Raw genomic sequence first — 57,671 nt, 5'->3', positions numbered from 1 at the left:
CCAATCCCCAATCCCTACAGCTAAACCCGTGCTAATACTGGCTGATTCACGCCTGCACTGACTGAATCAGATTCTGACTCTGTGCAGTAGATTTCGCAGGAGTTATTAGGACTTTCAATCAATTTCACCTTGTAAAGTTTAGCTCCCAATTCAAGAATTGGCGATCGCAGCAAATTACTAATGTAAAGTGCGATATTCTCAGCAGTGGGCACAATTTCGGCAAAGTAAGGAATGTCTTTGTTTAAAAAGGTGTGATCGAATGGTTCAACTACATAATCTTCTACCACTTGATTCAAACCCCCTAAATCAACAATCATGCCAGTGCGTGGGTCAATTTCACCTTTGACAGTGACTTCTAGATGATAGTTGTGTCCGTGACCGTGAGGACGGGCGCACTTACCATAAATCTCAGTATTTTCTTCGTTACTAAGATTAGGATGAGCTAGCCGATGGGCGGCGCTAAAGTGAGTACTGATAGTGAGGTATGCTTCCATTGTGTTTCCCATATAATCTGCCCAAAGTTCAGGATGTTCAAATAACTGCACACGGACTAAAGGCAAGTGCGGTACTAGCCGTTGCCAAATAATCCGTGCAATATTCTCAGTGGTGGGTAAAGTTTGCTGAAATTCTGCCCAGACATCGTTGATATAAGAGAAATCCAATTGACTGGTAACTTCTCTTTTGATTACGTGTTTCACATCAGACAAGTTAAGTACCATACCATATTCATCCAATTCCCCGGCAAGGGAGATAAATAAGACATAGTTATGTCCGTGTCCAGGAAATCTAGAACCAGCACCAAATTTTTCAATATTCTCGGCTTCACTCAGTTCTGGCAACCAATAGCGATGACTTGCTGAAAACTGGGCGCGGCGATTGACTATACATTGCATGAGTACACTATGAGCAGAATTTAAAATTTCTTAATCTTTTTCTGTATCCAGCATAAACTAATTTCTTTGTCAGTTATCATTAGTCATTTGTTATTTGACCATGCCCCATGCCCAATAACTACATAACAGACGCTTGCGCTTCACAGTGTAATCTTGTCGCTATGCGGAATAATTCTTGACCTGTATGTAAATAACGCTCATCGTAGCTCAAAGGAAAATAAGCGAATTCGTCAAGTCCATCTGCTACTTGATTGAGGCTGTAATAGAGGTTAGCCGCAGTCCCTGCTAAATTAGAGGGATTCGGCAGAGATCGAAAAATAATTTGTGCCTGCTTGAGGTCATCTCGACAGGTTTGTAAGTATTCCTGAAATTCATCTAACAACTCATCATCAAAAGGATCGGCAGCTAATTGCTCTATTTGCTCCTCTAGAGAATAGAGAATACCAAAAAGCAGATGATTGACTGGTTGATAAACTCGACGCAGCCATTCTTCAACTTGCTCGTCAGCTTCCCGTCCTGTTTTTCGTTTTGTCTGGTAATGCTTTTGTGCTGATGCTGTACGCTGTTGGCGATCGCTATTTAATTTTTGAGAGTCATCTTGCAGTTGTTGGTCATAATTGCGGCGATTATGCTTATCGCCTAAGACTTCATAAGCTGCATTGATGAGAATAATCTGCTCGCGATCGGCTGTATCCTGATTACTGTCAGGATGAAACAACTTAACCAAGCGGCGATAAGCTTGCTTAATCTCCGCAAGGCTTGCACTTGGACTAACTTTGAGAGTTTCGTAATGGTTAGAAACCTGTTTAGAATTGACCATTAATTCAATTTATCGTTAGCTGATGCTAGCGGCTAACCTTGCATCCAGGTCTTGGAACAACGGTGTACTCAAATACCTCTCACCAAAACTAGGCTGAATCATCACAATTAAACGCCCTTTGTTTTCTTGACGTTGAGCAACGCGAATTGCTGCACATAAAGCGGCTCCACTGGAAATACCAGATAGTAGCCCTTCTTCTTTTGCCAAACGCCGACTATAGGCGATCGCTTCTTCATCGGTGACTGTAATCACTTCATCAATCAATTTTATCTTAAGAACTTGCGGAATAAACCCAGCACCAATTCCTTGGATTTTGTGTGGCCCTGGTCTTCCCCCAGATAAAACTGGGCTATTGGCTGGTTCAACAGCGATCGCCTTAGAACTAGGTTTGCGTGCTTTAATTACTTCTGCCACACCAGCGATCGTACCACCAGTACCTACCCCAGCTACGATTATATCTACTTGTCCATCGGTATCTTCCCAGATTTCTAGGGCTGTAGTTTCCCGATGCACTTTTGAATTGGCTGGATTGCGGAACTGCTGCAACATATAAGTATTTGGCGTAGTATTAACTATTTGTTGCGATCGGACAATTGCCCCACTCATGCCTTCCATTCCTGGCGTTAGTTCCAATTCTGCTCCATAAGCCCGCAACATTGCCCGACGCTCCCCACTCATTGTCTCTGGCATTGTCAAAATTAAGCGATAACCCTTAGCTGCTGCTACCATTGCTAGGGCAATTCCTGTGTTTCCAGAAGTGGGTTCTACCAATATTGTCTTTCCAGGAGTAATCAGCCCCTCCTCTTCCGCGGCGTTAATCATACTGACCCCAATCCGGTCTTTGACCGATGCCGATGGGTTCATACTTTCTAGTTTCACCAAAATTTCAGCAACACATCCTTCTGTTTGGGGAATGCGGTTCAACTGTACTAAGGGTGTACGACCAACCAGTTCTGTAATGTTACAAGCAATTCGCATAATTATAGTCCTCAGTTACTTAGTCAAGAGTCATTTGTCATTGATGAGTCCAGTCCTGTTTGGCTTTGCATTTCCCGCAAGGTCGGCGGGTTTCCTAACAACCGTGAACTGACGTTAGCAATAAATGAGAATATTACCCATAAGATGTTTTAAAAGTATTATTGCTAACACTAAAATCTCGAAAACCTAACCCCCAGCCCCCCTACATATAAAACCCGCCACAATTGATAACTCTTAACTGAAAAATCTTAACTGTACTGACAACTCCTAACTTCTCTATTATACTCCGGTTGATTACTGGAGTTTATCTATTGCTGCTAGTGAAAACAAAAAACCCCGCCTGATGGCGGGGACGAATAGGTTCAAAATTGTCAGTAGATAGTCAACACTTTAGAAAGTGAAAGTTGTTCTGAGCGTACCGATAATTGCATCGTCGTTAGCGCTGCTCTGACCAGGAGAGGTCAACCAAATTACACCAGGGGTAACTGAGATGTTATCAGACACACGATACTTGTAGAAACCTTCAAAGTGATATGGTACATTATTACCAACAAAACCTGGTCGGTTAAAGGAATAGGGTTCTGCACCAGCAAAAACACCTAAAACGTTACCCTTTTTACCGAAATCAGGTAAGGCTACCCCAAGACCATAGCTCCAAGCTTCATAATCATCACCTGCACCAACACCTGTGACATCATGATAAGAAACGAAGCCACTAATTGACAGCTTGTCGCTGGGTCTAAAGGCAGCCGACACACCGTAGGAATTACTTGAAGATGGGCTTACAGTATTTGTTGTACCATTACCTAAAAAGTTAGCTTGTCCAGTGCCTACATCAAAAGCTCCAACTGTTCCCTGTGAACCAGAGTCGAATAAAGCACCACTTGCGCTATATCCGTGAACGTAGGTAGCAGCTAAAGCCAAGCGATCGCCAACACTAAAGTTCAACTGTCCTAAAGCGGCATAGTCACCATTGGTTAGACCTTGACTAAGACCAGGATTATTAGCTTGAGATGCCAAGTAACCCGCTGTGATTGAGCTATTTCCTAAGATGCCGCCACCTTTACCAAGTGGGAGATTGAGCGCTATACCTGCACCGCCACCAATCCGATAGATGGGACTTTCAGAAGCAAAGGTAGATAAAGCACCGTTACCGCCATCAGTGTTATCAAAAAAGTAAGGGTTGTTGACAGCAGCATAATGGCTGTGTCGTCCACCACTGGCCGCCAAGTACACATTGGCTGGGCCTATGGGAACTTCATAAGTCAAGCGGTCTATGGTGACAGCATTGCCACCAGTATTACCAACTTGGAATGTTTGTGTACCTTCAGCACCACTATTAATACCATCTATTGCAAAGGGTTGTGCATTCCCTGCTGCTAGACGGGTGTGTAAAACGTCTCTACCCGTGAAGCTGGTTTGCAAGTCTAAACGTACCCGATCTTGGAAGACAGTATTATTGTTGTCACCATTCCTACCTCCAAACACATCAGTAACACCAAAAACGGCTTCACCGACTAGTTTGGTGGTGGTGGAGAACTGATTCGCTTCCAATTCAGCAGTCCGCGCTTCTAGGGAATCTACGCGACCGCGTAGAGTTGCCAATTCTGCGGAAAATTCTTCTTGTAAACGTTGTAGGGTCGCTAAATCTTGTTTAGTCACCAAGTCAGCTGTTGCTGTGGCAATCAATTCGTTAACCCGATCCAAACAAGCATTCAAACCAGCAGCAAATTCATAACGGGTCAAAGCACGGTTGCCGCGATAAGTAGCATTTGGGTAACCTGCAATACAACCATAGCGCTCAACCAAGGACTGCAATGCTTGGAATGCCCAGTCAGTGGGTTGGACATCGGAAAATTGAGAAACCGATGTTACTTGAGACTGAGAGTTATTTTGGTTGCCTTCGTTGCTGTAGCGGTTAACTTGATCTATCGTTGTTTGAGCCAATATTTCTGGCTGTTGGGCAACTTCAGCTACAGTTGGTTGTTTCGCTGGTGATACTTCAGTGGCTGTGTTTGGAGCCGCGATCGCTGTTGTCGAAACTAACAATGTTGCTCCCAAAACTGCTGGGCTAACCACTAAGGATTTCCATAAGAGATTAGACATCTTTTCTTTACTCCTCACACCTTGTTTAGATAATTGGTTTCGTTCCACCTAATTCCCGAAAATGCCACATCTCATTGAAACCTATGGATGAGGCATAATTGCCATTACTACAATTCTAGTTTTTGCAAAGCTAATAAACGATTAACTTAGGGTTAAAAACTGATGTGATTAACTTATGCAAAAACATATCTTTATATCATAACATTATAAAACATCTGATCTAGATGGCAAGATTGGAGCGATCGGCTTAATAACTGTCACACATGGTTATCTAAATCTCTAAGCAGGGAGTAGGGTTTAGGGAATCTGCTCCTCACTTGGCTAAATTGCTGAAAGCGCTAGATACTTAGCAGTTTGTAACCAAAATTACTTCTCACACTTAGCCAAGCAGAAATTGCACACTAATTAAAATACACTAGCTTGGCTGTAAAAATGTAGCAAAGCCTTTCTGCTCGGCTATTCGCCTGGTATTGTTGGAATAAAAACAAAATCAGGAATCAAGGTTTTTGAAATCCGCGTACTCCAAAGAAAAACCTGTAACATTACTCTCAATCAATTTACGGGCTACTTTTCCTTCATAAGTAAAGATAGGCGGCTTTTGTCTTTGTTATGGTTACTTCCAGTTTCCTGGTACAAGATGTCAGAAGAAATTACTTATTTAATTTGCGAAATCACCTGCGCTACATCAAAGTCTGTCTGCGTTAGCCCACCTGCATCATGTGAAGTAAGTGTAATTTTCACTTTGTTGTAGGAAATCTCTATATCTGGATGATGTCCTGCTGACTCAGCCGGTTCCACCAGTTTATTGACAAACTCAATTGCTTGGATAAAATCCTTGAATGTGCGGGTAATATGCAACTTGGAGTCTTCAACAGTCCAACCTGACAGAACCTTTGCATGTTCTTGGATTTCCGCTTTAGTGAGTAGTTGTGCCATGTCAAAAAATTCCTAAGCTATGTTATAGTTACTCAGTTTTGCATTTAACATAAAAAACCCCATTTAATTTTCCACATATATCCACATATATTATGAAGACAAACTAATGCTTCATACATGTGTGTATATTTAAATCAGGCTTGGTAAATAAATGCTTTAGCTCACATCTGGTCATACTCCAAGGTTTGATGCAAGATATTTTTATTTTTAAGAAAACTTAAACGCATTGGGTTTACCCGCCGCAGGTTTCGCTATCTAAGTTTTCAAAAGTCACCCTTAAAAAACTATCCGCTCTGATTTAGATCGGACGATCTAAATCAGAGCGGTCTAGCGGGTCTTCAGGTTGCAACCAGACTGCCGGAAGGAACTCCGAGCTTGCCTAGCTACTTGAGCTAACTTAGTATCTCAAAGATAACTAAGGCTAACTTTTAGAGAACAGCCCCGGCACACAGCCGGCTAACTGCAACCTGATGACCCATGGTTTTACTACTTTCTATCATGGGCATCACCTCCTTATTGCCTAAGCGGTCTTAGTTTCAAAAGGGCAGAGCTTTTACTCTGGGTTTATAACCTTCATCTAACATAACATATAAATTTAGAGATATTAACCATATAAAAAAAAATCTCCCGCCTTTTGGTGGGAGATGACTGGAGAATGGGGAATGTTGACACTTTATTGACTTATGCCAAGAAGATTATTTAATCTGGCTGATGTCAAGTTTGGGTAACCACAACCTTGATTCAAGTCATGGTCAGCTTTTAATATTAGAGAGCGTTACCGCGAGGTAGAACTNTCCTCAGGGAATACAAATTGTTCGTGGGGTTGATCTTGAGGAGCCATCCAAGCGCGGATACCCTCGTTCAGCAAAATGTTTTTGGTATAGAAGGTTTCAAACTCAGGGTCTTCCGCCGCCCGTAATTCTTGGGAAACGAAATCATAAGCCCGCAGGTTGAGTGCTAAACCGACGATGCCGACGGCACTCATCCATAAACCTGTAACTGGCACGAACAACATGAAGAAGTGCAACCAGCGTTTGTTGGAGAAAGCAATCCCGAAAATCTGTGACCAGAATCGGTTTGCTGTCACCATTGAATAGGTTTCTTCAGACTGGGTTGGATTGAAGGCGCGGAAGGTGTTAGCTCCATCACCGTCTTCAAACAAGGTATTTTCCACTGTGGCTCCGTGAATAGCACACAATAATGCACCACCCAATACACCAGCAACACCCATCATGTGGAAGGGGTTGAGTGTCCAGTTATGGAAGCCTTGCAGGAATAGCAGGAACCGGAAAATTGCCGCTACGCCAAAGCTGGGTGCAAAGAACCAGCTTGATTGTCCCAAGGGGTACATCAGAAATACGCTGACGAATACCGCAATGGGAGCAGAGAAGGCGAGGGCGTTATAAGGACGGATACCTACTAGACGGGCAATTTCAAATTGCCGCAACATGAAGCCAATCAAACCGAAGGCTCCGTGTAGGGCAACGAATGGCCACAAGCCACCCAGTTGGAACCAACGGGTGAGGTCGCCTTGGGCTTCTGGGCCCCACAACAGTAATAGGGAATGTCCCATGCTGTCGGCGGGGGTGGATACTGCCACTGTCAAAAAGTTCGCACCNTCTAGGTAGGAGGAGGCTAATCCGTGGGTATACCAAGAGGTGACGAAGGTGGTGCCGGTCAGCCAACCGCCTAGTGCTAGGAAGGCGCAGGGGAACAATAGTATCCCTGACCAACCTACGAATACGAAGCGATCGCGCTTGAGCCAGTCGTCTAGAACGTCAAACCACCCTCTACTGGGCGCACGTCCAACTGCGATGGTCATTAGAGCAAATCTCCAAATGTTTATAAGTACAGGTTGTATCTGTATTATAGATGGCTATATAAAAGCCTTCCATAAGCAGAAAGTTAACCGGGTTGTTAACCAAGTTTACAATTTTTTACATACCTTTAATCATATTAGGTGTAAATCGCTAATTTTTCTAGGGGTTTTGTCATAAAAATTAATTTTTGATCCAGATGAGGTAGATAAGCCAAAGGAACAGGGAGTAAAGAAATAATTTTAATTTTCCCCCTTGCCCCCAGCTAAGTGCCCCTCAGCCTCTTCCAATGCCCATTTCCCTAGAATCAGTCAGCTGACGCTAAAATGAGTCCACAGTTAAATTTGATTATTGCTAAATGTTTACCATCGATTTAAGCATCAGAAACACTGCTTTCCCTATCTCAGTACAACGTAAGTCAGCTGAGGATGCTGAGGCTGTGTATCAGCTAATTTTGGCAGCCATCCGTTCTGGGAATCCTGACATTGTAGAACTCAAGTGTGAGGGCAAGACAGAGAAAAAAATTGCTGTCCGCGCTAGTGAAATTTCTGGGGTGCAGATTGTTCAGAAAGATGGTACAACCCCTGGTGGTGGCAGACCACCTGGCTTTTTCGCTGTAGCTGCTGAGTAACCAAGGTTGACAAATGGCTCAAGTGGGCATTGAGGTCAAGGATTTAAATTTCAGTTGGCCAAATGGAGAGAAAGTTATCAAATCTTGCTCTTTAGAAGTACCCAAGGGTGAGTTTTGGATGCTCTTGGGTACAAATGGCAGTGGAAAATCAACGTTACTGAGACTGCTGGCCGGGTTATTAGCTGCTGAATCTGGCGAAATTCGGGTTTTGCACCCCGTTGGCTTTGTCTTCCAAAATCCAGATCATCAACTGGTGATGCCAACGGTTGGTGCTGATGTGGCTTTTGGATTGGTGGAAGAAAAGTTGCCACCTGCTGCCACTAGAGCCAGGGTTGAGGAGGCGCTAGGGGCGGTGAATTTGCTTACCCTGCAACGACGACCTATTTATGCACTCTCTGGGGGACAGAAACAACGAGTGGCGATCGCAGGTGCGATCGCCCGTCGCTGTGAAGTCTTATTATTAGATGAACCTACTGCCTTACTAGATCCAGATAGCCAGTTGGATTTAGTTGCTAGTGTCCGTCGCCTTGTTAAAAGTAGAGGGATCACAGCCCTGTGGGTAACACATCGATTAGACGAGTTAAATTACTGTGACGGCGCTTTTTTGCTAGAAAAAGGCTCTCTGGTAGATAGAGGTGAAGCCCAACGTCTCAAACAACGTCTGATGGAGGTACACAGCGAAGCCTCTTAATTAAGTGCTGAGGGCTATGGGCTGAGTAAAGTAAAAAGTACTTAGGCTTTTGAAAGCCTAAGTACTTTTTACTTTACAGGTGGTCTTTTAACTCAGTACTATTGATTTTCGCCACTACTTAAAAAGAACTGCAACGCGCCTTTTAAACTAAGGCGCGTTTTAAGTTGGTACGTCTATCTTAGGTTTGAGTTTTGTCAAGCTACCGTATTTTTTATTCTATGTAGCATAGTGTTACAGACAATGCATCAATTATTATAAAACTTATGAATGAATTTTGTTAACTCTAGAAAATTGTGATTAAAAACCATGTCCCGTTCCTTACTCCAAGCCGTTTTGTTAGTGGACGGCTACAATATAATAGGCGCTTGGCCTTGCCTTAAAAAAACGCGTGATAGCGTTGGATTAGAGGCCGCACGGGGCGAACTTGTGGAAGCAATGACTGGTTATAGTGCATTTCAAGGTTATGCAACTCAGATAGTTTTTGATGCCCAATATCAGAACACCTCTAGTAATAAAGAAATAATTACTGAGCTTTTATCTGTTTATTACACTGATTTTGGGCAGACCGCAGATACTTATATTGAAAAATCTTGTGCTTCTTTTCGCCACCAAATAGCCCAATCTTTGATTTCTCGTGTGATTGTTGCTACATCAGATCGGGCGCAGCAGTTGATGATACAGGGGTATGGGGCTGAATGGTTGTCGGCACAACAACTCTGTGGGGAAGTTGAAGCTACCGTCTGCCGGATGCGACAGAAGTATCATACCCGTAAACAATCAAAGAGTAGGTTTTTAGCTAATGCTATTGATGCTAAGGCACGGCAGCGTTTGGCTGAGTTACGAATGGGATTATAGTAGATATTTGGTATTTAAGAGTCTCTGCTTAAGTTTCTGAATGGATTTTGGCTGCAAAAATTATCTAATTATTAAGCATCTTAAAAAATATTGGCGAAAGTACTTGCCAAATACTATTTTTAGCCCTAAGATTATAAATCGTGAGTGGTCCTCAGTAGCTCAGTGGTAGAGCGATCGACTGTTAATCGATTGGTCGCTGGTTCGAATCCGGCCTGGGGAGTTTATGAATTTTGGATTCTAGATTATTTTTCAGAGATTTCTGGTCGCTTGACTGGACTGTGACGTTTCTGAATCATGGGTCTTTTGGTGCTTGTCCTAAACAAGTGTTGGAATTTAAACAAAATTTGCGTAGACGCATTAGCGAAGCGGTAGCGACGAAGGAGCGTCAGCGGCTTGTCGTTAGACATCGCAGTTAGAACATCAACCTGTACGCTTTTTTGGTAGGGAGTGGGAACCTTACTAGACGATGCGAAAAGTAAGCTAGCGGCGTTTTTAGGTGCTGATGTCCACAATTTAGTATTTGTCCCTAATGCGACGACTGGCGTTAATGTGGACAGAATTGATGCAGCAAAATCATCAGCTAGTGTTGCAGGGAAGACGGCTACTTTGTCAAGCGCTAGAAGTGCAGCCGCCTTGTCCAGATGAAATGATTGGTTCAATGGCAGGTTGTGCCAATGTCTGCGACTTTGGAAAACCGCGATTTCATGTCTAGACATGATGAGTTGTTTGATAAGTTTGGTATTCAAGTGCAGGTTATGCCTTGGCAGGAAAAACCTCGGCTGTTGGTAAGGATTTCAGCGCAGATTTACAATACTTTAGAGCAGTATGAATATTTGGCAAAGGTGCTAAAGGGGTAGCTCTCAGGTTAATCTAGTTTCAGAAAACTGGCGATTGCATCTCGGATGAAGGGCGATCGGCCTAAAAGTGTCAATATAGTTGGGGACAATTTGCGATCGCGGATAGCAACGCCTTGATGCTAGTGGTGGCTTCCCGTAAACAAAATAAAAATGTACTGGCCGTAAGGCCAGCCACAGAGGAGACATTGATGATATGCCCGGCTTTCTGCTATTGCAGATGTCGCAGCGCTGCGGCAATGCCGTACAGAACCCCCTTAATGTTCGCGTCGATCATCCGCATTTTTTGCCGTTTAGCGACCAGTCATTTGCTCCAATTTTTCGGGATACCGAGTCCCTTGCACCACGATCTTGGAGGCCGCATCATCAATGTCATGCAGATCGTCGGGCGTGAGTTCGACTGAGACTCCCCCGATATTTTCGTCCAAGCGATGCAGTTTCGTAGTACCAGGGATCGGAACAATCCACGGTTTCTGGGCCAGCAGCCAGGCAAGCGCAATCTGAGCAGGGGTCGCCTGCTTCTGTTCGGCGATGCTGCCAAGCAGATCGATTAAGGCTTGATTTGCCTTGAGAGCCTCCGGCGTGAAGCGGGGTAGGGTGCTGCGGAAGTCGGAACTATCGAATGTAGTGCTTTGATCCATCTTGCCAGTCAGAAAGCCCTTGCCCAACGGGCTATACGGGACAAAGCCAATTCCGAGTTCCTCAAGGGTCGGTATCACTTCCTGCTCAGGCGTTCTCGTCCACAGTGAGTATTCACTCTGGAGAGCCGTGACCGGCTGGACGGCGTGCGCGCGACGGATCGTTTGCACGCCGGCTTCAGAAAGTCCGAAGTGCTTCACCTTACCTGACTGAATAAGTTCCTTCACCGCTCCTGCCACGTCTTCGATCGGCACGTTCGGATCAACCCGGTGCTGATAGAGCAAGTCTATTGTCTCGACCTTGAGTCGCTTGAGCGAGCCCTCCACAGCTTCCTTGATATGCTCTGGTCGGCTATTCAGTCCTGGTGAACCCTTCATGCCACGGGGATCAGAATTAGGACTCAGGTCGAATCCGAATTTGGTGGCGATCGCCACTTGCCCCCGAAAAGGAGCGAGGGCTTCGCCCACAAGCTCTTCGTTCAATAACGGGCCGTAGACCTCGGCGGTGTCAAAGAATGTAACGCCGCGTTCGACGGCGGCATGAAGAAGTGCGGTCATCTCCTGTATGTCTTTGGGCGGGCCATAGGAAAAGCTCATTCCCATACAGCCGAGTCCAATGGCCGAGACTTCCAAATTACTGTTTCCAAGTTTGCGCTTTTGCATTTTTTGAACTCCTGTCTTTGAATTAAAGGTTGGAACTGTCTTACTTCAGGCTCAGACCCAGTATTGCTCGTCACTGACTTTTTCCATCCAGTCCACGGGCTTGCCGTTAAGCCATTCCTGAATGGCGATGTGCGTCATGGCTGTGGTTGCTGTAGCACCATGCCAATGCTTCTCACCCGGCGAGATCCAGATCGCATCCCCCGGCCAAATTTGCTCGTAAGCAAATTTCTTTCCAAATCAAAACTGAGTTTTCTCTTAGATAAAAATCCAGACGCTTGCAAGAAGTCGAAATCATTTTTCATTGATTTAGCTTCATTGTAAGAATCCTCAAGGGCAAGCAATAAAACGATCGTCTAAGATTGTTGTACAATCCTGCAAACTTAGAAATGAACGCTGCCAAAACGAGTGAAAAGTCCGATATCGCTTTAATGAACGACCCGCAGGCAAAGCGCGAGGTAGACAGAGCGCAAGCCCACAGAGACGAACTGACTGAGCGGATTGCACAGGCTATTCGTCATGATGGGACGATTGAGCCACTGAAAGGATTGCACTTCAACCGCTCCTCCTCACCTTCGGAATGCATTTATAGTGTCTCTATCCCTGCCTTTTGTGCGATCGCTCAGGGCAGCAAAGAAGTTCTTCTGGGTAGCGATCGCTATCAATACGACCCGATGCATTATCTGCTTGCTACGGCCGAACTGCCGATTGTCAGTCAAATTCTGGAAGCGTCAAAGGCGCAACCGTACTTTAGCCTTCGCCTCGATCTCGACCCCACCCTCGTTGGCTCAGTGATGGTCGAGGCAGGGTATCCCTCATCGCGCAGCCGTGCTGATGTGAAAGCGATTGACGTAAGTCCGTTGAATGCAAATCTGTTGGACGCTGTGGTGCGGCTCGTCAGGCTTCTAGATTCCCCTACAGAAGCTCATGTTCTCGCACCACTGATTAAGCGGGAAATCATTTACCGACTCTTGATGGGAGAGCAAGGTAATCGGCTCCGTCATATTGCAGTTCTGGGTGGCTACACCTACCACATCGCCAGAGCCATCGAGCGACTTCGTAAAGACTTTAACGAGCCACTTCGGATTGAAAGTATCGCACGAGAGCTTGGAATGAGTGTTTCGGGCTTTCACCATCACTTTAAGTCTGTCACTGCAATGAGTCCCTTACAATTCCAGAAACAACTGCGGCTACAGGAGGCTCGCCGTCTGATGCTGGGGGAAAGCCTTGACGCTAGCAGTGCTGCCTACCGAGTGGGTTATGACGATGCCTCGCACTTCAACAGGGAGTACAAGCGGCTCTTTGGTGCACCACCGATACGCGATGTGGAGCGGCTGCGAGAAGCTGCTAGGGAGACTGCTAGTTCAATATGATTACGATCTCCTCAAGATGTCCTAATCTTTCCTAATCTTGCAGAAATCGTTTCCACCCAAATATTCTTTGAACGTTTTATATTTAATCATAATCTAGCTACTTATACACTCTTTAACAAAAGTTTATTTTTATTTAGCAGTTATTTTTGACACATGTAATATTGTATTTTTCACTTAATTAAGTGGGTATAAATAAACATAATATCAAGATTCACGACTTCTATGGAAAGTCATAAATCCTTATCCTGAGCGTTTTCTGTTTAATTTAAGTTTATCTACTTACTACAATATGTAGCTGATAGAAAACATAGTTACTGAGTTGTCATCTGCTACTCAAATTTGTATATACAGGTAAATATTTATATTTATAAAAAATAAGGTTAAGAAAAGATAAAATCATCAAAAAGATGGATAATTAGTTGTAGTTTTATAAAGTATAATTAAGAAAAAGATAAACAAATCTAGGCAGTAACAAATGCTAAAACTATCTTGAACAGTATCCCAAAAAGGCAAGGTTCGAGTTGTTTTAGATAAAAAACTACTGCTAGCTTTTACCTGCAACTAACTTGTGGGTTGAGTAGAGAAACAACAATTGTAAATTTTTCAGTTGAAGAGGCAAATAAAGGCGTGGGTCAGTATCAACCTACTCAGCTAAAACTCTATAATCCAGATGCGATCGCTCGCTATTATAGTTACCGTCCCTGGCTAGCATGGGGGCGAGTGCTGAGAATTATCTCCTCTTTTGCAGGATTTATATTTAGTCTCAAGTGGGACGAATGGCTAGACAAAGTTGAGCAAAACAAGGGTAAACGAGCTATCCAGTTGCGAGAACTGCTCACCAGCCTCGGCCCGACTTTTATTAAAGTTGGTCAAGCCCTCTCCACCAGACCAGACTTAATCCGTAAAGATTTTCTAGAAGAACTGATCAAGTTACAAGATCAGTTACCACCTTTCGATAATGCGATCGCTTATCAGATTATCGAAACCGAGCTAGACCGTCCAATTCATGAAAGTTTTAGCGAACTGTCACCTCATCCAGTAGCTGCTGCTAGCTTGGGTCAAGTATACCGTGGTCGTCTGATCAGTGGCGAAGAAGTGGCAGTGAAGGTGCAACGCCCCAACTTACGCCCGATTCTCACCCGCGACCTCTACTTATTACGCTGGGGGGCGAGTTGGGTAGCTCCTTGGTTGCCCCTCAATCTCGGTCACGACCTAACTTTAATCGTGGACGAGTTTGGCACGAAGCTATTTGAAGAAATCGACTATATAAATGAAGGCCGCAACGCCGAACACTTTGCTAGCAACTTCCGCAATGACCCAGAAGTTAAAGTTCCAGGAATTTACTGGCGTTATACCAATACCCACGTTTTAACCCTGGAATGGATTAACGGCTTCAAGCTAACAGATACTCAAAGCATCCGCCAAGCAGGTTTAGACCCAGAAGCGATTATCCAAATTGGCGTTACTTCAGGATTGCAACAGTTGCTGGAACACGGCTTCTTTCATGCTGACCCCCATCCCGGTAATTTATTTGCTGTAACCGATGGTCGGATGGCTTATATTGACTTCGGTATGATGGATCAATTGGAGGAAAACACCAAAGAAACACTGGTAGATGCGCTAGTACATTTGGTGAATAAAGACTATACCGACTTAGCCGAAGACTTTGTAAAATTAGGATTTTTAACTCCAGACACGAATATTTGCCCGATAGTGCCAGCATTAGAAGCGGTGCTAGGAAACGCCATTGGCAAAAATGTCAAGGATTTTAACTTCAAAACGATTACCGATGAGTTTTCGGAACTGATGTACGAATATCCTTTCCGAGTTCCGGCGAAGTTTGCTTTAATTATTCGTTCCTTGGTGACTCAAGAAGGTATCGCCCTGAGCCTCAACCCAGATTTCAAAATTGTGGAAGTGGGTTATCCCTACATAGCGCGGCGGTTGCTGACAGGGGAATCGCCAGAATTACGGCGGCGATTATTGAATGTGTTATTCAAAGATGGTAAATTTCAGTGGCAGCGATTAGAGAATTTAATTGCGATCGCTCGTAGTGATAACAACTTTGATGTATTGCCCACAGCCCAGATGGGTTTCCAGTTTTTGATGTCAGAAGAAGGCAAGTTTCTGCGGCGACAGCTGGTGCTGGCTCTCACGGAAGATGACCGCCTCCATACTGAAGATGTCCAACGCCTGTGGAACCTGGTTAAAGATGACTTAAAACCGGATCGTTTATTAAATGTAGCGATCGGCATTTTAACAAATTTATCTAGAGAAAGTGCAGCCGCTATTCTCCCAAAATCTGCATTCCTTGAGCCTTTTACTGGAAACCAGTCAGCAAGTAAAAACTAAAAGTCTTTAATATAATCAGGAGTTTTAATGTACTATTTTCCTCTGCAACCGCCTTATTTTCTCTTACTTGTTGGCTTTTTGACAGCATTAACATCTGGTTTGGCATTATCTGGCACTTTGAAAGTAATTGTGCAGAATTGGCCAAGCGAACGAGGAGAAAATACTAAGCCACGTTCCTCACTGAAACAATTACTTGTGCCATTTATCGGCATAACTGGCGGTACTTGTCTATTTCTCTCTTCCGGTTTAGAGATATTTGGCTTTCCCTCCACCTTGGCTTTAGGAGTTGGTCTACCAATTAGCTTGTTTACTTGTTTGCTAGTTTGGTTGCAACTAGGAAGTATGATGACCTTTATAGAACGCGAAGGTATGCAATCTTTAGATTTAGATGTTTAGATTCTTTTTCTTAGATAGTAGAACGCTTCACCAACATATAAATTACTGTAAATTCTCACCACCAGCAACGATCTCTACGAAAAATGAGATCGTTAGCTAGTGGTGAATACTTGTTTTTTACTTTACTTCAACTTCATAAATTCAAGATTTAATTGCGTTAAAATTACGTATAAATACTGAAAATTGCATCAGCAGTACATCTGCCCAAGGGATAGAAACTATGAATAAAATTATACTCTCCTTTGTTTAGAACTTTGACATTGCAGATTTTTATTTAATTAGAAGGAGCGTAAAAAGCTATGAATCAAGACAAAAAAGAATTTTGTTTTTGTACTTTAGCGTGTGGTAAGAACTATCGCGATCTTGCATTGTTATTAGCAAAAGATATCAAAAAATATTCACCTAATAGTTCTTTTATTGTTTTAACTGACTCTCCTAGCGACTTTAGCCAACAGTCCAACGTTTTAGCATTTCAGCATAGACAACAAAGTGTGAAGTTTTACCATGACAAAAGATTTGCAATAGCCAAGGGTTTATCTCTGTTTAATTCATGCATATTCATTGATGCAGATATGCGAATATTGGCACCAGTTCCACAATTTCCGCAATGGATTTCAAGACCAGGAATAACGGCAAGGGGTTGTGAAAATATGCCTAAAAAGTATGCTAAGGTTCTAGCTGGTAATCCTGATGCCAAACTTTTGAAGGAGTTTCAAGTGGCGAAAAAGGCTGCTTCAAAGTTAAATCTAGAACTAGAAAATCAAGATATTAACTTTGTGTACGAATATTTATTTGCAGTTACAAAAGACTCTGGAAAGGAAATAGAATTTCTTAAACAGTGGGAAATTCTCGCATCTTATTGTGAGTTAAACGGACTCTATGACTCCGAAGGAAATGCAATAGGTTTAGCAGCTGCTAAAGCTGGTTTACCTGTAAGATGGAGTGCAATGGAGGGTATCTCTTTCTTTAAGAATAGAGTTGAATTCGTCAGAATTAAAAAGGGAGAGTCGAAAATGGAGGACATGGCAATATATTTTGAGCAACAAGCAAAGCTAGAATACCCCGAACGCTTCATTGGGAAAAGAATTATACTTAAAATCAATAAAACTCTTAAGTATTTATATAATTTCCTGCGTTTAAGAATTATAACTTTGAAAGACTTTAATTTTTATTACCGATAATTGAGCAATAAATTAGTTACAAATTCAAAAAACTTTAAGTCTAACTTTGCTTAATTATTTAGTAATTCTATCCTTAAAATTACGATAGTTAAGCTTAATATTGCTGACTTTTTGATTTAAAAAACTTGTAGTAGTATTTTGTAGACGGACTAATGGACTCTGACGCTTAAAGCTTTTGGGTTTTTGTTCTGGTGACTTTAAATATCTATAATGCAAAAACACATCTCGATATGGGATATTAACATCTTCACCAGTGCAAAGCCTCGCAAAATCTGAAGAAGATACACTCATATAGTGAATGTAAGTCAGGGGTTTTCCTTGGTCGTAAAGAATATTATCTACAACATCAAATTTAGAACTCCAGTGGTTCCCAGTCGCTGAAGTGTGAGCAGCGTAATTATAGTAAGAGATCCCACTTCGTAAAACTAAATAGTTGAGAACTGTTTGATCGGAATCTGCCCACGCTAGTGCATCAGCTTCGCCTGCTTCTAACTTTTCTAGTAAGTTTGCTAGCATTACATCATCAAACACACCCTTTTTAGAAGCAAACCAACCGGAACAAAAAACATTATTACTAATATTTTTGAGAGAAAAAACTTTTTCTAGCTTATCTTCTGTCCAGTTAAAAATATAATCCAAATCCGACTTATATTGAAAGTCATTCGCGAGCCAATCATATTCATCCAGCTTTTGATAAACATCATCCAGTGGTTTCATTAACAACGTATCTCCGTCAAAGAAGATAAACTTGTTAAAAGGGCCATCCAGACAGCAAAGTTTTCGATGTCTTTCTACCCGATAATTCTCTGGTAAGCCATATTCTTGCCACAGTTTTAACGCTCTTGGATGAGCTTTCCAGATCCGAGTACCAAAATCTTCCCAGCGAGCTATGGAAGCATAATCTTCAAATAAGGTGACATTATCTCTAGCTGCAACCTCTGCTTTTACCTTGTCTAACCGCTCATTATATGGAATTACACAAACAGGAATCGGTCTGCCAGCATTAGCTTCTATGCTATTAAGTAAAGCAACTAGTTGGTCATAGACAACATCATTCGCTAGGATGTAAATGCCATCAATCATTGGGATACTCCTAATATTAAGTACGCGCAGCAACAAAGGGAAATAAACGGCGAGTCAGTTTGGGAATGAAAGCGAATTTGCCCTCATGGAGATAGCGATAGTGTTCCCACAATTGCCAATAGGGACTACCAGTTTTCATCCGCGTACCAGCCCAGTGGAGATATTTTAATCGTTGTCCTCGGTCATAGAGGGCGTAATCTTGCTGTTGGAAATTTTGCGAACCAGCCCAACTACCAGGCCCACCCCCAGGAATTTTAACGAGATTTCCCCGTTTAGAAATTAGTTTGAGAACAAGATAATTTAAAATTGGTTGGTCTGTAACTCCTTCAGAAAAATCGAAATATTCGCGATGCGCCGCACACTCTCGCAAAGCTTCATCCATTTGTTGTTCGGTAATAACTCCTTTTCTGGAAGCCCAAAAGCCACTGTTAAAAACGTCTTGAAGTTGGGCATCGGAAAAAATTTCCTGCTCTTTCACAAATGGGGAAAAAATATTTCGCAGCTTGTCATTGGCATGATGGTAATCACAACAGAAGAAATCGACTTCTGAAAGTTTGTCTAAATTGTCGGCGATTTTTTCAAAAACGACAATATCTGTATCAATATAGATAAACTCATCTAAAGGGCCAAACCACGCCACAAGTTTACGCATCTTATTGGGTAAGGCGAGGAAATCTCTATCAAAAATTTCTCCGATGCGTTTGGTAAATTTATCAATAAGTTCTAAATCTGGAAAAATTTGCACGTTGTGTAAGGTAGCAACCTGCTCTGCTACCTTGTGATAATCTTCATTAAATGGTATGAGATAAATGGTTACTTCTGGGTCATAATAACGAATGCTATTGAGTAAAGCGATCGCATTATCGATAACGCGATCATTAGCAACAATATAAATTCCCTTGCTCATAAATTATCCTTGGTTAATTAACTTAAATTTCCGCAAAGCTCTTGTAAGTAAATTTGGTACTGGAGCGTCATTATAATTCTTAGGAGGATTTGTAAAGACTGGAAACTTCTCTGGTTCGTGTAAGTAACGATAGTAGAGAAATAAATCTCGATAGGGAAACTCAATATTTTCTCCAGCACAGACTGCTTGATTGATCTGAGGAGGAATACCAATATAATGAAGATAAGTTAGTCGATTACCTTTGTCATAAAGAAGGTGTTCTCGTTCGTCGAAGTGCTTAGATGTAGCAGAACATCCGGTTTTTTGATTATCTGGCAGTTGCCGAGCAAAGTTATAAATAGAAAGATTTGACCTCATTACCATGTAGTTAATCAATGGTTGTTCGCCAGCACCGCCATACAAAATTTCCGCCTCACCATTTTGTAAATGGGATATTAGTAAATCTCTTTGTTCTGAGTTAAAGATTCCCCGCTTTGCACCATAGAAACCTGAGCAAAAGATTTCAGAATCTATCCGCTTTTGCTCGAAAATTTCTTGTAATTTAGGAGAATTAGCATTGAATATTTTACTAACGTCTTTAAATTGAAAATCGTAGACAACAAAATCATAAGTATCTAGCTTTTCAAACACTGTTGCTAGTGAGTTCATCACCAAGGTGTCTGCATCTAAATAGATAAACTTATCGAATGGCCCATCAAAAGCACAAAAACGACGGTGAGCGCCATACAAACGTGATTTACTACGATTCAATCGTTCTGGTGCTGCTGAGAGCATAAATTGATCCCAACGGTTGATTGATTCGCGATCGTCGTAAAGAAATACATTAGGGCGTTTAGCTATTTCATCAGCAATTCGCTGTATCCGATCGTCAAAAGGATAGATACAAACAGGAGTTTCTGAGCCTAAAATAACATCAATACTGTTGAGCAAAGCCACCAGTTGATCGAAAACATAATCATTGCCAAGGGTACAAATACCATTCATAATTTATGAGTGTTGATCGACAAAGTTTGATAACCAGTTAAGCAAGTTTAATTTGTGTAAAATGATTTGACGTGCTTCTGCGATCGCATCTTTGGCCGCATACCAAGCATCAGGTGTAGCTGTAACTTCTTTGATGTAGGCAATACCTTTTTCATCTAAACTGGGCAGCCGCAAAAAACTACCTGGTGGCAATAATTTATCAGCAGCCGGGCCACCATAGTAAATTGGTAAACACCACGCAAGTAAACTATCCCAAAGTTTCTCGCTCACATACCAATTATTATCAGCATAATTTTCAATTGCCAAATTGTAATAGTATGGAGCCATGCCATACCATTTGTTACCTAGTTCTCCTGACTTTTTAGCCGATTCTGGTAAGTTGCGCCCATATAAATCAAATTTAATGCCACTAGATTGTAGGGACTGCAAAAAGTCTAAACGCTGGTGATGCTTGGCTGTGCGACTAATTCCTGAAGTAATCCAACTACATGGAGCAACCTTTTGAGGCGGTGGCATTTCATTTAAATCTTGAAATGAATTTGAGTGATACCAAATAGCAGGCATATAGTCAGGAGTGGGAGCAAAATCATCGGGGCCAGAAATGTAGCCGCAATACTTCTGGGCTTGTTGATAATTGTGATTAGTTATTTCGACAATTTCATCTAAAGGCGGTTCCCTTAGCAAATAAATAATTCGCTCTTTGTTGACACCACGCAGTAGAGAATCAACATTTACTACTGATTTCTGGCGCTGTTTGCGAAAACTATCTAACCAAGATTTTTGTGGCGCTGCTTGGGGAAAATCAAATTGATACATCAGTAGAAAATCGGGTTTGGTTGCTAGTGATTGCATTTGCATATTGCCCCAAACTCCAAATTGATGCGGGGTTTGTTGCCACAGCCAATCGGCTCTAGTTTCTAAACCTCGATAGCTGCTAATCATACCTACAGTTTTGATAGTCATTTTAGTTATTAGTTATTTGTCTTCTACATTCTTTTTTATGCGATAACTAGAGGAAGCAGAGATTTATCAACATAACTAAGGATTTTTGCCGCTCGATTTTCCCAAGAAAACTGCTTGACAAACTCGATACTATCTGGATAACCTTCTATTTTTCTGGGATGAGTTTCTAAAACCCGCTTCAGACTTTCGGCAAATTTGCTGGAATTATCTGGCTCACACCAAGCAGTAATAGACTGAGTATCTTGAAACTCAACTAATGAAGGAATTTCCGTCGCTACAATGGGAGTTCCAGAGGCGAAGTAGTCAAATAGCTTTAAGGGAGACGTGAAAGTTGCCGCTTTTCCCGAACAATGAGGGTGAGCTAAAACATCAGCTGCTTGTAGCAAAGATGCTAACTCATTATGCAAGATATAGCCCAAAAATTTAATATTATGAACCTGTTTTTCTGTTACTAATTGCTGATAGTATTCAACTTCTGCTGGCTTACCACCTGCACAGGCAAATTGCACATTAGGCATTTCATTAGCCACATCAATTAGTACATCAATACCTTTAAATTGCTGCAAAGCTCCCGCATAAACTACCAAATATTGGCTTTCGTCTCGCAACAGTTTTTTCCGCCATTCTGCTGCTTTTTCTGGTTGTCTTTCCATAAATAAGCGGTTAAAACCATTGTGCAGCCTAATTACTTTTTCTGGGGGCATCCCATTTTTAATCATACTTTCGCGGATGGTGTCTACAACTGTAACAGCAATTTGCAACAGTGGATTTGTAACAATTTCTAGTTCAAATGGTTTCTCTTCATGGTGGTGGTGTTCATAAATTGCCGGAACGCCATTTCTGATGGCAGCTTTTATAAAGTTCCAGTTGCGACTGTGGACAAGTTTAGTAGTTGGAAGTATATGAAATGGTAAATAATACTTGCTGGCAATGGTGTTAGAGTCAGTAAATTTGCTCCGAAAATGGTCAATCGGCCAAGGCATTGGTAAGGGAGCAACTTTTAATTTGTCATGGAGATTGTAATATTGAACAAGTTCTACTGGTGTTTTTATCGGTTTAAAAGGACGTAATAAATTAACTGGATTACTAGCTTTTGCTCCTTTGTCATGGTATACCAAAACTGTTGAGTATCCCAAATTAGCGGCGGCATTGGCAGCATTTGTAGACTGCACTAGGTGAGCCTCTGGCTGAGGTAATTCTTCACCAACAAAAAAAATGTAGTGCTGTTTTAAAGGAGGATTTTTCATAACTTTAGACATTAATACTATTCTCAAATTTTCCTAAGTCATCGAGCAGATATATAGCCGACTCATAACTTTCAGTAATTAAACTATTTTGTTCTTCTGTGGTGTATGTCAAGTTATCAGCTAGAGACCGGAGAGAGCTAAGTATGAGATTGAGAGAAGTCCGAAACTCAACGGAAATTTGATTAAAAATTTGATAATGTTTACTGATAATATTTTGATTTTGGTCAGAGATTGAGAGCATTTGCCCACTGATTTGCAAATTAATAACATCCTCAAAAACATCAATGGTGTTGAGAATTCTCAAGGCTGATTTATAAGAGTCTTCGATTAATTCATGCCGTTCTTGGGAATCGTCTACTAAATCATCAAGTAATAAGCGTAGAAATCCAATCATTGAGTTCATCTGCGTCCGAATTTCGTGAGAAATGCGGAGCAAACTTTGATTGTGTTTGGTAACAGTTTCAGGACGTTCTGCAAATTGCATGGAGTACAAGCGTGAGTAGTAACCACCCTTTTGTAAAAGTTCGTCATGGGTTCCTACTTCTACTACCTGTCCTTGATCTAATACGGCTATTTGATTGGCTTTTTGGACTGTGGAAAGGCGGTGAGCAATTACTAAGGTGGTGCGATCGCGACTAAGATCGTCAAGTGCAGCTTGTACTAAGCGTTCGGAAACAGTATCTAAAGCGCTAGTGGCTTCATCTAAAATCAGAATTTCGGGATTTTGGAGGAGGGCGCGGGCGATCGCTAATCTTTGCCTTTGTCCACCAGATAACATCACGCCGCGATCGCCAATTAGGGTATCAAATCCTTGAGGCAATTTGCTGATAAACTCATAAGCATTTGCCCGCTTGGCTGCTGTCAGAATTTCATCCTCAGTAGCTTCTGCTCGCCCATAGGCGATGTTATTTTGCACCGAGTCATTAAAAAGAAAGGTATCTTGACTAACAATGCCCATCCGCTTTCGCACGGATATAAGATCGAACTCCCGCAAATCGGTGCCGTCAATGGTAATGCTGCCAGCGATCGGGTCGTAAAATCTGGGCAAAAGGTCTGCCAAAGTGGATTTACCAGCACCAGAACCGCCTACCAATGCTAAGGTTGTACCGCGCGGTAAATATAAATTCACGTCTTTGAGTACCAACTTTTCATGACTAGGGTAGGCAAAGCAAAGAGAATTAAAAGACACTCCCTCTTCTAATTTTGTGTAGGGAAGTTTACCCTTCTCCATGAACGGTTTATCGTGCAGGCTTAAAAATTCATTCGTCACATCTACACTGGCGGCGGTACTGGCAAAGTTGCTGCGAATAGTATTTAACTGAGAAATTAATGGCAGCACTCGCAGCAGCACTAATAAATATGTCAACAGTACGGTAGAAAGAGAAGAAACTTGGTCAGCAAAGAAGGTTTTGCTCAAAAGTACAATCAGCAGTAAAGCTGTAATACCCATCACCTCACTCAGAGGTGTAATCACTTCCGAATTAACCTGAGACTGAAAATCTGCTAATTCGCGATCGCGAATTAATTTTTTAATCCGTTGATATTCTTTTTGTTCATTTCCAGTCGCCTTTACCAGTCGGATTCCGTTCAAAGTTTCCAGTACAGAGACTGAGTATGCTCTAGACATCTCACTAAGCTGTTTGCCAAAAGTTCTCGACCGAGAAATGGCATACTGATTTATTAACGTCACCAATGACAGTAAAAGCGTAGCAGCAATTGTTAACTGCCAAGAAATTGACAGCAATAAAGCGACAAAAACTAAAACTGTGATTACTAGAATAACTATCTTGACCGTACTACCTATAGCACTTGCAGCCCTGCCAATTTCTCCACCAAGACGGTTTATTAAATCACCAACCTTTGTCTTGGCATAATAATCTATATCAATTTCTAGTAATAGCCTTAACCCAGTTTCGCGCATATCAGATGTCAGCTTTCTGGTTAAAGAACTCGATGCTAATGTGCTGGCGTAAGTGGCTAAATTCTTTAAAAGAATTGTGAGTATAATTGCTCCAGCCATTACTCCTATTCGGTAAGGTTCTGGAGTATTATCAAAGGGAGATATCAACCTTTTTAAGATGGGAGGAGCGGTACTTAAATCTACTTCTTGCCCCACAATTTTTAAAACCACTGGCACAATTAAAGCTGTGCTGATCCCATTAAATAAAGCTCCAGAAAATCCTAACAATATTGTCAGCAGAATCAAACCTGGATAGGGTTTAGCGAATCTTAGTAGTAGTTTTCTGGTAGACATTGGATATTTTTATGCCAATTTCACTTATTAATATTATTCACCAATTAATTGCTAAAATAGCTAATTCTCAAATAAATCAAACTAAATAATCTTCATCTCTCAACTCCGTAAAAACACAGCTACACCTATAACACCAGTTTCTAGAAATTTTTCCAGATAAAATACCAGAGATGCTTTGGCACAAAGAGGAAATGAAAATCTCTTTTTAAATGCATCACAACCTATAAATATTCACAACCGAGCAATTACTGACTTAAGCACAGAAGCCATAGCCTCTATGCTATAGTGTTCCACACATCTTTCTCTTGCCTTAATACCTTTCTGATTTGCTGACTCTAAATTCTCAAAAATCAATTGAATTTTTTCAGCAATCTGTTCAGGACAGGCAGGTTCGACTAAATAACCAGTATCACCTAAAATTTTGGGAATATCTCCAACACGTGTTGATAATACAGGTTTAGCCATTGCCATTCCATCTGTCAACTTCAGGGGAAATTGAGCGCGAGTTTCTGGGGTATCTCGCTGGGGAACGACTACAATGTGAGCAGCTGCTACCAAATCAGGCATAACATCAGCTGGATACTTTGGTAATTTGATAATCCAGCGTCCCCATTTTTCTTGAAGTTGTCGATCGTAATCATCATAAGGACTGCCACCGACAATCACTAGTCTTAAGTCTGGTTGATTAATTTTATCGAGTGCTATGAGAACATCTTCTAGACCTTTATAGGGTCTTGGCGCACCAGGAAACATTAAAATACGATATTCAGATAAACCATAACGATTTCTGCTGGACTCAGCATCATATCCAGAGGGATCGAATAAAGCAGTATCTTTACCATTGGGGACAAATGTACCGCCAAAACGCTGCTGCAAAAAGTTAGTATGCACTGTCACAGCATCAGCATGACTTACCAAACCTTCCATCCATTTCACGTACAAAGGATGATAAGGATTCCTGAGTGCGCCGTTTGATTTCAACAAGTCTCTGGCTAATTGTTTGGGTGTAAGACTATAATGCCAGTCGTCGCCACCATACCAACTGAGTTCCCAATCATCTATGTCTAAAATTAACGGGTTGCGGCTAAAGATTTTCTTTAATAAGGCAACTCCAAAACTCGCTATTTGTGGTTTTATTGCATAAATTATATCTCCATTAATTTTTGGTAAAATTTTTTGGATTTCTCCAAAAAAATCTGGAAAGTTTTTGCCTGGTAAATTATAAACGTTTAATTCTAACGGCAAATTACGATATAAGTTCTTTCCAAATAAAAACCCGATAATTTCAACTTCATATTCTAAATTTCTTAGGGCTGTTGCTATCAAGTATGCACGCAAAATAGCTGCACTTGATAAATCAGAAACCAACAGCGATATCTTGGAAAACTTTTTCACTATTTTTTTACTTATTTTTATTTAATTCGCCAAGGATTTGTCACTTGATTCGGTAAAAATACTTTAGCTAATCTGTCAAAAATCCTTGTATACAAGGAACGACTAATATCTTTAGCATATTGAGGTCGATAAGGATAAGTACAGTGAAGAACTTTAATTTTATCCTGAATATCATAAGCATCCTGCCACTTACTGAGATAATTATAGGTAGGTGGTAGGATTTTCATGTAAGGACGGACAGATGCGATCGCAGAAGCAAAAGCCCCTTGATCTTTTAGGAGTAATTTATCTTGGTTATTTTTGACAATCTCAAAATACTGTTTAAATTCTTCAAACAATATCTTGGTTACTTCTGTTTTCCTAAAAGCCATAAAACCGCCATTATACTGCACACTATCTGCTTGTAATGGTAATCCTACTGATTGCAGAATTGGCAAAACATTTGGCAAAAGGTCTTCTTGTTTACCACGTAATAAATTTGTGGCTTTCAAAATAGAAGGTTGAACATCTTCAGTTAGTAAAAAGTCATATTCATCTAAATAGTCAAAGACATCATTGATATCTGAAAGTAAACAAATATCTGAATCTAGGTAAATCGTTTTATCAAACTCAGAAGCTGCATATAGAGCTAGTTTTGCTTGCCGCGATGCTAAAACAGTATTTTCATTTGTAGGTGCTGGCTTTAAAATTACATTTTTGAATGCCTTGAGCAAAGGATAAAGAATTATTGGTACTTGGTCAATTAAAATAATAATCGGCTCTTGATGAAACTTTCTAACCGCCGCTAAAAAATGAATACAATCTTGAAAAGAGTAGAGTCCGGTTAAGATTGTAATAAAACCTCTGGTTTCTGTCTTCATAAATAAAACAAGTTAAATAATTATTACTTTTAATCCTAGCCGAGCTAATTTAATGTGTCCATTCCCAAACACTTTTACTCCAGTCCTCGTTAGGGTAAAAAACTCCTTGCCATTGGTAAAAGTGAACAAAATCTTCGATTTTTAAAGTTTTATTTACATCCCTAATCATATAGAGAGGCCGCTTGCCATAAAATGATGCCCACATGCTATAACTACTCGGTGGGCCAATAATATAATCACATTCCGCCAAAGAATACATATCCTCAATTATATGATTGTTGCCATAAACATAAGATAAATGTTGTAAATAATCTTTCTTTTGCCTCTGATTTGAGCAAATCAAAAATGTCACTTTTTTGTTAGGAAATAGTGCTTTAGCTGATTCCATAACCTTTAAATACTCTTCAAATAAATAAAAATATTTGCCGTTTTGATGTTCTTGGTAATCCCCATGACGGATATGGATTCCAACGATCGCATCAGTCTCGCTACGTATCTGGGATATGAGATTTGCTACATTAAGCTGATACTTATTTAAAGGTTGAAAGTAAGCACGAATTTTTTCTCCATGTTTTTGGAGATTTGAGAGATCGTCTACAAACCATCCATCACGAAACATCCATCCTTGAAAAAAATTTATAGAGCCTGATTTCAACTCTTTTGTAATAATTGAATTATTCCAGCTAAAAGGTTGATCGCGCTTAATATTAATTGTCTTAAACCGGCCACTTTCAGCTAAAAAACGATTAAAATTATAGTAATATTTGCGTAGTAATTTGTTTCCTGGAATTGAAACTACTGGAGGGGGATAGCAAGATAAAAAGTCTTGAGAGGTTGACATAAAAAAATCAGCATACTCTTCAAAAGCTGGGTTTATAACTGTAAAATTATTTTCAATTGCAAATGCTATAAAATTAGCAAATGACAATAATCTATTTCCTAATTGTCCAGATTTTGCAGAAATAACTAACATAAATACAGCCTAGAGAGATTAAAATTAATGATATTGGCTAAAGCTTTCAAAATCCAAAATTATCCATATAAAATTAATTTTAATGAATGAAAGTAAATATATCCAATGAATGAATTTATTTGTATCCTTTTAACAGCAAATTACAAAATAAATATAACTTTGTCTTTGCGGTTATTACCAGAGAAAATTCACTGAGAAATTGCGATTTATTTTGGTTAATTTAAGTGTATTTACTAGAATAATATAGTTGTATATATTATAATTAATAGTAAATTACAGTCATACTGAATAAAGTATAAATACTGGATGTAGTTTGTGCAAGTAGCCTTGTTACTGAATACCAAACATCTGTTTTAAGTAGGTTGGCGTGAATATTTATCATCAGGATTAGGCAGGAGGCACGAGGGAAGAGGGTTTTAGTGTAATTTAATTTTGTCTTTGTCTAACATAGTTTGGTTTTTCCCAGTCGTTCTACTCATAATAGAGGCAGAGGCAATGCAGGTAATCCGTCTGGAAGCACTCTCAGACAACTATATATTCTTAGTACATGACGAGAAACAAAATATCGCGGCTGTTGTCGATCCAGCCGAGTCTCAACCAGTATTAAAGAAACTGGCACAATTAAAAGCTGAGTTGGTAGCAATTTTCAACACCCACCACCATAACGATCATGTGGGTGGTAATAAGCAATTAATCGAACAATTCCCCCAATTGATAGTTTATGGAGGAGCCGAAGATCGTGGGAGAATTCCTGGACAGCAGGTGTTTTTGCAACAAGGCGATCGCGTCCAGTTTGCAGACCGCATAGCTGAAGTTATCTTCGTTCCTGGACATACCCGCGCTCACATCGCTTACTACTTTCCCCCCGAAAAAGCTGGTGAGACAGGCGATTTATTTTGCGGCGATACTTTATTTTCTGGCGGTTGCGGTCGCTTGTTTGAAGGAACACCGACCCAAATGGTAGACTCTTTAAGCAAACTGCGCTCTCTACCTGATAATACACTCATCTGGTGTGCCCACGAATACACGTTGAACAATCTGCAATTTGCTCTAACTGTGGATGGCGACAACGCCGACTTACAAAGACGCTTCAATGAAGTCAAAGCTTACCGTAGTCGAGGAGAAGCTACTATTCCCTCACTGCTGGGAGTGGAGAAGCACACCAATCCCTTTTTGCGTTGGGATCAGCCATCATTACAATCAACTGTTAAGAGTAGCGATGGAGTGCAAACCTTTGCGCGGATACGGGAAATGAAAAATAACTTTTAGAGATTGGGCATTGGGAATTGTTACTCATCTGCTCTCCCCATTCCCCATTCCTTCAATTTTTTAGCGGCAATAGTTGCGATCGCACCCTTCCTTTCGCTACGATCTGTAAGCTTTAGGGTGTAGGCAAAGAAGCTTGGAATACAGCAGTGACATTGTGAGCTATCAAGCCTTACCCAAATTAATCAGATTTTACAGGAAAAACGATGGCGAAACGCGTACAGTTAGTTTTAAATCAGGATATCAGCAAGCTGGGGAAATCTGGCGACTTAGTAGAAGTAGCTCCTGGCTACGCTCGTAATTATCTGATTCCCCAGAAATTGGCAACCAATGCCACTCCTGGTATTCTCAAGCAAGTAGAACGCCGCCGCGAGCAAGAGCGTCAACGGCAATTAGAACTCAGACAACAAGCTCTTGAGCAAAAAGAATCTCTGGAAAAAGTTGGTAGTTTGACAATTGCCAAGCAGGTTGGTGAAAACGAAGCAATTTTTGGTACTATCACCACCCAAGATGTTGCAGATGCAATTAAGGCAGCCACCAGTCAAGAAGTGGATCGGCGTGGAATTACCATCCCTGATATTAACCACCTTGGTACTTATCAAGCCGAAATCAAGCTGCATTCTGATGTAGTAGCACAAGTCGATATTCAAGTCGTCGCTAGTTAACTCAGAAGGGGGACGCAAAGATGAGGGGGATGAGGAAGTGAATAATATTCCTAACTCCTCTAAAGACGCGATTAATCGCGTCTCTAGCAAAATCGTCAAAACTAAAATCGTTTATGGCTGAAGAACTGAATTTTAAAGGCGATGGTAGCGATCGCCTCCCCCCACAAAATATCGAGGCCGAAGAAGCGATTTTGGGGGGTATTTTGCTAGATCCAGAAGCGATTAGTCGAGTTAGCGATCGCCTCCTTCCTGAAGCTTTTTACATTAGCGCTCACAAAGATATTTATCAAGCAGCTGTGAGGCTTCACGCCCAAGGTAAAGCCACAGACTTGCTCTCGGTTACAAGTTGGTTGACTGACCATGACATGCTTGCCCGCATAGGTGGGAGAAATAAATTAGCAACTCTCGTAGACCGCACAGTGTCAGCTGTGAACATTGATGCTTTAGCAGGGTTGGTAATGGACAAATACCTGCGGCGGCGCTTAATTAAAGCTGGCAATGAAATTGTACATCTTGGTTACGAGACAGAAACCGAGTTACCAACCGTTTTAGATCAGGCAGAACAGAAAGTATTCGGCGTGACTCAAGAACGTCCCCAATCGGGTTTAGTTCACATTGCTGATACTCTAATTAATAATTTCCAGGATATTGAAGATAGAAATCAAGGTATTGCCTTACCTGGAATTCCCTGTGGATTTTACGATTTAGATGCCATGACCAGTGGCTTTCAGCGTTCTGATTTGATTATTGTCGCTGCTAGGCCTGCAATGGGAAAGACAAGCTTTTCGATGAACATTGCACAATATATTGCTAATTACGAAATTATTATCAGGCGTGATAACATTGACGAGCGGAAGAAACTAGCAGTTGCTATTTTCAGTTTGGAAATGTCCAAAGAGCAACTGACGCAACGGCTATTAGCTAGCGAAGCGCAAATTGAAAGTAGTTATCTGCGGACTGGTCGCCTCAGTCAAACACAGTGGGAACCTTTAAGCCGTGCTATTGGTATTCTTTCTGAGATGCCGATTTATATTGACGATACGCCGAATATTACAGTTACACAAATGCGTAGTCAGGCAAGAAGACTGCAAGCAGAGCAAGGAACCCTGGGTTTGATCGTAATAGATTACTTGCAATTAATGGAAGGAGCAGGTGATAATCGCGTACAAGAATTATCAAAAATTACCCGTCAACTCAAAGGTTTAGCGCGTGAATTATCTGTACCAATAATTGCCCTATCTCAGTTGAGCCGAGGGGTGGAAGCACGTACTAATAAGCGTCCGATGTTGTCAGATTTGAGAGAAAGTGGAAGTATTGAACAAGATGCCGATTTAGTAATCATGTTGTACCGCGACGAATACTACTCTCCCGATACTCCCGATCGCGGCATTGCAGAAGTAATTATAGCTAAACACCGCAACGGGCCTACAGGGACTGCGAAACTTTTATTTAATCCACAGTTTACAAAGTTTCAAAATTTAAAAATTTAGCTATTGAATTGGGGACTGGGGACTGGGGATTGGGAGCAGAAGATTAAAAGTTAGATTATTTACTTATTCCCAATGTCCAATACCCAATGCCCCATGTCCCAGTTCCTACTTAACTCCCAGCAATTCCACTTCAAAAATTAGAGTTGCATTAGGTGGAATCACGCCACCAGCACCACGAGCGCCATAGCCTAACTCAGATGGGATGATTAACTTACGAAGACCGCCTACTTTAATTGTGCTAACTCCCTCGTCCCAACCTTTAATTACCTGTCCTACGCCAATTTTAAAGCTGAAGGGTTGGCCGCGATCGCGTGAACTATCAAACTTAGTACCATCTTCTAAAGTGCCGACATAGTGAACTTCAACCGTTTGTCCTGGTTGAGGAGTCGCCCCAGTCCCCTCTTTTAACTCAACATATTTTAATCCAGAGGGGGTAGTTACGGCCTTAGCATCAGACATAGTATTACTCGCAATTAAGATATTGTTTTCAGTTACAGTTGTGGCCGCTGGCGGGGTTTGGGTTAACTGAACAGCAATGGCAGTATTCTGTTTACTGCTTACTTGCCCCACAACCAAAAGCACAACACACACCAGCATGAACGCCACGCTGAGGAAAATTGGTTTCAAAATCAGTTCTCCTTACTTAAGTATCCTGGCAAAAAGATTACCAATAGGACACAATTAGTTTAAATCACAAAGGACATCTTAACGCCAAAGCTTATTTTCTAAATCGCGTAATTGACGCTCTAAACGGTCAATTCTACCGCGCAGTTCATCCACTTCCGACTGGCGAGCTACCCCCAAATCTTGCATCATATTTCGCATTTGTCGTTGCATTTGGACATCGAAGTTTCCTTGCTCTGACTTTAACTGCTGGGCAAGATCGTCTATAACTGCCTTGGCTTGCTCAGGATTGAGCTTACCGTCTTTAACTAAGTCATCACTAACTTGGCGCAGTTTTTCCGCTACTAAAGACGTTGTGCCAAGACCCACCATCATTAGCTGTTGCAACCAGTTGCTGTTGTCCATATTCCCTTCCTCTTACTTGTTTCAAACCAGCCGACTCTTGCTCCTGAGTGTAGGCAATCAAGCTATGCTAAAAGCCTAGTTCTTCTAGCCTACATCTCTATTTTGGCAAATTGGCAAACACAGAGATTACAGGGTGTGATTGTAGAACTACTCAAGTTTCAGGATGCCCCAGATTTAAGGGAAAATTTTATCCAGAAGGACGCTTGAAGAGTGCTGAGTTGAAAGACCACCCGCAAGGCGCGAGGCAAACATCTTTGTGCTAAAGGACTGAGTACTTTTTACCTCACTCAGCACAGGCGAAACGCCCCGCTACCACTAACACCACTGAGTAAGGTGAAGCGATCGCACCCAAAAATTATTTGAATCTGACTTGACTTTTTGTTAAATCTGTGAATGCCATTTCTGAAAGGCTATTTCGTAATCCTCTGATTTACTCTGATAAACACCCCACCAATGAAAAAATAGTCCTAACCCCCATCCTAATACTGGAAAAATAGCCCAAAAATAACTAGGACTAGTGATGAAATTCAAGATAATAAGGAATAAATTCACCGCTAAGAATGAAACAAAATGCGTCCAAAAGCCTCTGCGTCGGAAAGTATTAAATGTGTGTAGCGAACGTTCCTCTTCTTGTTCAGCGAACCACTTTTTTTCAGTTGTTTCTAAAATATCAGAAGAAATACCTAATTCCGATGCCATTTCTAGAAGCTGTTCTCGTGAAAACTCACCTTCTTGTTTGCGAGTTAGTGCTATTTCAAGGATTTTTTGTACATCTTCTGAATCGTAAGTCATTTTAATTACCTTATAAGTTTGTGTGTAAATGCGCTTTTTATTTCACGAAGTTTTTGAGAGACTCCGTTCAATTCAGTTAGCGAACGCCTCCACATTTTGCACCCAATACTTAGTGACATTCACAACCTTATTATTTTCTCACAACTGATTTAGAGCTACTGTATTTGTCAATACCTCTATATTGCTTTTATAACGTTAAGCCAAACATTATCTGAAAGTTGAATGCTAGTATTGTCAGAAAATATTGACAATTGTCGAGGTAAAATTCTCGTTTTTAAAGGAGGTTTTTGATACTAACTAAAAACCACAGTATTTGCATCGGATTTGGATGCAATAGACACATAAATTTTAGATAAATAGTTCCAAAACCTTGTTTCAGATAGATTTTAGTTTGTGTAATCCGATGATCCCCACTGTCTCGATTTGGGGAATTAAACACTTAAGTGCAATTCCCACTTATTCATGTGTGTATGTGGTTTTTTGAGCCAATCTATGCGCCTTACGGCTTCAAATATGCGTAAATTTCAGTTTATCGGCCGTAAATTGATGAGTAGAAAGCAGCAAGTGCAACTCACACGTTCTATGAACAATAACATTCTTAACCTAACCGTCTCTCCAGTTGCGATCGCCATTATTGGTGGTGGCTTTAGTGGTTCTCTGGTTGCAGCCAATCTTTTACGCAACGCAACCATACCATTGTCCATCAAGTTGATTGAACGTAATTCTGAAGTTGGTAGAGGAGTTGCTTATGGGACACCAGTAGATTGTCACTTGTTGAATGTACCGGCGGGTAAGATGAGTGCTTATGGCGATGAACCAAATCACTTCCTCAACTGGCTGCATAGGAACGGCTACGAACAAGTAACTCCATCTACTTTTGTTCCGCGTCGGGTTTACGGGGACTATGTACAGGCGACTTTAAAAGCAGCACAACTAAATGCAGCAGCTAATGTGCAGTTAGAGAAGATTGTGGATGAAGCGATCGCCATCGAAACTAAACCCAACAGCACAATCATATATCTGAGTGGCGGTCAATATTTGGATGTGCAAAAGGCGGTGTTAGCGTTGGGCAATTTCCCAGCAATTCTGCCTGCACCGCTTGCCGTTTTAGACAACCGCTATGTCAAAGATGCTTGGTCTGCTGATGCGATCGCTGATTTAAATCCAGAGGATGCTATTTTGTTGGTAGGAACTGGGTTAACAATGGCAGATGCGGTTGTTGCTTTACATCAGCAAGGTTTCCAGGGACAAATTCACACCGTCTCGCGGCACGGATTGATGCCTTGTAGCCACAAATCAACAACTCCTTATCCAGCATTTATTGATGGAGAAACTGCACCAAAAACGGCGCGAGGATTGCTGCATATAGTACGTCAAGAACTGCGCGAAGCCCTTACCCAAGGACACGGTTGGCGGGCGGTAATCGATGCCATTCGCCCAATTATTCCTCAACTTTGGCAAGCAATGCCATTACCAGAACAGAAGCGATTTCTGCGCCATGTCAAAGCTTACTGGGAAGTTCATCGCCATCGGATTGCTGAAGGAATTGCCGAAATACTTGATGCTGCAATGGAGTCTGGTCAACTCAGCCATTACGCAGGTCGGATTCAAAGCTGTCAGGAGTTTGAGAATGGAGTAAATGTGAAAATCTGCGAACGAGGGACGCACGAGGATATTGTTTTGCAAGTTAAGCGAATTGTCAATTGCACCGGCGCAAATTGTGATTACCGCAGATTGCAGCACCCATTGGTTGCTAGCCTCCAAGAACAACGCTTGATCCGTCCTAACAGATTATCAATGGGAATTGACACAGCCTCAAATGGTGCGCTAATCGATGCAGATGGAAATACATCTCAAATGCTGTATACCTTGGGGACACCACGCAAGGGCAATCTTTGGGAAACCACTGCTGTTCCCGAAATTCGTTCTCAGGCGGCAAATTTAGCACAGGAGTTACTAAAATCTCTCAATCCCAAATCCTACGCTACTACTTTCTTGTTGAGGAAACCTGTGATGTTATTTCGTCAACTATTCGATAAAGAATCTAGTACTTATACTTACCTAATTGCCGACCCAGAAAGTAAAACAGCTGTCCTAGTCGATCCTGTGTTGGAACAGGTTGAACGCGATCTTCAAGTGTTACGACAATTAGGGCTGACCCTGCGCTATTGTCTGGAAACCCATATCCATGCTGACCACATCACTGGGACAGATAGCGCTCTTTTATTACTCCGAAAAAATAAAATATTCGTAGGTTGGGTTGAACGAAGTGAAACCCAACAAAACCAGAGATTGTTGGTGTTGGGTTTCGTTCCTCAACCCAACCTACGCCTAAATTCATCAAAGTCCTTAAAAATAAGGGTGGATGATTTTTATCCGACGAGAGTCATAAAAGAGCGATAGATTGAGATCGCTGACGGGTTGCTTGGGGATTGTCCCTGAGAATACAGGGGCTACCTATGCAGATCGCTACATTGCTGATGGGAATATTTTGGAATTGGGGAATGTGCAGATTCAGGCGATCGCTACCCCTGGTCACACTGACAGCCATATAGCATACTTAGTCAACCACACACATCTATTAACTGGAGATGCCCTATTTATCAGGGGTTGCGGTCGTACCGACTTCCAAAACGGCGACGCTGGATCGCTATATGATGCCGTTACTCAGAAGCTATTTACATTACCAGATGACACCTTGGTATATCCCGGTCACGACTACCAAGGACAGACAGTATCCACCATTGGCGAGGAAAAATCCTGGAATCCCCGGTTTGCTGGACGCAGCCGCAACCAGTTCATCGAACTAATGAAAAACCTCAACTTACCCCAACCAAAAAAGATGCCGGAAGTTGTACCCGCAAATCAGCATTGTGGCAGAGTTTTAGTTGCATTGGACTATCAAATTTGAGTGAACTATAGAAACAATAGAGCGATCGCACCTTTTCCATTAAGATTGTGTAGCGATGTCTAACGACAAGTCGCTATGCGTCTACGCTCTATTGTTTTCCGAAAGCGACAAAAAAGAGCTATTCTTTTTAGCTAATTGCCTTCTTTCTCTTCAGGCATATTCCCAATAATCCAGCAGTAACTGCTATTCCTCCAATAGCTGATGGTTCAGGCACAGGTTTTACACTCACACTATCCAAGTATAAAAAACCATAGCTAGCTCTACCACCCAATTTCAACTCTGTAGATGATTTTGTCGCCACAAAATTCAAGTCATATTGTGTGAAGGGATTTCCAGCAGTATTTATACTATTTGTTTTCTCAAAAACTTTACTTTCATCGATAAATGCCTGAAATATATTATCAACTTGACTGCTATCTTCATCTGTTCCTAAAGAGAAACTGAGATTATAGTTACTACCGATAGTCGTAGTCAGATTCTGGGATATGTAAGCAGGATTTACAAATGAACCAATCGCTAAACCTTGATTACCACTTTTGGGAAAATTGCTAATTTTAATTCCTGATGTATCAAACGGATCGCCAGATTTATTCCATCCTGTAATATTGGGATTTGTAGTGTTGGGATTATTAGGATCTACGAGGGGGTCGAGTTCAAATCCTCCGTTAAAAACACGGTCTTGAGGATCTACAACATAGTTGGGATTATATTGTTGTGCTTGTGCTACTGGAATATAAGTACCAGTAATCATAGCAGTGCTGGCTAAGGTAGTGGTAAAACTAAAAACAATAATTGAGAGTTTTTTAGTTAACTTCATGAAAGTTGACTCCAAATAATTCCAAATTCCGACAATTCAAACAAGTTGATAGTTACATTTATGCTGGCTCTAATTGGTGTCAAAAAAATAAACACTTTATCTAGGTTGATAAGAGTTACTATTCACCATAGATAATCTCTCCATAAACCGATGATGGAGTTTTTAATCAGATGAATTGAAGTGGCATTCTCAACACTCTAGAGCCAGATATCGCTTAGGATTTTAAGAGGGTGATTGTTAGCTCGCGCTCTGTGGCTTATTCACTCCCAGGAGCGTCACTCACATACAGAGTTTTGCCCTAGTTGATCTGTAGATTTGAAACTCACATCATCCAAATATAAAAATGCATACTTGACTCTGGAAGCAAACCTGATCTCGGTGGATGTTTCTTTGGCTTGAAAATAAAACGTGTATTGTGTGTAGGGTTGGTGAGAAGTATTATTTTTCGTACAAACCGGCTTTTCACGTATAAAAGCCTGAAATTTATTATCCAGATCGGGTGCTTCCTCTGTTGATCCTAAATAGAAAGTAAGTCGGTAGTATTGATTAACGACTGTAGGGACATTCTGTGATATGTAGCTCAAGTCTGAAAATCCACCAAGCGATAAACCTTGAGTCCCAGTGTTAGCAAAATTGTCAATCCTAGTACCTGATGTATCTATCGGATCGCCATTTTTAATCCATCCTGTAATATTAGGATTTGTAGCATTGGGATTATTAGGATCTACGAGTGGGTCATTTTCAAATCCCCCGTTGGTAATCAGTTCTGCTCCATCTGCTTGTGCTGCTGACTTATAAGTATTGGTTATCACAGCAGTATTAAGGAGAGCAGTAGTCAAACTACAAAAAATAATTGAGAGTTTTTTAGTGAACTTCACAAGACATAACTCCAAATAGTTCAAAATTAACGACAGCGAGGACTCGATTGATTTACTTTGTGGTGATTAAGGCAAGATAAACCCGTAAGTATTTTTGAAGATATTCTGGGCAGTAGTACCACTTAAGTAGGTAGAAAAACTCTGTGCTGTCGATAAAACTGTAGTGTTGGCGAGTATGCCCAGTGGATAGACAATCGGATCGCTCTCTGTTGTTAGGGCAGTTTCTACAACTCTTACCTTGGTAGAAATTGCAGCATCAGTTTTGTAAACGGCACCTGCATCAATAGTTTTACTTACGCCTCCAACTACAAGAGTTTTATTTTCAACAGCAGTTAAGACATTACGCACATTGCTAGCGAGGTATGTTTTAGGACTAACAGTAGTGAAAATACCTCGGCTAGTAAGAACTTGTTTGGCATAATTTCCTGCTGGCACAACTGGCGGAGTACCTGTGTAATCACCTATGGCAATACCAGTAATGTTGGCGTTGGTCAAACCATTGAAGCTAGTTAGAGCAGCACTACCAGCACTAACAGGAGCTGTCGTAGGGGCTATCAAAACTAGACGGTTTTTGACAATGTTCTTACGGCTACCTGAAACCAATTTACTTGGGGTTGCATTCTGCAAGACATCCATTTGGTCGGTGGCAGCAGAAATGAAAATATCTGCTGTTGCTCCTGCTTGTATTTGGCTAAGTAAGGTACCAGAAGCACCAAACGTATAAACAACGTTGACACTTGGGTTAGCACTTTGGTACTGAGTCTTAATGTCATTCATCGCGTTTGTTAAGCTAGAAGCCGCAAACACGTTAAGTGTAGTTGTGGAGTTTGCTGGCGATAAATTGACAAACTGGGAGCCTATTACCAGCATCATGCTGGTGACTGCCGTAGCAATCCAAGCGATAAGTCTTCTTCTGTTCATGAAAGTTATAGTTTAAGATGAAATCCCATCACTCGCATATATCGATACCTGGAAACAAAAAACCAAGCCGGAATTACCCAAAGCGTTTCCGACGATGGAAATTGATAATTTTCCAGTAAGTTTACTTAAACAGAGAGTAAAAGGGATAGAATGATGAGATTGTACCATCAAAGTAGGTATATACCAAATAATTTGGTAAGCAAAGCCTGACATGACAATTGAAATATAAATTCGTAGTTTTCTCAGGTCACTTGCACCAATAAAAATCCTTATTCAATCTAACAATTATCGTAAATTAATTTTATATTTTTACTTCTAGGTACTGAATTTTTACCTTTTCCAATAGGGACAAAAAATAACTATTATTTGTAGTGTATAACCTCTGAAAAAATTGACCAGCCTTCTCCTTCAAAGACGCAAGCGCGAACATCAGAAAAAGTCTCTCCTATATTGTTCGTGTCTCGTATCTCCCCAAGGTAAATAGATATAGAAAACAAGGCTGGCCGTCCGCTTTTTTTGCCCTAATGCACTAGCTAATCGCCTTCTTTTTCTTCAGCCAAATTCCTAGTAATCCTGCAACTGCTACTCCTCCAATAGCTGATGGTTCAGGCACAGCTTTTACACTCACACCATCTAAGTAGAGAAATGCATATTTATCCACATTCCCAAATTTTAACTCTGTGGATAATGCGTCTGCTGTGAAATTGAACTTATATTGCGTGTATGGTTGAAAAGAAATGTTTTTTTGATCAAAAATTTTATTTTCACCTACAAATGTCTGAAATTGATTATCAAGCCAAGGGGCCTCATCTACAGATGCTAAATAGTAACTAAGTTCGTATTTCTGACCAGGTTGTGTAGAAAGCGTCTGTGATATGTAGCTGAGGTTTACAAATCCACCAAGTGATAAGCCCTGATTACCACTATCATGTTGAGGAAAATTGCTAATTTTAGTTAATGATGTATCGATCGGATCGCCAGATTTAATCCAGTCTGTAACATTAGGATTTGTAACGTTGGGATCATTAGGATCTACGAGGGGGTCGAATTCAAAGCTTCCGTTTTTAACGAGTTCTGCCGCTTCTGCTGCTACATTATAAGTATTGGTAATCACAGCAGTGCTAATTAAGGTAGTAGTAACACTTAAAACAATAATTGAGAGTTTTTTAGTTAACTTCACGAAACTTGACTCCTAATAATTTAAATTTTCGACAATTAAGACAAGTTGATATAGCAGTTCTTACTTCAGTGCAATACAGTCTGAACCTTACCCCGTACTTGAGGCACGCAAACACTCCCCTGTGTGATGCTTTGGAGAGGGGTTGGGGGTGAGGTTTAAAAATGTACTTCATGCAAATGAGAACCGCTATAGTTACATCCATGCTGACTCTCAGTAGTGTCAAGAAAGCTAAATGCTTCATCCTAGTTTAGAAGAGTTAGTTTTATTAAACTCAATTTCCCCCTTCATATTAAGGTATAGCTTTAACACTCACATTATCCAAATATAAAAACGCAAACTTGGCTTTGGAACCAAACTTTATCTCTGTGGATGTTGTTTTCGCTTTAAAAACTAATGAGTATTGCGTGTATCCTTGAAAAGCAATATCCTTTTTAACATCAACCTTCTTTGCACCTATAAAAACCTGAAATTTATTATTCAGATCGGGTGCCTCCTCTGTTGATGCTAAATAGTAAGTCAGTTGGTAGTATTGACCATCAACTGTAGGGATAGTCTGTGATAGATAGCTAATGTCTGAAACGTTACCAAGCGATATCCCTTGGTTCCCAGTGTAAGGAAAATTGCTAATTCTAATAATTGCTGTATCTATCGGATCGCCAGACTTAACCCATCCTGTAATATTAGGATTTGAAATGGTAGCATCATTAGGATCTACGAGAGGATCCATTTCAAAGTCCCCGTTATAAATCAGATTTGCTCCATCTGCTTGTGCTGCTGATTTATAAGTATTGGTAATTACAGCAGTATGAAGGAAGGCAGTGGTTAAACCACAAACAATAATTGAAAGTTTTTTAGTAAACTTCACGAAACATTACTCCAAATAGTTCAAAATTAACGACAGCGAGTACTTGATTGATTTACTTTCTGGCGATCAAGGTGCCTTAAATTGGTTAGATCGAAGAATACCCTGGGCAGTAGTACCACTTAAGTAGGTAGAAAAACTCTGTGCCGTTGATAGAACTGTAGTTCTGGTGAGTATACCCAATGGATAGACAATTGGATCGCTCTCTGACGGTTTGGCAGTTTCTACGACTTTTACTTTGTTAGAAATGAAAGCATCAGTTGTGTAAACAAAACCTGCGTCAATAGTTTTATTTACACCTCCAACTACGATAGTTTTATTTTCAACAGCAGTTAAAACGGCACGTACATTGGGAGCAAGGGATAATTTAGAACTAACAGTATTGAAAATACCTCGGGTAGTGAGAACTTGTTTGGCATAATTTCCTGCTGGTACAACTGGAGGAGTACCTGTGTAGTCACCTATCGCAATACCAGTAATATTGGCGTTGGTCAAACCATTGATGCTAGTGAGACCAGCACTACCAGCACTAATCGGAGGTGTCGTAGGTGTAATCAAAACTAGACTGTTTCTGGCAATGTTTTTACGGCTACCTGAAACCAATTTACTTGGGCTTGAATTCTGCAAGACATCTATTTGGTCGGTCGCAGCAGAAATGAAAATATCTGCTGGAGCTCCTTGTTGTATTTGGGTAAGCAAAGTACCAGAAGCACCAAACGTATAAACAACGTTGACACTTGGGTTAGCACTTTGGTACTGAGTCTTGATGGAATTCAGCGCGTTTGTTAAGCTGATAGCCGCATACACGTTAAGTGTGGTTGTGGAGCTTGCTGGCGATAAATTGACGAACTGGGAGCCTATTACCAGCATCATGCTGGTAACTGCCGTAGCAATCCAAGCGATAAGTCTTCTTCTGTTCATGAAAGTTATAGTTTTGGGAAAATATTACCGAAAAGTTTCATGGTTGAAATACCTGACTTACGCACAGGCAACAGAAAAATCAACCACACAGAATGCAGAGGATATGGATAAATGTGAGTTAGAGACGGTTTTGGCGTAATTACTACCTATGACAAATTCTGGAAATAAATGGCCGATCGCAATTGCTAAAAGCATTAGTGTAATGAGCCGTTTATTATTTCCAAGTAGAATCACACAAACAGCGAGTGAAATGTATTTAGTGATGAAATAATATCAGTTAAATACACCTGCTACCAACAATTCTGGTTAGCAAATCCTGACAAAAAGCTAAGTAAGCACATCTAAATTTTATAAATACCCTGAAATGGTTGTTTTATATAGGTTTTTTGTAAAAATATCAGACAATGAATAAATATCTAAAAATCTATCATTACCAAGAAAACTATTCTATTTAGCTATTTGGCTGAATTGGTTGGTAATTTGAGTACTGCATTGGTACTAGTGAACTGCGATCGCACCTATTGATGTGTAGAAAAAGGAAAAAGGAGCCATGCTTGCGGTATATACATATAATTCTCTGTTTGTATAAAAATATATATAAAGTTTTATAATATCAATAAAATATTTTATTTGACATACGTCTAACGATAGATAGCTTTTATGGAAAAATAGTTTAGATTTGTAACAAGTTACACAGAACTAGGTAAAGCACATGGCCAACATAATTGACACTGCTACTAACAATGGTTCTTTCAAGACACTAGTTGCAGCAATCCAAGCGGCTGGTCTGGAAGGTACACTGAATGGCAATGGCCCATTCACCGTGTTTGCACCCACTGATGAAGCATTTAACAAGCTTCCAGCAGGTACAGTAGATGCATTACTGAAAGATATTCCCAAGCTGAAGAAAATCTTGACCTATCATGTTGTCTCAGGAAAAGTACTAGCTGCTGATGTAGCTAAACTGAAGACAGCTAAAACAGTTGAAGGTTCAGATGTAAAAATTGACGCTTCTAATGGCGTTAAAATCAATGATGCAAAAGTTGCAACAGCAGATGTTGCTGCTGATAACGGTGTCATCCACGTAATTGACACAGTTTTGATTCCTGCATAATCAAACTTCAGAATAGTAAACGCTATTTCTGAGACTGCGACTACCTATAATCGTATCTTGATTACAATCTGGTTGGATATTTTCCAGTAAATACCAACTACCAACAAATCCATCTAGATTCTGTCTAGATGGATTTATTGTTTAATTAGGTGCGATCAAATTTTTAGTTTTGCCAAACCCAAATAACGGATACCTTCGGGGGAAATGTCAAAACGGCAAGGTAAGACTTCTAGACCAAGAGCGATCGCATCCCGTAATAATTTACCATATACAGGATCTGTGCGATCGCCAGGTGAGAACTCTGTACAATCACCACGATTGATAAAGTAAAGCATCACCGCACGAGTTACAGGTAGCAGCGCCATTAGTTCTCGCAAGTGCTTTTGTCCTCTTGTAGTTTCCGTGTCAGGAAATAAAGCTAATCTCCCAAGAGACAAAGTTGTATTTTTAACTTCTAAATAAATCGGGCGTTCCTCATCACTCCCCGTCAAGAAAAAATCCACTCGACTTTTTTTATCTAACCCATAAACCACCTCTCCCTTAATTTGGCTATAGTTGCCCAATTCTGGGAAAAGGTATTTTGCTAAAGCTAGCTTTACCACCCGATTGGGCAAAAAAGTATTTATGCCTACCCAAGTTGGCTCATTGTCGTGTACCTGAATTAGTTCTAAAGTGTAAGCCAATTTTCGGTTAAGATTATCACTTTTGGAAAGCTGTACAGCACTTTGAAGAGTTGAGACTCCAGTCATTGGCCCTGTGTTGGGACAATGTGCTGTCACTATTTCGCCAGAAGTAAGTTGAACGTCAGCAAAAAACCGCTTGTAACGCTTGAGTAAAATGCCGGAATACAAAGGTGGGTAACGGTAAAGCCAATCTATCATTATAAAACCTTGTTGCTGGTAGTAAATATACGTCGATTCCTTACCCACCTAACTCTCAACAGCAAATCTTTTCAGCAGCTACTTTGCCAGATGACAGAAATCAAGTAACTTCACATATCATAGATTGTCAATTTTTGTAGTTAAATTGACAACATAGTAATAAAAAGTAGCATATACTAAGTGTCATCAGCCTCCCATAAACAATCTGGGAGACTTTCAACGTGCAAGGAGGTAAATCCTATGCAAAAAGTGTGGACACCAACGGAATTAGAATATGCTTTTCTGTTTACTCTCAGAAAAGTAAATTCAATCGAGCCAGAAGGTTTCAAGCCATTTTTTAGTAATATGCCTATCGATCCTTATATCAAAGGCAACTATCGTTCTAGAAGATTATCTCGGTTTACAGTTTCTGGAAATCAGTTAATCAAATTACCTCATGGCTACCTTTTTCAAAGTAAAGAGTATAATCCATTAGTGGGTGACATAAAAAGAGAGTTTGCAGAATTAGATGATGCACTCATAGAACTTGATATTTTTAGAAATCTTGTCTTAGCATTTAGTGATTCTTGTAAACTTCATCCTGAAGCGGAAATCGGAATTCATCAAATTAGAACTATTTGTTCGTCAGATAATTTGGGTAATCCAGCGCCTGAAGGTATCCATCAAGATGGTACTGATTTTATTGGCATATTTTCAGTAGATAGAGATAATATTCAAGGTGGAGAAACACATCTATATACTGCCAAAAAAGAAAAACCTGTGTTTAGCAAAGTTCTAAATCCGGGAGAACTATTATTGGTAAATGACCATGATTTTTTTCACTTTACCACTCCAATAAAACCACAGATTGATGCTCAAGGAAGTAGGGATGTTTTTGTCCTGACTTCTCCTAGTTTGCTTTCAGAATAATTTTAGTTAACTGTAAATATTTTACAATCTACGAGATATGGGGAATTGAATGTAGTAATTTCCCCAGCTTTTTTATTTGGAATTGGAAATAATCGGGCTGAGAGTGGTTTATCTAACTTGATAGCCAAAGTTGCCATATCAATTAATAAATCTGCAATTTTTTCTATGGTTATATCACCTGGAATCGGAACTGTATCTAGTCCACAGCCACAAACTGCTGAATATAATAATAAATTTGTAATATCATAAGTTTGCTCGTTAGCTCTGGTAGCTAGTCCCACATCTTCACAAACTGGAAGCATCAGTCCAGAGTAACCACAGATTTTTACTGAGACATTTTTCAACGCACGCGTCAGCATACCAGAAATGGTGAGAGTTCCCGAAGCCCCAAACTTGCCACTCATCAATTGTTCATAAGCAAAAGCAATACTGTTTTTCTTATTTAAAGATGGAGCTAGAGAGGTATCAATTCCTGTATATGCAATCCCAAATTTATCAGATATTTTTTCAGCAATAACGGCGATTTTATTTAATTCTAATTCTAAAAGTGATTGGAGATTTTGCTCTGCTGTGATAATATTTTTATCTTGTGAAAATGCTTGCATTACCAAGTCGCCTAACTCTAAACCTATAGCAAAAGATGTATCGCCTCTATGGTAGGCTGTAGGAAAAAAGGGGATACCTGGCTGACAGTTTGCCCATACACAAAACCGAAAGTTTCCATAACCATTTTCAGTTTCTTGAGAAACACGTTTAATAGCTTTGGCAGATTCTCTGGCATTTTCAAAGTTTATACCAGTTTCCCTGTTGCCAATTTTGCTTGAGCAATAAATAATCGATGTATTTTTATTTATATCTGGAATTATACTTATACTTTCGGGTTTACTGGCATAACCAATATTGAAAAAGCTGATATTCAAACTTTGGCAAAGTTGTTCTATAATTTGAATTGCATTGAGAATTTCAATTTTTGACAAGTCTTGCAAATATTCTTCCCAGCTATTAGTAGCTATTCTAGTTGTTTGTACTTCATATCCTTGTTTTTCAAAGACAATCTGCGCTTGCTGATTAAACTCAGCAGCTTGCTTAATTTTTTCTCGATCTTGTAAAGATTGAAGTGATATACCTGTTGTGATAGTTCTGATTTTCATTGGTAGAAATTATCATTCATAGGACTAATCAAAGTTTTAGTCGAAATTTGTACTAAATTTAACTCCACAAACTGGAGGTGGACAATACTAAATTGGGTAAATCCCAGTTATAAAATTTACGGTGTGTCTTCGTTTTAATTCACTGCAAATCCGAAATGAACCAAAACCACGCTGAATACTTAGAATATGAAGGGTGAGTGGATAAGTTAGGCTACAAAGCAAGCTTGCTGGAATTCAACTAACTGAATCAACCAAACAAATGCTATGAATGACGAATTTTACAATAGAGGGTTGGAAAAAGCTAGGCGAAAAGACTACGCCGGAGCAATTGAGGAATTTAACCATGCTTTACAACTGATACCTTACTTTACTGAAGCTTACTTGCAACGGGGTTTAGCATATTATGACTCAGGAGCAATCCTTAAGGCTGTTTCAGATTATACCGAAGCTCTGAAGCTGAATCCTGAGAGTATAGAAGCGTATTATTGTCGTGGATTGGCTAGGGTGGCGCTGAAAAATTTACCGGGGGCGCTGGAGGATGTTGAACGCGCTATTCGTCTCAATCTGAATTATGCTGCGGCTTATAATCTGCGGGGGATGGTGCGGCGCAAACAGGGTTATATTCAAGATGCGATCGCTAATTTTAAAAAGGCTGCACAATTATATCTAGAACAACAGGATAAAGAAAACTGTCGCGTGTGCCTGGAACGAATTAAACAGTTACAACCCCAAGAATTACCTGTTGTACAGCAATCGCGTTCTACCAATGCGCCAATTTTATCCACCAATGATTATTTCACGCAGTTATTAGAAAAGGCTGAAAAGGGAGATACCCAAGAGGCACTAGCAGATTTAAACTGGGTATTAAAAGCCGATCCGCAAGATGCCCAAGCCTACTGCTGTCGTGGGGTTGTGCGTTGTAAAATGGGAAATTATCGAGAAGCGATCGCAGATTTTAATCAAGCATTGCGACTAAATTTTCAAGATGCCATTGTCTATCGCAATCGAGGAAAAGCCCGTTCTATCTTGGGAGATCATCAAGGTGCGATCGCGGATCTTAACCAAGCACTCCAAATGCAACCACAAGATGCCTTAGTCTATATAGCCAGAGGTAATGCCTATCGGACAACAAGCAACTATCTCGGTGCTATTCAAGATTACACCCAAGCGCTGCAAATAAATCCTGACGATCCTCAAGCTTACTACAATCGCGGCATTGCCTATACTTGTTTAGAAGAAATCCAAAACGCCGTGGAAGATTATCAACGGGCGGCGAGCATCTTTTGCGAACAAGAAGACTGGGGAAATTATCAACAAGTCTTGAGTAGCCTAGAAAAAATCCAAAAATTTAGTCCCCAGTCAAAAAAGCAAAAATATAACCTGCTACATCAGCGACTGTTGCGAATGGTTGGGGGATATTGGGAAATAGCCGAAAGATTGATTCAGCAAAAGCAGGATTATTTTCCTGGGATGTCAGACGAGTGGTATTTGCAAAAAGTTATTGATGATTTAGAACGCGATCGCGGTAGATAAATGAAGAGGCAGGGGAGCAGGGGAGCAGAGGAGAGTTCAAATACCAACTTCTTTCCCCTCTGCCCATCCTTCCCCTCAAGCTTGTGAGAAATGCGGGTTGTCAATTTCCGTCGTCAAAACACTTAACTGACTACCGCTTCAGCTTTTTCCTCAGCTTTTTTCTTCACTAGCACATAAGGCTGTTCTGCACCTTGTGCTAGATATTCAGCTAGCTGACTTTCAATTTGATCGCGCACAATTTGGCGATACTCTAAAAAATGCTCGTTATGGGCACAAGCAGAGATGTAATGCTCAATAACTCCAGGGTTATGCTTGAGAATGCTAAACAAATGATGCCAGAACTTCCAACGGGTTTCCCGTTTAATTCCTTGTCGCCAAATCACAATTAGTAGTGCTTTTACAACAATCCACTCTGGCATTTTTGCTGGCGCTTTCCAACTTGGTAAACCCATCATCAAGAAACAGCGATAGGTGCGATCTAAGTAATTTACTGGGTCGTATAAAGTACAAAAGGCTTCGATATATTCTCTGGCAAGTTCTTCTAGGGGACGGGTGGGAAGGAAGTTCATCAATGTTGTCTGATTGATGTTGCCATCTTGATTTTCCCGTAGTCGCCCTTCTTTTTTCAAGCGATGCCAAAGTGCAGTGTTAGGTAACGCTTGCAACATGGCAAAGGTAGTTGAGGGAATTGCTGCTTGTTCTGCAAAACGGACAATGCGATCGCCTGCACCTGCTTTTTCGCCATCAAAACCGATAATAAACCCAGCCATTGGGCGTAATCCGGCTTTGGTGATGGTTTGCACTGCCTCAGTTAGAGAACTGCGAGTATTTTGAAACTTCTTGGTCATTTGCAAACTATCTTCATCCGGCGTTTCGATTCCCAAAAACACCGCCGAGAAACCGCACTCAACCATCAACTCCAACATTTCTGCGTCTTGCGCTAAGTCAACTGAAGCTTCAGTGTCAAACCGGAAGGGATACTTGTGTTCTGCCATCCAGACTTTTAACTCTTTCAGCAACAATTTTACATTTCGCTTGTTGCCAATAAAGTTGTCATCCACCATGAACACACCCCGCCGCCAACCCAATTCGTAGAGGTAATCTAACTCTGCTAACAGTTGTGCTGGGGCTTTGGTGCGTGGTTTGCGCCCGTAGAGAACAATAATGTCGCAAAATTCGCACTGGAAGGGACACCCACGCGAAAACTGCACCGACATCATGTCATAAGCATCCAATTCTAATAAATCAAAGCGGGGTATTGGTGTGCTTGTGACATCAGGTTTTTCTGTGGCGCGGAAAATGCCAGAAGTTTCACCCCGTTGAATTGCCTCAATAAACATTGGTAGAGTGATTTCCCCTTCATCCAGAATCAGAAAATCAGCGCCAACATTTTCAACTTCGTGAGGTACAGAGGTGGGGTAGGGGCCGCCGACTGCAACTAACTTGCCGCGTTTTTTGGCTTCCTGGATTTGCTCAAGTAAATCTTGTTTCTGGACAATCATCGCGGAGAGGATTACTACATCTGCCCATGACCACTCTTCTTCTGTTGCTGCACGAATGTTGCGATCGACTAGCTTGAATTCCCATTCTTGGGGGAGAATCGCGGCTACTGTCACTAAACCCAGAGGTGGTAATAAAACTTTGCGATCGACTAATTCTAAGATTTTTTCATAAGACCAAAAGGTTTTGGGAAATATTGGATACACTAACAAGATTCGCATGTAGTATCAATCCTCACACTTTGATTGTTATCCCACTCTAACGAAAATAAAGAGCTATTGACTTTTTATTAAAGTTGTTTTATTGTGCCATTCATATTTTTACCTCAAATGGGCGACTGTAGCAGTTCTCGTTTGGATGCAACAATATGTTAGAGGCAGAGCAATGCTTTGCCCCTATGAGTAGTCTTTATTAAAACCTCGTTTCCAGCCAGAGGCTGAAAATGCTCCTGATTGCGTCTGCCACAAGTCAAAAAATTAGTACCAGTCTAATTTATGTAAGCAAGTTGGCATGGAAATTTAGAGTCCCAAAGCAGCAATTAGTTACTCATCTTCATCGGGTTCTAAATCGTCGGCTGTCAATTCTTGATGGGGGATGGCGGCGATAATCGCATCTATTACTTTAGATACTGGTAATATCTCAATATTTAAGTCGGGAAATTTTGTCCCTTTTGGCACGATCGCTCTTTTAAATCCCAACTTAGCAGCTTCTTTTAACCGCAGTTCCATTTGGGAAACCGATCGCACTTGTCCGCCTAACCCAACTTCACCGATTAATACTGTACCGGGATCGACGATGCGATCGCGGAAACTGGCAACGATCGCGATCGCAATTCCTAAATCTACTGCTGGTTCTTCCACATTCAACCCACCCGCAGAAGCAACGTAGGAATCCAACTTAGACATGGGAATTCCCACCCGTTTTTCTAAGACGGCGAGGATTTGCACCAAGCGGTTGTAATCTACGCCAGTACCAGCCCGACGGGGTGAAGGGTAGCTGGTGGGACTTACAAGAGCTTGCAATTCCACAACTATCGGGCGAGTGCCTTCGCAAGCAACGACAATAGCCGTACCAGGGGCGGGATCGTCACGGTTGCCTAAAAATAATTCTGAGGGGTTGTCAACTTCTCGCAATCCATCTGCCACCATTTCAAAGATGCCGATTTCATGAGTTGCACCGAAGCGATTTTTTACTGTGCGTAATAACCGATGGGAGGCAAAGCGATCGCCTTCAAAATACAATACCGTATCGACTAAATGTTCTAAAACTTTTGGCCCGGCGATCGCTCCTTCTTTGGTGACATGTCCCACAATCAGCATGGTGACATCTTCATGCTTCGCCACCTTCATCAATGCTGCGGTACATTCCCGTACCTGGGCCACCGAACCAGGCGCAGAAGTCAGTGCCGGGAAAAATACTGTTTGGATACTATCAATCACCGCCACGTTTGGCTTTAGAGAATCTATTTCCCGTAAAATTTCTTCTAAATCTGTTTCTGGCAGTACATATAAATCTGCACCTATACTGTCAGGGTCTATAGGAAGTGTAGTCTCTACTACTACAGTAACATTCTCCTCGCTAACCACACTTAGGGGTTTTGATACTCCCAAACGAGAAGCTCGTAATTTTACTTGCTGTCCCGATTCTTCACCAGTTACGTAAAGGATGCGATATTTCTGTGCTAATTGATTTGATACTTGCAACAATAAAGTTGATTTCCCAATACCCGGATCGCCACCAATCAGCACCATAGAACCTGGGACAATGCCACCCCCAAGCACCCGATCCAATTCTCCATAACCAGACTCCCATCGAGCTATTTGGCGATCGGTAATTTGATCGAACGTTAAGGAGGCTCGTGCTTTAGCTGGTTTAGCGTGAGATTTACCATTACCTTGAGCCGATTGCCAACTACTAACTCCCCCCCGACTGGGTACATCTACTGAAGACTGAATACTGATCTGTTCTTCTAAAGAGTTGTATGTGCCGCAAGCTGGACACTTACCAAACCACTGGGGCGATTCTGCTCCACATTCGTTACAAGTGAAAAAGGTTTTTGGCTTTGCCATTCTTAAATCTTATTAAATATTCTTAATATTTACTTAATTCTTGGGAAAAACTAAAAACCAATAATAGTAGTATTTAGAGCTTTTTCCAAATCAATTCATGGAATGATATCTTAATATTATGGTATTAAAAATTAATCATGTAAATTTTTAGTCAAGGAGCATTGAAAAACTTGGAAAGCCATAAAGAAAAAATCTTGGTGGTAGACGACGAAGCCAGCATTCGCCGGATTTTGGAAACACGCCTTTCCATGATTGGCTACGATGTAGTGACTGCTGGCGACGGGGAAGAAGCTTTGGAAACTTTTCGCAAAACTGAGCCTGACCTGGTAGTTTTAGATGTAATGATGCCAAAGCTAGACGGCTATGGTGTATGTCAAGAATTACGAAAAGAATCAGATGTCCCCATTATTATGCTAACAGCCTTGGGTGATGTCGCCGATCGCATCACCGGGTTAGAATTAGGTGCTGATGACTATGTAGTTAAACCATTTTCCCCCAAGGAGCTAGAAGCCCGAATTCGCTCAGTACTGCGGCGGGTAGACAAAAACAGTGCTTCTGGCATTCCCAGTTCTGGGGTAATCCATGTTGCTAATATTAAAATCGATACGAATAAGCGGCAAGTCTACAAAGGCGATGAGCGAATTCGATTGACGGGTATGGAGTTCAGCTTGTTAGAGTTGTTAGTCAGTCGCTCTGGAGAAGCTTTTTCTCGTTCGGAAATTTTGCAAGAAGTTTGGGGTTATACGCCAGAGCGTCATGTAGATACCCGCGTAGTAGATGTGCATATATCCCGTTTGCGGGCAAAGTTAGAAGACGATCCTAGCAACCCAGAATTGATTCTGACAGCGCGGGGTACTGGTTATCTTTTCCAGCGAATTATTGAACCAGGGGAAGAGTGAGAGATGAGGGGGGAGGGAAGTAGGGGGAGCAGAGGAGCAGGGGAAGCAGAGGAGCAGAGGAGCAGGGGGAGCAGAGGAGCAGAGGAGCAGAGGAGCAGAGGAGCAGAGGAGCAGAGGAGCAGAGGAGCAGAGGAGCAGAGGAGCAGAGGAGCAGAGGAGCAGAGGAGCAGAAATTCTTTCTAATTCCCAATCCCCAGTCCCCAATGACAAATAACAAATGACAAATGACAATCGAGTTTTGCGTCGTCTACCCATTGTGGTGGGTGGGCTAGGCGCAGTGCTTTTGCTGATTAACCGCTTATTGACACCGGAATTAACCCAGTCGCAATCGCGTGGTGATGTGGTAGGTGTGATTTTGAGTGCGGTGTTAATTTTGACGGGTTTAATTTGGCAGCAAGTTCAGCCGCGATCGCCTGATATTGTAGAACTAATTGGAGAAGAAGGTTTTGTATTAGCAGCAGATTTACCCGAAGCCCTGAAAACAGAGCTAGCCTGGGCATCTCATTTATTGTTGACCAATACAGTAACGCGATCGCTAGTGGTTTATTACCAAGGTAAAGTTTTGTTGCGTCGCGGTATTTTGGGTACTAAATCTGAAGTTGTACCAGGAGTAATCTTAAAACAGGTACTCGAAAAACAAAAGCCAATTTATCTAGTTGCTCTAAAAATATATCCAGGTAGGCTTGAATTTGACTATTTACCAGAGAATACTCAAGGTGTAATTTGTCAACCGATTGGCAACCAAGGTGCGCTAATTTTGGGAGCGAATGCTCCTCGCAGTTATACCAAACAAGATGAAAACTGGGTTGCGGGAATTGCTGATAAATTAGCCGTTACTCTTAACTCTACTTTATCCAACCAAGGGACGTAAAAATTTAGCTTAATTGTCTGCGATCGTAACTCGTAATTTGTAATTATTATATTGACTTGCTTGTATTTATAATTAATTACGAATTACGAATTATTAAGTCACCAAGAAGTTAAAAAATTCCACCCTTCCTTCTCTTCTGGTGTCTTTTCTTCTTTTTCTTCTGATTCTTCTTTTTCTTCTAATATGTTTAAATTGTTCTGTTGAATTAAATTATCATAAGCTCCAGAATCAACCCATTTTAATAATTCACCAGCCCGCATAACTACCCAAGAAAGCCCAGACTCTGTATAGCTTAATATTTTAGTGACTTTATCCACACTATCAAAGTTATTGGATGCAAACTCACGGGCTTGAACAAGGAAATCTTCGATGACAGCAGTAGTCAAGTACTCATCTGGCAAACCTGCGAGTTTCATCAGTGTAGTAGTTGCTACGTCAATATCTTGACAAGCAAGCATTGCAGCGCGATCGGCAGTAAACCTAGCCATCATCCGCCAATTATACAAACCCAATTCCATACCACCAGCTATCAAGCCACCCACGCCCAGCGTCGTACTACTTAACAAATTTTTCAAAGTTGGCATCACAATTGCCATTTGGTGATAAACCATGTGCTGACTCTTAATGCGAGCAATTTCATGTCCAAAAACATAAAGTAACTCATCTGGATCGAGCCACTCCATTGCATCTAAATTGATACCAACAAGGGGTTTTTCTACCCCAACAATATAGGTTTCAATGTGGCCTGTGCCTTGAAATAGATACAGTTCAGGAAGTGGAGTAACATCAAGAATTTCGCAGGTTTCTACAAATGCTTGATGTAATTGGGGAAAATTACGGGACGAAATTTTAATTTCACTACCAAGGCTTTGCAGCCTGAGTAAGCGATCGATACCGTATTCGTTAATTTTTTTTAGTAGCAGGGAGACACCAGGCATATTTTGCAAAGAAGCCAAGGCTTTGCGATCGAAAGGGTGTTCGTAGGCTGCTGAACTCAGTCCAGTTAATATTTTTCTAGTCATTTTTTAAGCTTTATCTTGGAGTTTTTGAGAAGTTCAGTTACTCAGTACGAATGGCTTGTACTTTCACTACACCCGTGATTAGGGGTTTTGGTTATGGCACAGCAGTAAACCACTTTCGTCATCGCGCAGCGTCTTTGCTAGGAGAAGGAATTTTAGCTTGGGTTTTAGGAGACTATAGTACTGAAACATTTAAACCTTTGTGTGGCATTGTTTGCTGCTAGCAGTGCTATTTTTATGTTACCGATGGATGTATTGTTTACTCTAGTTTTCTTGAGGCAGGAGATCGGATCGTCAGTAAAACATATATGACTAGAGTAGAAGGTGAAAATACACGTTTACGTCACGATTTGGCACGCCTACATTGAAGAAGCAACAGAAATGGGGCTGCCCGTAACCGTCGGACTGCCCCATTCTATTTACGATCTCATAGATTTGTACCCACAGCCACAAGGAGGCCGACCCAGTGTGCAGTACATTCCCATACCTTACAATGACCGCCGTTCCATTCTACCTACACCCAAGGGCATACCCTTAGAAAAACCAAATCAGATGACTTGAAGGGCTTTGGGGTAGGGGTTATTTGTGGCGATTAGGGTGTAGTTGTTGGTGTTGGTGTAGCCATTGGTGTAGCCATTGGTGTAGCCATTGGTGTAGCTGTTGGTGTAGCTGTTGGTGTAGCCATTGGTGTAGCTGTTGGTGTAGCCATTGGTGTAGCCATTGGTTTAGCCGTTGGTTTAGCCGTTGGTTTAGCAGTTGGTTTAGCCGTTGGTTTAGCAGTCGGTTTAGCAGTCGGTTTAGCAGTTGGCGTAGGTGATGGTGTAGCCGTTGGCTGACTGAAGACTGTCTTGGCTTCTTCATTCAGTTTTTGGCGGAGTGCTAAATTAGCAATTCCAGTTTCTTGCAACTGATATTTCTTTTGATACTCCTTCACCACTACTTCGGTGCGAGAACCATAAAAATGATCGCGTGGGAGGGGAGGATTAGGCTTCACCACTGCATTCAAATTTGTGTGCAGAATTTGAACGATGTTAGCAGCATAAGCTTGGGTTTTTGGCCCTGCTATCCCATCAACTGGTTTTAGCTTATAACCTGTCTGAAATTCACGAATTGCCTTTTTAGTTTCCTCATCCGTCAAAGCACCATTTGTTACCTTGACGTTATAGCCGAATCCTCGCAACACAGCACGGAATTGCTCTGGCGTATAGCTACGTTGAGGAGCTGCGAAACCTGTGTCTGCAACTACCACACTAGCTGTTATCAGGCAAGTAACAGCAAAAGTCGCGCTTGATTTTCCAAATCCACACCACATATTTAAAACTCCTTTGGATTAAATCAGCAGGATTATAAATCTTAACAGCTGCATTTTAAGTTTGTTTAATAACTTTTTTCACGATTTTTAAATAATTTTTGAATAATTTTTGCCCAGCCTAACTAGATTTACAGAAAATAATTTCTGTCATCTATCAAAAGAAGTATCTTGTGTTAGCCGAGATCCAGAGGTTATCATTTGAATCGAATACACCCTTTGAATACTAAATTACAGGACAAACGCATATATATGTATTGATGTCAACTTAAGCTTTGGTGAAGGTTATTCGCGGGTATACGAACCGAGGCTCGCAACCTGGGTTAAAAAACAATTAACAATGGGGTAAAGCTCATTGCCTCTAGTCCCTCTTTTAATATCAGATTGACATAAATGCTCATACATGCATCAATACTGAAGTCTACTCAACTGCAAATTCGTGTACTTGTTTAGAAAGAGACGAAAATTAATAGATGAAAGAGTTTATATTCTAAATATCCCAAAAATGAAAGACATAAAATCTTCTAAAAAGCGGAATCTTTGGTTTGAAAGATTTATGGCAATTGCTGCCACTGTAAATTTAGGTTTAGTTTTGTTTAATTTAAGTTACGTACCTTGGCGAGATTTCTACTTGCGAAAACTTCCCCAAGTTATTCAGATATACGATCCAATAAAAGGTATCGAACCCCATAGAGATACAAAAAATTATTTAGAAACAATAGACGTATTAGAAGAACAAGTCAGGCAAACAGGGTTAGAGTCTTCTCAGGTAAATAGCAGGCTAATACAAATAAGTCGTCTTAGCAGCGAGATGATTGATAGCAACCCGTTTGCGGGAGCCAATAAGAGTGGTACTCTAGAAAAAATCAAAAAGCGGATGCGATCGCACATCGGTAACGAATCCGCAAAACAGTCCTTTGCCACTTTTTGGAGTCAGCCTTATTTATCACAAAATGGCTGGGTTAAAGAAATAAATTTTTTTAACGAAAGCATTCGCCCTTTGATTGCCACAAACTACTACCGCCAAATCGGTGAAAATGGCGATTTTGTTGATAATTTTTGGATTCTTGACTTACCCTTTGTGATGTTATTTGGCGTAGAATTGCTGGGACGTACCTTATTCATCAAACGCCGACATCCTGGTTTAAGCTGGTTTGAAGCACTATTGTGGCGTTGGTACGACCTATTTTTAATACTACCATTTTGGCGTTGGCTACGAATCTTACCTGTATTAGTCCGCCTCGATCGAGCGCATTTATTGAATCTCCATCCAGTGCGAAAGCAAATTCATCAGGGGATTGTCGCCAATTTTGCCGAAGAACTCACAGAAGTAGTAGTGGTGAGGGTAATTAACCAGATTCAGGGTTCAATTCAGCGAGGTGAATTAACACAGTGGCTCTCACAACAAGAAAATTTACGTCCCTACATAGATATTAATAATGTGAATGAAGTGGAAGCGATCGCCAGTCTTTTGGTCAAAACAATTGTTTACCACGTGTTACCTGATATTCAACCTGCGATCGTTGCCATTTTGCACCACAACATCGAAACCGTCTTCCATCAAGTCCCCATGTACCGCAACCTCCAGAATCTCCCTGGCGTAGGACAGGCCCAAACCCAGTTAAGCGAACAACTTGCGACCCAAATCACAACTAATCTTTATAAAACTTTAGTTAGCGCTGTTGAAGACCCTGTTGGCGCAAAACTTACCAGTCAACTCGTACAAAGATTTAGCGAAGCCTTGGGATCTGAAATAAAAGAAAAACACGTACTTTCCGAAATTCAGAGTTTACTCTTTGACTTCTTAGAGGAAATCAAAATTAACTACGTTCAGCGTTTGTCCCAAGAAGACATAGATCAAATTATCGAGCAAACCAGGCAGCTACGCACACAAGCATCGGTTCCATCAGTAGTTAAGAAAAGCACCGCTCTCCCAGAAATACGTGAAGGGTAGAGAGAGCAGAAGAAGCCCGATAGCAGGGGGCAAGGGGGAGAATAAAAATTACCTCTTTCCCCTCTGCTCCCAGCTAAGTGCCCCTCTGCCTCTTGTAGCCAATGCCCCATGCCCCATGCCCTATACTCGACTATCCATTAAATGCGCTAAACTCGTATGAGGGCGAACCATCATTGGTTCGTCACAAGACTTCTTGGAAGATATACCTATCGCAGGAAGTGGGTCAGTGCCCACTTTTTTTATTGAATTCTCTCATGGCTCATCCTTTAGTTCCACAAATTATTGATTTGGCGACACCAGTAGCAGAAGAACTGGGATTGGAAGTGGTTGGCGTGGTTTTTCACACTCACCAAAGTCCACCAGTGTTGCGGGTAGACATTCGCAATCCTCAGCAAGACACCGGATTGAATGATTGTGAGAGGATGAGTCGTGCTTTAGAAGCCTCCTTAGATGCTGCGGAAATCGTTCCAGATGCTTATGTCTTGGAAGTGTCTAGTCCTGGTATTTCGCGACAACTGTTAACGGACAGGGAATTTATTTCCTTTAAAGGATTTCCTGTCATTATCTTCACAACACCCCCCTACGACGGACAACAAGAGTGCATAGGTCAGTTGATTCGCCGGGATGAGACAACACTTTACTTAAACCAAAAAGGTCGTGTAGTCGAAATTCCCCGCTCCCTAATTACAAAGGTGCAGCTAGACGAGCGCCGATAAACAAAGGGCTAGGGCTTAGGAGTTACAGACTAGAGCAGCTTGGCTAGAGGCTAGAGGTTAGGGACTAAGGGCTAGAGGTTAGGGACTAAGAGCTAGAGGTTAGGGATTAGTGGAAAGCTATTCTCTAATCCCTGGCTTTAATGCGTAGTTTTCAGTCCCCAGTCCCC

General features: G+C 41.1%; 50 protein-coding genes, 1 tRNA gene and 7 pseudogenes. 25 read left to right on the top strand and 33 right to left on the bottom strand.

The window, feature by feature from the left end:
- Window positions 1-20 precede the first annotated feature (20 nt).
- The 6 genes and pseudogenes from CDG79_RS05085 to psbD all read right to left on the bottom strand — a co-directional run bounded on the left by CDG79_RS05085 (window position 21) and on the right by psbD (window position 7,555).
- A complete protein-coding gene (locus CDG79_RS05085; protein WP_094341158.1) occupies window positions 21-893 on the bottom strand; it encodes a 6-carboxytetrahydropterin synthase in 873 nt (290 codons plus the stop codon).
- A gap of 118 nt (window positions 894-1,011) precedes the next feature.
- The gene (locus CDG79_RS05080) at window positions 1,012-1,713 is read right to left on the bottom strand and encodes a J domain-containing protein (RefSeq protein WP_094341157.1); all 702 of its coding nucleotides are present in this window, start codon (window positions 1,711-1,713) and stop codon (window positions 1,012-1,014) included.
- Between the two features lie 15 nt (window positions 1,714-1,728).
- On the bottom strand, window positions 1,729-2,691 hold the full coding sequence (cysK, locus tag CDG79_RS05075; RefSeq protein WP_094341156.1) for a cysteine synthase A: 963 nt from the start codon (window positions 2,689-2,691) through the stop codon (window positions 1,729-1,731).
- A gap of 390 nt (window positions 2,692-3,081) precedes the next feature.
- Complete coding sequence (locus CDG79_RS05070; protein ID WP_094341155.1) at window positions 3,082-4,797, bottom strand: iron uptake porin; 1,716 nt, start codon at window positions 4,795-4,797, stop codon at window positions 3,082-3,084.
- A gap of 654 nt (window positions 4,798-5,451) precedes the next feature.
- The gene (locus CDG79_RS05065) at window positions 5,452-5,733 is read right to left on the bottom strand and encodes a 4a-hydroxytetrahydrobiopterin dehydratase (protein WP_094341154.1); all 282 of its coding nucleotides are present in this window, start codon (window positions 5,731-5,733) and stop codon (window positions 5,452-5,454) included.
- Window positions 5,734-6,498: 765 nt separating this feature from the next.
- A pseudogene (gene psbD, locus CDG79_RS05060) lies at window positions 6,499-7,555 on the bottom strand (photosystem II D2 protein (photosystem q(a) protein)).
- A gap of 353 nt (window positions 7,556-7,908) precedes the next feature.
- On the opposite strand from psbD, the gene CDG79_RS05055 reads away from it, so the two are divergent.
- The 4 genes from CDG79_RS05055 to CDG79_RS05040 all read left to right on the top strand — a co-directional run bounded on the left by CDG79_RS05055 (window position 7,909) and on the right by CDG79_RS05040 (window position 9,947).
- Window positions 7,909-8,181 (top strand): hypothetical protein, encoded by a 273-nt coding sequence (locus tag CDG79_RS05055; RefSeq protein WP_012410874.1) that lies wholly within the window; start codon window positions 7,909-7,911, stop codon window positions 8,179-8,181.
- A gap of 13 nt (window positions 8,182-8,194) precedes the next feature.
- Window positions 8,195-8,872: an ABC transporter ATP-binding protein gene (locus tag CDG79_RS05050; RefSeq protein ID WP_094332285.1), complete on the top strand. Its 678-nt coding sequence runs from the start codon at window positions 8,195-8,197 to the stop codon at window positions 8,870-8,872.
- Between the two features lie 306 nt (window positions 8,873-9,178).
- Entirely contained in the window at window positions 9,179-9,727 is a 549-nt protein-coding gene (locus CDG79_RS05045) for an NYN domain-containing protein (RefSeq protein WP_094332286.1), read from the top strand.
- A 148-nt stretch (window positions 9,728-9,875) separates the two neighbouring features.
- Window positions 9,876-9,947, top strand: a tRNA-Asn gene (locus CDG79_RS05040).
- A gap of 22 nt (window positions 9,948-9,969) precedes the next feature.
- On the opposite strand, the gene CDG79_RS43415 is transcribed toward CDG79_RS05040, so the two are convergent.
- Window positions 9,970-10,386, bottom strand: coding sequence for a hypothetical protein (locus CDG79_RS43415; RefSeq protein WP_223278015.1), 417 nt, complete (start codon window positions 10,384-10,386; stop codon window positions 9,970-9,972).
- A gap of 15 nt (window positions 10,387-10,401) precedes the next feature.
- Between CDG79_RS43415 and CDG79_RS43410 the strand changes: the two genes are divergently transcribed.
- The gene (locus tag CDG79_RS43410) at window positions 10,402-10,584 is read left to right on the top strand and encodes a hypothetical protein (RefSeq protein WP_223278014.1); all 183 of its coding nucleotides are present in this window, start codon (window positions 10,402-10,404) and stop codon (window positions 10,582-10,584) included.
- Window positions 10,585-10,874: 290 nt separating this feature from the next.
- On the opposite strand, the gene CDG79_RS05030 is transcribed toward CDG79_RS43410, so the two are convergent.
- A complete protein-coding gene (locus tag CDG79_RS05030) occupies window positions 10,875-11,882 on the bottom strand; it encodes an aldo/keto reductase (RefSeq protein ID WP_094341153.1) in 1,008 nt (335 codons plus the stop codon).
- A 386-nt stretch (window positions 11,883-12,268) separates the two neighbouring features.
- On the opposite strand from CDG79_RS05030, the gene CDG79_RS05015 reads away from it, so the two are divergent.
- The 4 genes from CDG79_RS05015 to CDG79_RS05000 all read left to right on the top strand — a co-directional run bounded on the left by CDG79_RS05015 (window position 12,269) and on the right by CDG79_RS05000 (window position 17,181).
- A complete protein-coding gene (locus CDG79_RS05015) occupies window positions 12,269-13,252 on the top strand; it encodes an AraC family transcriptional regulator (RefSeq protein ID WP_094341151.1) in 984 nt (327 codons plus the stop codon).
- 627 nt (window positions 13,253-13,879) lie between these two features.
- The gene (locus tag CDG79_RS05010; RefSeq protein WP_094341203.1) at window positions 13,880-15,604 is read left to right on the top strand and encodes an ABC1 kinase family protein; all 1,725 of its coding nucleotides are present in this window, start codon (window positions 13,880-13,882) and stop codon (window positions 15,602-15,604) included.
- A gap of 27 nt (window positions 15,605-15,631) precedes the next feature.
- Window positions 15,632-16,000, top strand: coding sequence for a hypothetical protein (locus tag CDG79_RS05005; RefSeq protein ID WP_094341150.1), 369 nt, complete (start codon window positions 15,632-15,634; stop codon window positions 15,998-16,000).
- Between the two features lie 299 nt (window positions 16,001-16,299).
- Window positions 16,300-17,181, top strand: a complete 882-nt coding sequence (locus CDG79_RS05000; protein ID WP_094341149.1) for a hypothetical protein — start codon at window positions 16,300-16,302, stop codon at window positions 17,179-17,181.
- Between the two features lie 54 nt (window positions 17,182-17,235).
- On the opposite strand, the gene CDG79_RS04995 is transcribed toward CDG79_RS05000, so the two are convergent.
- From CDG79_RS04995 to CDG79_RS04955, 9 genes are all read right to left on the bottom strand, one after another.
- The gene (locus CDG79_RS04995) at window positions 17,236-18,264 is read right to left on the bottom strand and encodes an Npun_R2821/Npun_R2822 family protein (protein ID WP_094341148.1); all 1,029 of its coding nucleotides are present in this window, start codon (window positions 18,262-18,264) and stop codon (window positions 17,236-17,238) included.
- Window positions 18,265-18,280: 16 nt separating this feature from the next.
- Window positions 18,281-19,171 carry an Npun_R2821/Npun_R2822 family protein gene (locus CDG79_RS04990; protein ID WP_094341147.1) on the bottom strand — a complete coding sequence of 297 codons (891 nt, stop codon included), beginning with the start codon at window positions 19,169-19,171 and terminating at the stop codon, window positions 18,281-18,283.
- Between the two features lie 3 nt (window positions 19,172-19,174).
- Entirely contained in the window at window positions 19,175-20,155 is a 981-nt protein-coding gene (locus CDG79_RS04985; RefSeq protein ID WP_094341146.1) for an Npun_R2821/Npun_R2822 family protein, read from the bottom strand.
- Between the two features lie 3 nt (window positions 20,156-20,158).
- Window positions 20,159-21,118 (bottom strand): glycosyltransferase family 10 domain-containing protein, encoded by a 960-nt coding sequence (locus tag CDG79_RS04980; RefSeq protein WP_094341145.1) that lies wholly within the window; start codon window positions 21,116-21,118, stop codon window positions 20,159-20,161.
- A 35-nt stretch (window positions 21,119-21,153) separates the two neighbouring features.
- Window positions 21,154-22,365, bottom strand: coding sequence for a glycosyltransferase family 4 protein (locus tag CDG79_RS04975; RefSeq protein WP_094341202.1), 1,212 nt, complete (start codon window positions 22,363-22,365; stop codon window positions 21,154-21,156).
- A 4-nt stretch (window positions 22,366-22,369) separates the two neighbouring features.
- The gene (locus tag CDG79_RS04970; RefSeq protein ID WP_094341144.1) at window positions 22,370-24,619 is read right to left on the bottom strand and encodes an ABC transporter ATP-binding protein; all 2,250 of its coding nucleotides are present in this window, start codon (window positions 24,617-24,619) and stop codon (window positions 22,370-22,372) included.
- Window positions 24,620-24,850: 231 nt separating this feature from the next.
- Window positions 24,851-26,014, bottom strand: a complete 1,164-nt coding sequence (locus CDG79_RS04965) for a glycosyltransferase family 4 protein (protein ID WP_189524884.1) — start codon at window positions 26,012-26,014, stop codon at window positions 24,851-24,853.
- 17 nt (window positions 26,015-26,031) lie between these two features.
- Window positions 26,032-26,874 (bottom strand): putative nucleotide-diphospho-sugar transferase, encoded by an 843-nt coding sequence (locus CDG79_RS04960; protein ID WP_094341142.1) that lies wholly within the window; start codon window positions 26,872-26,874, stop codon window positions 26,032-26,034.
- A gap of 49 nt (window positions 26,875-26,923) precedes the next feature.
- Window positions 26,924-27,847 (bottom strand): alpha-1,2-fucosyltransferase, encoded by a 924-nt coding sequence (locus CDG79_RS04955; RefSeq protein WP_094341141.1) that lies wholly within the window; start codon window positions 27,845-27,847, stop codon window positions 26,924-26,926.
- 495 nt (window positions 27,848-28,342) lie between these two features.
- On the opposite strand from CDG79_RS04955, the gene gloB reads away from it, so the two are divergent.
- The 3 genes from gloB (at window position 28,343) to dnaB (ending at window position 31,268) form a co-directional block, all read left to right on the top strand.
- Complete coding sequence (gene gloB, locus CDG79_RS04950) at window positions 28,343-29,116, top strand: hydroxyacylglutathione hydrolase (protein ID WP_094341140.1); 774 nt, start codon at window positions 28,343-28,345, stop codon at window positions 29,114-29,116.
- A gap of 203 nt (window positions 29,117-29,319) precedes the next feature.
- Window positions 29,320-29,778 (top strand): 50S ribosomal protein L9, encoded by a 459-nt coding sequence (gene rplI, locus CDG79_RS04945; RefSeq protein WP_094341139.1) that lies wholly within the window; start codon window positions 29,320-29,322, stop codon window positions 29,776-29,778.
- Window positions 29,779-29,891: 113 nt separating this feature from the next.
- Window positions 29,892-31,268, top strand: a complete 1,377-nt coding sequence (dnaB, locus tag CDG79_RS04940) for a replicative DNA helicase (protein ID WP_094341138.1) — start codon at window positions 29,892-29,894, stop codon at window positions 31,266-31,268.
- Between the two features lie 105 nt (window positions 31,269-31,373).
- Here the strand turns inward: dnaB and CDG79_RS04935 are convergent, their stop codons facing one another.
- The 3 genes from CDG79_RS04935 to CDG79_RS04925 all read right to left on the bottom strand — a co-directional run bounded on the left by CDG79_RS04935 (window position 31,374) and on the right by CDG79_RS04925 (window position 33,089).
- The gene (locus CDG79_RS04935; RefSeq protein WP_189524883.1) at window positions 31,374-31,895 is read right to left on the bottom strand and encodes an FKBP-type peptidyl-prolyl cis-trans isomerase; all 522 of its coding nucleotides are present in this window, start codon (window positions 31,893-31,895) and stop codon (window positions 31,374-31,376) included.
- A 78-nt stretch (window positions 31,896-31,973) separates the two neighbouring features.
- Window positions 31,974-32,297, bottom strand: coding sequence for a phasin family protein (locus CDG79_RS04930; RefSeq protein ID WP_094341136.1), 324 nt, complete (start codon window positions 32,295-32,297; stop codon window positions 31,974-31,976).
- Between the two features lie 381 nt (window positions 32,298-32,678).
- Window positions 32,679-33,089 carry a 2TM domain-containing protein gene (locus tag CDG79_RS04925; RefSeq protein WP_094341135.1) on the bottom strand — a complete coding sequence of 137 codons (411 nt, stop codon included), beginning with the start codon at window positions 33,087-33,089 and terminating at the stop codon, window positions 32,679-32,681.
- 462 nt (window positions 33,090-33,551) lie between these two features.
- On the opposite strand from CDG79_RS04925, the pseudogene CDG79_RS45395 reads away from it, so the two are divergent.
- From CDG79_RS45395 to CDG79_RS04915, 3 pseudogenes are all read left to right on the top strand, one after another.
- A pseudogene (locus CDG79_RS45395) lies at window positions 33,552-34,151 on the top strand (FAD/NAD(P)-binding protein); the annotation flags it as partial.
- Between the two features lie 951 nt (window positions 34,152-35,102).
- Window positions 35,103-35,300, top strand: a pseudogene (locus CDG79_RS45390) (MBL fold metallo-hydrolase); the annotation flags it as partial.
- A 190-nt stretch (window positions 35,301-35,490) separates the two neighbouring features.
- A pseudogene (locus tag CDG79_RS04915) lies at window positions 35,491-36,000 on the top strand (MBL fold metallo-hydrolase); the annotation flags it as partial.
- Between the two features lie 127 nt (window positions 36,001-36,127).
- Here the strand turns inward: CDG79_RS04915 and CDG79_RS04910 are convergent.
- The 6 genes from CDG79_RS04910 to modA (CDG79_RS04885) form a co-directional block, all read right to left on the bottom strand.
- Complete coding sequence (locus CDG79_RS04910; protein WP_094341134.1) at window positions 36,128-36,817, bottom strand: DUF642 domain-containing protein; 690 nt, start codon at window positions 36,815-36,817, stop codon at window positions 36,128-36,130.
- Window positions 36,818-37,092: 275 nt separating this feature from the next.
- Window positions 37,093-37,695, bottom strand: coding sequence for a DUF642 domain-containing protein (locus CDG79_RS04905; RefSeq protein ID WP_189524882.1), 603 nt, complete (start codon window positions 37,693-37,695; stop codon window positions 37,093-37,095).
- 66 nt (window positions 37,696-37,761) lie between these two features.
- Complete coding sequence (gene modA, locus CDG79_RS04900; RefSeq protein WP_094341132.1) at window positions 37,762-38,616, bottom strand: molybdate ABC transporter substrate-binding protein; 855 nt, start codon at window positions 38,614-38,616, stop codon at window positions 37,762-37,764.
- A 529-nt stretch (window positions 38,617-39,145) separates the two neighbouring features.
- The gene (locus CDG79_RS04895) at window positions 39,146-39,796 is read right to left on the bottom strand and encodes a DUF642 domain-containing protein (protein ID WP_094331198.1); all 651 of its coding nucleotides are present in this window, start codon (window positions 39,794-39,796) and stop codon (window positions 39,146-39,148) included.
- 289 nt (window positions 39,797-40,085) lie between these two features.
- The gene (locus CDG79_RS04890) at window positions 40,086-40,661 is read right to left on the bottom strand and encodes a DUF642 domain-containing protein (protein WP_094331197.1); all 576 of its coding nucleotides are present in this window, start codon (window positions 40,659-40,661) and stop codon (window positions 40,086-40,088) included.
- Window positions 40,662-40,727: 66 nt separating this feature from the next.
- Window positions 40,728-41,531 carry a molybdate ABC transporter substrate-binding protein gene (gene modA / locus CDG79_RS04885; protein ID WP_223278012.1) on the bottom strand — a complete coding sequence of 268 codons (804 nt, stop codon included), beginning with the start codon at window positions 41,529-41,531 and terminating at the stop codon, window positions 40,728-40,730.
- Between modA (CDG79_RS04885) and CDG79_RS43405 the strand changes: the two genes are divergently transcribed.
- Window positions 41,530-41,718, top strand: a complete 189-nt coding sequence (locus CDG79_RS43405) for a hypothetical protein (protein WP_223278011.1) — start codon at window positions 41,530-41,532, stop codon at window positions 41,716-41,718. The genes modA (CDG79_RS04885) and CDG79_RS43405 overlap by 2 nt on opposite strands.
- Before the next feature lie 573 nt (window positions 41,719-42,291).
- Window positions 42,292-42,693, top strand: a complete 402-nt coding sequence (locus CDG79_RS04880; RefSeq protein WP_094341130.1) for a fasciclin domain-containing protein — start codon at window positions 42,292-42,294, stop codon at window positions 42,691-42,693.
- A gap of 155 nt (window positions 42,694-42,848) precedes the next feature.
- On the opposite strand, the gene sfsA is transcribed toward CDG79_RS04880, so the two are convergent.
- On the bottom strand, window positions 42,849-43,574 hold the full coding sequence (gene sfsA, locus CDG79_RS04875; protein WP_094341129.1) for a DNA/RNA nuclease SfsA: 726 nt from the start codon (window positions 43,572-43,574) through the stop codon (window positions 42,849-42,851).
- 240 nt (window positions 43,575-43,814) lie between these two features.
- Between sfsA and CDG79_RS04870 the strand changes: the two genes are divergently transcribed.
- Complete coding sequence (locus CDG79_RS04870) at window positions 43,815-44,483, top strand: 2OG-Fe dioxygenase family protein (RefSeq protein ID WP_094341128.1); 669 nt, start codon at window positions 43,815-43,817, stop codon at window positions 44,481-44,483.
- Between the two features lie 2 nt (window positions 44,484-44,485).
- Here the strand turns inward: CDG79_RS04870 and CDG79_RS04865 are convergent, their stop codons facing one another.
- The gene (locus CDG79_RS04865) at window positions 44,486-45,634 is read right to left on the bottom strand and encodes a DUF711 family protein (protein WP_094341127.1); all 1,149 of its coding nucleotides are present in this window, start codon (window positions 45,632-45,634) and stop codon (window positions 44,486-44,488) included.
- A gap of 264 nt (window positions 45,635-45,898) precedes the next feature.
- Here CDG79_RS04865 and CDG79_RS04860 point away from each other — a divergent pair, with 264 nt between their 5' ends.
- The gene (locus CDG79_RS04860; RefSeq protein WP_094341126.1) at window positions 45,899-47,167 is read left to right on the top strand and encodes a tetratricopeptide repeat protein; all 1,269 of its coding nucleotides are present in this window, start codon (window positions 45,899-45,901) and stop codon (window positions 47,165-47,167) included.
- 122 nt (window positions 47,168-47,289) lie between these two features.
- Here the strand turns inward: CDG79_RS04860 and CDG79_RS04855 are convergent, their stop codons facing one another.
- Together CDG79_RS04855 and radA are read right to left on the bottom strand one after the other, a co-directional pair.
- The gene (locus tag CDG79_RS04855; RefSeq protein ID WP_094341125.1) at window positions 47,290-48,888 is read right to left on the bottom strand and encodes a B12-binding domain-containing radical SAM protein; all 1,599 of its coding nucleotides are present in this window, start codon (window positions 48,886-48,888) and stop codon (window positions 47,290-47,292) included.
- A gap of 321 nt (window positions 48,889-49,209) precedes the next feature.
- Window positions 49,210-50,736: a DNA repair protein RadA gene (gene radA / locus CDG79_RS04850; protein WP_094341124.1), complete on the bottom strand. Its 1,527-nt coding sequence runs from the start codon at window positions 50,734-50,736 to the stop codon at window positions 49,210-49,212.
- A 170-nt stretch (window positions 50,737-50,906) separates the two neighbouring features.
- On the opposite strand from radA, the gene rpaB reads away from it, so the two are divergent.
- Both rpaB and CDG79_RS04835 read left to right on the top strand, forming a co-directional pair.
- A complete protein-coding gene (gene rpaB, locus CDG79_RS04845) occupies window positions 50,907-51,635 on the top strand; it encodes a response regulator transcription factor RpaB (protein ID WP_094331209.1) in 729 nt (242 codons plus the stop codon).
- Window positions 51,636-51,852: 217 nt separating this feature from the next.
- Entirely contained in the window at window positions 51,853-52,506 is a 654-nt protein-coding gene (locus CDG79_RS04835) for a cofactor assembly of complex C subunit B (RefSeq protein WP_094341122.1), read from the top strand.
- A gap of 98 nt (window positions 52,507-52,604) precedes the next feature.
- Here CDG79_RS04835 and CDG79_RS04830 read toward each other — a convergent pair whose 3' ends face one another.
- A complete protein-coding gene (locus CDG79_RS04830; RefSeq protein ID WP_094341121.1) occupies window positions 52,605-53,528 on the bottom strand; it encodes a M48 family metallopeptidase in 924 nt (307 codons plus the stop codon).
- 88 nt (window positions 53,529-53,616) lie between these two features.
- Between CDG79_RS04830 and CDG79_RS04825 the strand changes: the two are divergent.
- Window positions 53,617-53,890 (top strand): annotated as a pseudogene (locus tag CDG79_RS04825) (IS1 family transposase); the annotation flags it as partial.
- A pseudogene (locus tag CDG79_RS04820) lies at window positions 53,889-54,086 on the top strand (SDH family Clp fold serine proteinase); the annotation flags it as partial. The pseudogenes CDG79_RS04825 and CDG79_RS04820, both read left to right, overlap by 2 nt.
- A gap of 18 nt (window positions 54,087-54,104) precedes the next feature.
- Here the strand turns inward: CDG79_RS04820 and CDG79_RS45385 are convergent.
- Entirely contained in the window at window positions 54,105-54,386 is a 282-nt protein-coding gene (locus CDG79_RS45385; protein WP_442937394.1) for a DUF445 family protein, read from the bottom strand.
- A 13-nt stretch (window positions 54,387-54,399) separates the two neighbouring features.
- Window positions 54,400-54,837, bottom strand: a pseudogene (locus CDG79_RS45380) (peptidoglycan-binding domain-containing protein); the annotation flags it as partial.
- Between the two features lie 502 nt (window positions 54,838-55,339).
- On the opposite strand from CDG79_RS45380, the gene CDG79_RS04810 reads away from it, so the two are divergent.
- Together CDG79_RS04810 and rimP are read left to right on the top strand one after the other, a co-directional pair.
- Window positions 55,340-56,788, top strand: coding sequence for a hypothetical protein (locus CDG79_RS04810; protein ID WP_094341119.1), 1,449 nt, complete (start codon window positions 55,340-55,342; stop codon window positions 56,786-56,788).
- A gap of 254 nt (window positions 56,789-57,042) precedes the next feature.
- On the top strand, window positions 57,043-57,504 hold the full coding sequence (rimP, locus tag CDG79_RS04805; protein WP_094341118.1) for a ribosome maturation factor RimP: 462 nt from the start codon (window positions 57,043-57,045) through the stop codon (window positions 57,502-57,504).
- Window positions 57,505-57,671: the final 167 nt, after the last annotated feature.

Source organism: Nostoc sp. 'Peltigera membranacea cyanobiont' 232 (assembly GCF_002245985.1).
Taxonomy (GTDB): domain Bacteria; phylum Cyanobacteriota; class Cyanobacteriia; order Cyanobacteriales; family Nostocaceae; genus Nostoc.
Note: the sequence above shows the minus strand (reverse complement) of the source record. Positions and strands in the feature narration are given on the sequence as shown.

Bases quoted from the DNA above. Each gene is read 5' to 3' on its own strand.
- CDG79_RS04925 (WP_094341135.1), bottom strand. From the start codon at position 33,089: ATGACTTACGATTCAGAAGATGTACAAAAAATCCTTGAAATAGCACTA.
- CDG79_RS04880 (WP_094341130.1), top strand. From the start codon at position 42,292: ATGGCCAACATAATTGACACTGCTACTAACAATGGTTCTTTCAAGACA.
- CDG79_RS05045 (WP_094332286.1), top strand. From the start codon at position 9,179: ATGTCCCGTTCCTTACTCCAAGCCGTTTTGTTAGTGGACGGCTACAAT.
- dnaB (WP_094341138.1), top strand. From the start codon at position 29,892: ATGGCTGAAGAACTGAATTTTAAAGGCGATGGTAGCGATCGCCTCCCC.
- CDG79_RS05085 (WP_094341158.1), bottom strand. From the start codon at position 893: ATGCAATGTATAGTCAATCGCCGCGCCCAGTTTTCAGCAAGTCATCGC.
- sfsA (WP_094341129.1), bottom strand. From the start codon at position 43,574: ATGATAGATTGGCTTTACCGTTACCCACCTTTGTATTCCGGCATTTTA.
- CDG79_RS04910 (WP_094341134.1), bottom strand. From the start codon at position 36,817: ATGAAGTTAACTAAAAAACTCTCAATTATTGTTTTTAGTTTTACCACT.
- CDG79_RS04955 (WP_094341141.1), bottom strand. From the start codon at position 27,847: ATGTTAGTTATTTCTGCAAAATCTGGACAATTAGGAAATAGATTATTG.
- CDG79_RS04835 (WP_094341122.1), top strand. From the start codon at position 51,853: ATGACAAATGACAATCGAGTTTTGCGTCGTCTACCCATTGTGGTGGGT.
- CDG79_RS45385 (WP_442937394.1), bottom strand. From the start codon at position 54,386: ATGAAGAAGCCAAGACAGTCTTCAGTCAGCCAACGGCTACACCATCAC.
- cysK (WP_094341156.1), bottom strand. From the start codon at position 2,691: ATGCGAATTGCTTGTAACATTACAGAACTGGTTGGTCGTACACCCTTA.
- CDG79_RS04865 (WP_094341127.1), bottom strand. From the start codon at position 45,634: ATGAAAATCAGAACTATCACAACAGGTATATCACTTCAATCTTTACAA.
- CDG79_RS05030 (WP_094341153.1), bottom strand. From the start codon at position 11,882: ATGCAAAAGCGCAAACTTGGAAACAGTAATTTGGAAGTCTCGGCCATT.
- CDG79_RS05055 (WP_012410874.1), top strand. From the start codon at position 7,909: ATGTTTACCATCGATTTAAGCATCAGAAACACTGCTTTCCCTATCTCA.
- CDG79_RS04830 (WP_094341121.1), bottom strand. From the start codon at position 53,528: ATGACTAGAAAAATATTAACTGGACTGAGTTCAGCAGCCTACGAACAC.
- CDG79_RS43405 (WP_223278011.1), top strand. From the start codon at position 41,530: ATGCTGGTAACTGCCGTAGCAATCCAAGCGATAAGTCTTCTTCTGTTC.
- CDG79_RS04930 (WP_094341136.1), bottom strand. From the start codon at position 32,297: ATGGACAACAGCAACTGGTTGCAACAGCTAATGATGGTGGGTCTTGGC.
- CDG79_RS04860 (WP_094341126.1), top strand. From the start codon at position 45,899: ATGAATGACGAATTTTACAATAGAGGGTTGGAAAAAGCTAGGCGAAAA.
- CDG79_RS04990 (WP_094341147.1), bottom strand. From the start codon at position 19,171: ATGAGCAAGGGAATTTATATTGTTGCTAATGATCGCGTTATCGATAAT.
- rplI (WP_094341139.1), top strand. From the start codon at position 29,320: ATGGCGAAACGCGTACAGTTAGTTTTAAATCAGGATATCAGCAAGCTG.
- CDG79_RS05050 (WP_094332285.1), top strand. From the start codon at position 8,195: ATGGCTCAAGTGGGCATTGAGGTCAAGGATTTAAATTTCAGTTGGCCA.
- modA (WP_223278012.1), bottom strand. From the start codon at position 41,531: ATGATGCTGGTAATAGGCTCCCAGTTCGTCAATTTATCGCCAGCAAGC.
- CDG79_RS04980 (WP_094341145.1), bottom strand. From the start codon at position 21,118: ATGACTATCAAAACTGTAGGTATGATTAGCAGCTATCGAGGTTTAGAA.
- CDG79_RS04960 (WP_094341142.1), bottom strand. From the start codon at position 26,874: ATGAAGACAGAAACCAGAGGTTTTATTACAATCTTAACCGGACTCTAC.
- CDG79_RS04975 (WP_094341202.1), bottom strand. From the start codon at position 22,365: ATGAAAAATCCTCCTTTAAAACAGCACTACATTTTTTTTGTTGGTGAA.
- CDG79_RS05005 (WP_094341150.1), top strand. From the start codon at position 15,632: ATGTACTATTTTCCTCTGCAACCGCCTTATTTTCTCTTACTTGTTGGC.
- CDG79_RS04810 (WP_094341119.1), top strand. From the start codon at position 55,340: ATGAAAGACATAAAATCTTCTAAAAAGCGGAATCTTTGGTTTGAAAGA.
- CDG79_RS05070 (WP_094341155.1), bottom strand. From the start codon at position 4,797: ATGTCTAATCTCTTATGGAAATCCTTAGTGGTTAGCCCAGCAGTTTTG.
- CDG79_RS04995 (WP_094341148.1), bottom strand. From the start codon at position 18,264: ATGATTGATGGCATTTACATCCTAGCGAATGATGTTGTCTATGACCAA.
- gloB (WP_094341140.1), top strand. From the start codon at position 28,343: ATGCAGGTAATCCGTCTGGAAGCACTCTCAGACAACTATATATTCTTA.
- CDG79_RS04855 (WP_094341125.1), bottom strand. From the start codon at position 48,888: ATGCGAATCTTGTTAGTGTATCCAATATTTCCCAAAACCTTTTGGTCT.
- modA (WP_094341132.1), bottom strand. From the start codon at position 38,616: ATGAACAGAAGAAGACTTATCGCTTGGATTGCTACGGCAGTCACCAGC.
- CDG79_RS04985 (WP_094341146.1), bottom strand. From the start codon at position 20,155: ATGAATGGTATTTGTACCCTTGGCAATGATTATGTTTTCGATCAACTG.
- CDG79_RS05065 (WP_094341154.1), bottom strand. From the start codon at position 5,733: ATGGCACAACTACTCACTAAAGCGGAAATCCAAGAACATGCAAAGGTT.
- rimP (WP_094341118.1), top strand. From the start codon at position 57,043: ATGGCTCATCCTTTAGTTCCACAAATTATTGATTTGGCGACACCAGTA.
- CDG79_RS05080 (WP_094341157.1), bottom strand. From the start codon at position 1,713: ATGGTCAATTCTAAACAGGTTTCTAACCATTACGAAACTCTCAAAGTT.
- CDG79_RS05000 (WP_094341149.1), top strand. From the start codon at position 16,300: ATGAATCAAGACAAAAAAGAATTTTGTTTTTGTACTTTAGCGTGTGGT.
- radA (WP_094341124.1), bottom strand. From the start codon at position 50,736: ATGGCAAAGCCAAAAACCTTTTTCACTTGTAACGAATGTGGAGCAGAA.
- CDG79_RS43410 (WP_223278014.1), top strand. From the start codon at position 10,402: ATGTCTGCGACTTTGGAAAACCGCGATTTCATGTCTAGACATGATGAG.
- CDG79_RS04970 (WP_094341144.1), bottom strand. From the start codon at position 24,619: ATGTCTACCAGAAAACTACTACTAAGATTCGCTAAACCCTATCCAGGT.
- CDG79_RS04870 (WP_094341128.1), top strand. From the start codon at position 43,815: ATGCAAAAAGTGTGGACACCAACGGAATTAGAATATGCTTTTCTGTTT.
- CDG79_RS05015 (WP_094341151.1), top strand. From the start codon at position 12,269: ATGAACGCTGCCAAAACGAGTGAAAAGTCCGATATCGCTTTAATGAAC.